Genomic DNA, 42103 nt, shown 5'->3' with positions numbered 1-42103 from the left:
AAGAAGACCGTCGCTTTTTTTAGGATTTCGCGCTCCATCTTAAGCTTTCTATTTTCTTCTTTGAGCTGACGAATTTCTAACTGTTCAGGCGTTAACTTACCATTACCTCTGAAAGCAAGTCCGTCACCTTTTTCAGCTTCCCTGATCCATTTACCAATTAAACTTGGGCTAATACCTAAATTTCTAGCGGCTTCAGTATTACTGTAACCTTGTTCATTGACGAGTGATATTGCATCTAATTTAAATTCTTTCGAATATTTTTTACGTGTTGTCATTCTATTTCTCCCGTTAAGTTCATTATGATGTCTTAACTGGGGTGTGTGAATCTATTAAACCACGTCAAATATTTAGGAGTTAATAATGGATATCGATGAAGATAAAATAGACGAAGCTGCATTAGCTTTGATGTATCTCACACTGCATGATAACTGCCGTGCCTGGAAACAGATTGACTGGGAAGTAACAAACCGGCTGTACGATAAAGGATTGATTTGTAATCCCGTCGGTAAGGCAAAATCTGTTGTTTTAACCGATGAAGGGCTTAAGCAGTCAGAGAAGTTATTTAATAAACTCTTCGCACAAAATAAATAAGCTGGGCTTATAACTGCCGGCTGGCCGCTTCGCGTCAGTATAGGCAATTGTCAGTTTTGGTTTAAATGTTGAGCATTAGTATTCATTTATTACTGTGATCTTTGTAAATTTATTAATATTTACGGCTTGTTAGTTTATTTCGTTACCGATGCCTGCGATACTGCGTCACATCACACTTTTGTGACTTATTAGCAAATACTACCCGCAGGAGCAGCATGGACAAATCCCTAGAGAAACAACTGAGCGCTTGGCTGAAAAAGCAGAAAAAGGCCTGCGGTTTTTATCTTAATTTAACGGTATTGTTCGGTTTATTAACCGGCTTTTCCCTGGTGGCTCAGGCATATCTTATCTCAACAATACTGCATGGCATCATCATTCTTAATCTCCCTAAATCCCAGTTCAGCTATGAGTTTTTGTTATTACTAACCTTAATTCCGCTGCGTGCAGTGCTGGCGTTTGCTCGTGAACGCGCCGGCTTTGAGGCCGGCAAACGGCTTAGACAGCAGATCCGCAGTGCGGTACTCGATAAACTCAGTCAACTAGGTCCGGCTTTTATCAAGGGCAAACCAGCGGGAAGCTGGGCGAGCATTGTGCTTGAACAAGTTGAAGACTTACATGATTTCTATGCGCGCTATTTACCGCAAATGCTGCTGGCTGCTTTTATTCCTCTAACTATTCTGGTTGTTGTATTTCCATTAAACTGGACTGCGGCTCTTATTTTACTGGCCACTGCGCCGCTTATTCCAATATTTATGATCTTAGTGGGCATGGGCGCGGCTGATGCAAACCGTAAAAACTTCAGCGCACTGGCTAAACTTAGCGGTCATTTTATGGACAGGTTAAAAGGAATGAGTACCTTAAAGCTGTTTAATCGAGGCGAAGCTGAAGGCAGGCAGATTGAATCGGCTTCTGAAGAGTTTCGTTTAAGAACTATGTCGGTACTGCGCATGGCCTTTTTAAGCTCGGCGGTACTGGAGTTTTTTGCTGCTGTGTCTATCGCTGTTCTGGCAATTTATTTTGGTTTTAGTTTTTTAGGTCATCTAAATTTTGGTGATTATGGACAGGGATTCAGTCTTTTTACGGGCATGTTTGTACTGATGCTTGCGCCTGAATTTTATCAGCCTTTACGGGACATGGGCACACATTACCATGCCAAGGCACAAGCAGTTGGTGCGGCTGAAGAGTTGACGGCGCTGCTGGAATACGAGATTGATGCGGATTCTCAAACTGAGTTGTCCAGCAGCAGTGAAACTAAAAAAGAGATAAACCTGCATGCAGGTATCGAGATTACCGCTCACGATTTTACGGTGAACAGTCATTCGGGAGTTTCATTAGCGGGACCGCTGAGTTTTCAACTCGATAACGGCAAGCATATGGCTGTCGTCGGCCCGAGCGGCTCGGGTAAAAGTAGTCTGCTCAATGGCTTATTAGGTTTTCTGCCGTATCAGGGATCACTGAAAATTAATGGTGTGGAATTAATTGAAATAGACATGCCGAAATGGCGTTCTCATCTAGCCTGGCTGGGCCAGGAACCGCTGCTTTTTCACGGCACAGTGCGCGATAATGTTGCGATGGCGGATCCACAGATGGATGACGATGCAGTGAAGGCTTTGTTAGCCAAAGCAAAGGTACTCGATTTTGTTAATGCCCGGTCTTTAGGCCTGCAGCATCCTATCGGTGAGCAGACATCAGGAGTTTCCGTTGGTCAAGCGCAGCGGATCGCGCTGGCCCGGGCACTAGGGCAGGATGCTTCTCTTTTTTTGTTAGATGAGCCCACTGCAAGTTTAGATCGCCACAGCGAGCAGGCGGTGCTTAGTGCGCTGCGTGAAGCTACGGCACAGTTTTCGTGTCTGATGGTGACCCATAGATTAGATCAATTAGCGCAGATGGATAGTATTTTAGTGTTAGATAAAGGGGCGATCGTGCAGCAGGGCAGTTTTGAGCAGCTCAAACAGATGCCGGGGCTGTTTAAAGAGATGCAGGAAGATGAACAATCTATTGATTTAGAACTGGAAAACAGGGAGCTTAACTAATGAGAGCCTTATTACCTTTTATTAAGCTGTTTAAACAGCAATGGCTGATGATGTTTGTTGGTCTGGTGCTTAGTATCAGCACCCTGATGGCAGGCATCGGTTTACTGTCTCTTTCCGGCTGGTTTTTATCAGCGTCTGCCGTGGCGGGTTTAACACTGGCGACAGCACAGGCGTTCAACTATTTTACCCCAGGCGGCGGGGTGAGGTTTCTGTCTATTCTCAGAACAGCGAGTCGATACGGCGAACGTTTAGCGACCCATGAAGCAACATTCAAGCTGCTGACTCAGCTGCGGGGCTGGGCTTGGCGTAAGGTGCTTCCATTGAGCGCATCTAATATGCAGGGGCTGCGTCATGGCGATCTGCTTAATCGACTGGTTGCTGATATTGATACCTTAGATCACCTTTATCTGAGGCTGCTGACTCCAATGTCTGCTGCATTAGTAATGCTCGGCGCTTTGTATTTTTTTGTCGCCTGGATAGATGCTGATATAGCATTAATACTGTGCGGCAGCCTGTTATTGCTATGGTTAATACTGCCTTGGATTTTCTATTTTCTTGGCCGTAAACCAGGAGTAAGACAGCTTGAAAGCAAGCGTATTTACCGCATACAAGTACTGGAATTTGTACAGGGACTGGCGGAAATTTCACTGTTTGGTGCTAGTGCACGATTTCGGGCGAAACTGGCGTTATCCGAAGCGAATTTATTAGACAGTCAGCGGGCAATGGCAAATATTACGGCATCTAGTCAGGCGGCGCTGATTTTATGCCATGGCTTTGTGGTAGTGCTTGTTCTTTATACTGCGGCATCCGGCATTGGTGAGCATCAGCCTCCCGGGCCTATGTTAGCCTTGATTACTTTTATGGTGCTGGCATCTATTGAAATGTTAATGCCGATTGCGGGGGCTTTTCAACATCTATCGTCTTGTACTGCCGCAGCTGAGCGGATTAATGAGTTAGTTGAGCAGGAGCCGGACATTGTTTTTAATAATCAAAGTGAAATGCGCGTTACTCAAGGGCAGTTACAGCTTAAGGATATTGTATTCTCTTACCAGGACGGCGGGGAAAATGTCCTCAAAGGCATTAACCTGTCCATTAAACCCGGCGAGAAAGTCGCGCTGTTAGGTCAAACCGGCTGCGGTAAATCCAGCTTACTGTCTTTAATTAGCCGTGAGCGCCAGGCTGATTCCGGCAGTCTGATGCTCGATGGTCTTGAGATTGAACAGTATAGTAAGCGCGCATTAAGTGACGGCATCTCTTTAGTGAGTCAGCGTATTTACCTGTTCAGCGGTACCTTAAGAAGTAATTTGATCCTGGCCCAGGAAGAGTTTACTCCGCCGGCTTCGTCTGCTGAGTCTAAAGCCGCTGAAACAGTTAATGATCAGCGCCTTATTGCAGTGCTCGAAAAGGTTGGATTATCGGCCCTAACTCAGGGAAAAGCACCGCTTGATGCCTGGATAGGAGAGGGGGGCAGACAGCTTTCCGGCGGCGAACAGCGCCGTATCGGTGTTGCCAGAGTCCTGCTTCGAGATGCGCCGCTGTTATTACTCGATGAGCCGACCGAAGGGCTGGATAAACGTACTGAAAGAGAGATCCTGTCTTTGTTATTTGAGTTTGCTGAAGATAAAAGTGTGTTGATGATAAGCCATAGACTAACTGCAATGGCGCAGATGGATAAGATTCATCTTATGGAGGATGGACAGCTGCGGGTATCGGGAAAGCATACCGACCTGCTGACAGAAGATGACTATTATGCCGGCCTGTATCAGCAGTTAAATTAGTGTTAACTGCGCTGCACTTAATACAGCGTCAGTAGGTAAAGCTTTAGATCAAGTTCTACTGATCTTCTGTTAGACCTGCTGTTACCTGGTTTCGTCCTTGATCTTTAGCTGTAAATAAAGCCAGATCTGCACGTTTGAAGGCTTGTTCAAAGCCTTCATTTACCTGGATTTCACTCACTCCGATAGTGGCGGTGATTTGAATTTTCAAGCCGTTAAACTGCATAACAGACTGCGCAGTCACCTTGCGGATCTTCTCTGCTAAGGTCATTGCCCCTGGTAAATTTGTATTGGGCAGCAGGATCACAAATTCTTCACCTCCCCAGCGGGCAAAAGTATCCTGCTTACGAATATTAACTTTAATCAGCTGCGCACATCTTTTCAGTACTTCATCTCCGGCATCATGGCCGAATTGATCATTAACTTCTTTAAAGTGATCTAAATCAATAACGGCAATCGAATAAACTTCACCGCTGCGTTTGAAGCGCTGCTGTGTATTTTCAATAATCGACTGAATACCATGGCGGTTTAGGACCGAGGTCAGCGCGTCTGTATGGGCCAATTTTTGTAAATGCAGGTTTGCTTCTGCCAGTTCGTTAGTTCGTTCTTTAACTTTACTTTCCAGTGACAGTCTTAAATCTTCGAGAATTAGGTTACGTTTTTTCAGCTTAGCGGCAAGCGATTCACTATGTTGAAAAGCTTGTGTGAAGTTTAACCCTGTCATATAACTCTGGCTGATCACAAAAAGCAGCAGGCCGTAACTGACCAGGTAGCCGCTGTTAATAAATTCTTGTGCATATAAAATATCGTTAACAGCGCAGAAAGCGAGTGCAAAAGTTCCTGCTAATAATATCGAGGTCCCTTTCTGCTGAAAAAAATAGGCCTTGGTCATGATGCACAGTATGTAGGTTATAAATAACGGAGTAATAAGCTGCATCAGCACTAATGTAAGATAACTGCCTTCAAGCCCTCGGATTAACAAGCCTATAGTCAGCAGTAATGAAATCACGTAACTTGAGATAAGGATACGTTTGTCAAAAAACTGAGGAAAAGTTAAATAAAAGAAATGGCAGGCTAAAGGGACCGCCAGAAAAAATGAAGTATATTCAATTATGATCAGTTGAATAATATTTAAACTGCTAAAATAGTTCAAAATAACAGCATCTTGTACAACAAGTTCGCGTAAACCAAGAATGAAACACAGTAATGAAAAAATCAGTGGTAATTTATCTAATGTACGCAGAAAAAATAGAATCAGGTTGTAGATCGCAACAGCAAAGAAAAAACCGGATATAAACAGACTATTCATTGAACTTAGTTTCTGCTCTTGAATAATTGTCTGCGCACTGCCGATTTGTAACGGGTACCAAATTCCACCCCAGCCATATTCATAACTGGCTACATGCAGGGTCAGCGTAAACAGCTCACTGCTTGTTTCCAGTAATAATATCTGCGGCTGGAAGTCACCTTGTGTCTGCTGTTTAGAAGAGCCAGCTTTACCTACCGTGCTGAGTAGTTTCTGATCCTGATAAATACGGTAAGCGATACCAATCGTCGGCAGTTTAACAGCAAGAGGTGTTTTTCCTTTTCCTGTTTTAATCTGCAGGTGATAAGTACCATAACCCTCGGTAGGATCCGCGTGTTGATCAAATTGATTAAGTTTCCAGTTACTTGGAACATCAATATAGCTCTGCTTATGAAGGTTTGAATTAAGGCGGGATTTTATCTGCTCGCTGGACAGGAATTCATTATAAAAGAATAACCACTCACCATTTAAATCAATTGAGTTATGCCCATTTAGTATCTGCGAAATGTCAATTTTACCTTTCTCTACCTGGACAGAAGTGCTTTGAGGAGGATTTAGATAATAAATCCCATACATCAGGCCAGCAATGATTAATGCTAAAAAACATAATTTTATAAAAGCAGTCGGCTGCAGCTTTATCATCAAGTAAAGTAACCTAGTTGCGGAATTATCAGTATAAATACAGTGAGTTAATCTAGTAACAAATTATAGCACAGAGTAAAGAAGCGTAATTCTGGACGCTGTTACTAACTTACCGGGAAAATATAAACCTGTCGAATATTTGAAAACTAAATTGTTCCGGCCAGTATGCTCTTGTCGTTTTTGGCTCCGTCTAAACAAGCTTACCGATATAGTTCATATATTAAATTGAAGCCGTTAAGGAGTGAGTATTTTAAGCCGCAGCATGTTAATAAGTTAAATCCATTGTGTGTCCCATTTTTCATCTATTTTTTATCTTTTTATACGTGTCTGTTTGATTTATCGCCATTTCTTGAATAGTTTTTATTAGGGCCTGTTTTGTTATGTCTGCCGGACAATTTAACAGTACATTGACTGGTGATGCTGCTAAGCTCCGTTTTGCTGCTCTGAGCGTGAAATGAAAAGAGGCGATAAAATAGTGCCATGATAACAACAGACAGCGATCATTAGTTTTTCGACAAAAACCTCTACCTCTAAGCAAAACAAGGAATTGTGGATATGATGTTTAAGAAGTTCAAAGATTGGAAAATATTTAACAAGATCATGAGTATCTCTCTCGCTACTATCACTCTGATAGGCGCGGGTATACTGTTTTATCTGGTGCCTCTTTTTGAAGCCAAGATCTGGGAGCAGAAACGCATTGAGCTGACCACTCTGGTGGCGACGGTTCAGCAGGAAATGAACTACCAGGCGAGTCTTGCCGCTTCCGGCAGTATCTCTAAGAAGGCTGCACAGCAGGCGGTTATCGATAAGGTTAATGCTCTGCGTTATAAAGGCAACGAATATTTCTGGATCAATGATGACCGGCATATCATGGTCACTCATCCGCTCAAGCCTTCCTTAAACGGACAAGATCTGTCCCGGCTTAAAGATCCCAACGGCAAAGTCTTTTTTGCCGAGATGGTCAAACTTGCAAAGTCTGACGGTGAGGGATTTGTTGATTATGTCTGGGAGCGGGACGGCATCAACGAGCCTAAGATGTCTTATATCAAATACTATGAGCCCTGGGGATGGGTGATCGGCAGCGGTTTGTACCTCGCCGATGTTGAAGCGGAGATGAATTTAGCAGAGGTTATCACTAAGGTACTGCTGGCCATGGCCGGCGTGCTGGTATTTATTTTGTTTTTCGCTTTTGCTACCGCACGGCAGATAGTTTCTGCCATACGTACCGCTATCGGCCACCTCAAGAGGCTCGGTGATGGTGATCTCACTGCTGTAATAAAGAGCAGCCAGAAAGACGAAGTGGGTGAACTGCTCGGGGCTATGGCAAATATGAGCTCAAAATTGTCTGAAATCGTGACTCAGGTACGCTCCGGCTCTTCCGCACTGGCCAGCGCTTCTGTACAGATAAGCGCCACCTCCCAGAGTCTTAGTCAGTCTTCCTGTGAGCAGGCTTCCAGTGTAGAAGAAACCAGTGCCGCTATTGAGCAGATATCATCGTCGATTAATCAGAATGCGGATAATGCAAAGGTTACCGACGGCATAGCCAGCAAGGCTGCTCAACAGGGGCAGTCAGGCGGGGAAGCAGTGGCCAACACAGTGACGGCGATGCGCAGTATTGCTGATAAGATAGCCATGATAGAAGATATCGCTTATCAGACTAATCTGCTTGCGCTGAACGCTGCCATCGAAGCTGCACGGGCTGGTGAGCATGGCAGAGGCTTTGCCGTTGTTGCTACAGAAGTAAGAAAATTAGCCGAGAGGAGTCAGCAGGCATCCCAGGAAATTGGTGAACAGGCTTCTAAGAGTGTTGCTGTTGCCGAAAGCGCAGGCAGCCTGCTTGATGAGATTGTTCCCGGCATTTCACGTACAGCGGATCTTATACAGGAGATCGCGGCGACTTCTAATGAGCAGGCTGGTGGTGTATCGCAGATTAACTCCGCAGTCGGGCAGATTGATCAGTCAATTCAGCTCAATGCTTCAGCATCTGAAGAACTGGCCGCCACGGCGGAAGAGATGAGCGGTCAGGCCGTTCAGCTGCAGCATTTGATGGAATATTTTCAGATAGGAGATGACAAGAAAAGTTCAGCAGCCCAGTCAAGTGAGGCGCTGAATGGAGCTGTTCCTGAACCGCAGCAGGCGCCGGCCCAGCAAACACCTGTTGCAGATTTTTAGAACCAGCCATGGGGGATATGCACACCGGGCGGCGATGCTGAAAAGGTGAAATCTTGCCGTCCGGGTAGATCTATTAACATAACTTGTTCATTTTGATTTTTTGATTTATCTTTAATTTCAGCATGTTTGCAAAACAGGCGATAAATATTATGGGTAATGAGTCTGCTGGTGGTAGTGACAGTGCTTTGTATGAAAATCTGTTTAACAACAGTCATTCTGTGATGCTTATTATTCACTCGGGCAGTGGTGCCATTCTGGACGCCAATAAAAGAGCCTGCGGTTATTATGGTTATAGTTACGATATAATAACCTCTATGAATATTATGGATATTAATACCTTGTCTGATAATTGTGTGCGCAATGAAATGCGTAAAGTACAGAATAATCAACAAGTTTATTTTAACTTTAAGCATAAACTCGCTAACGGTGAGATTAGAGATGTTGAAGTATATAGCAACCCGATAACTGTTAAAGGAGAGGGCGCTTTACACTCAATTATTCACGATGTTACTGAGCGTAATGAGGAGGAAAGAGAAAAAGAATGTATTAAAAATAAACTAGAATTCTACGCCAGACGGTTATCTAAATCTCATGACACCTTGTCGAAGGTTCTAAATAGTTTAGACTCAATTGTTTATGTATCGGATTTTCATAATTACGATATGATTTTCATGAACGAATATACCCAAAACCTCTTCGGGGAAACCAATTTCTCGGGAAAAAAATGCTGGCAGATATTACAAAAGGGGCAGTCAGCACCTTGCGAATTTTGTTCAAATCCCCATTTAGTAAAGGACAATAAACCGACAGGTGTCTATGTATGGGAGTTTCAAAATACAAAGAATAACCGCTGGTATCAATGCCGAGACCAGGTTATTCACTGGATAGATAACCGCCTGGTAAGAATAGAGATAGCTGTAGATATAACAGACCGTAAACAAGCCGAAGATAAAGTTTTATATGCCGCCACACATGATAATTTATCGAAATTACCTAATCGTTTTTTATTTCTGGACAGGTTGTCTGTCGCTTTAGCAGCTGCTCAGCGAAATAACTCAAGAGTTGGAATATTATTTCTAGATTTAGATGAATTCAAAGCTGTAAACGACAGTTACGGTCACCAAAGCGGTGATCTGTTATTACAGCTGGTATCCGAAAGGCTGTTATCTTGTATAAGAAAAACAGATACAGCGTCAAGATTTGGAGGTGACGAATTTGCAGTTGCATTATCTCCCGTACATAATAAACAAGATGTCGAGCTTGTCGCCCAGAAAGTCATCAAAATAATGGCTGCTCCGTTTATAATTGGCAAAGAAGAAATAAATGTAGGAGTAAGTATCGGCATTTCAATTTCGTCACAGAAAAATTCTGATTTAGAACGCTTGCTAAAACATGCAGACGGTGCAATGTATCATGTTAAGAAAAACGGCAAAAATGATTATTGTTTTTACCCCTTTGATAAACATACAAAAAAATAGAGCATCTGGATCAGCCTGTTTTTGCTATTGAATAGTTCCTCTCGACATTGTACAAGCTTATCTTGGTGATAGCGTTTGGCGCACTTATAAGCTTCTAAACTGTCTTTAAACTCATGATCAAACAGTGTAATTAAGATCAACATTTTTGGTAATGCATTAGGCTCTTGATTATGCAGAAGATTATCAGGATCGCTATTCCGGCGTGCATCACATAGGGGCAGTTTTTAAATATGCAGATAGTTAGCCGCGGCACTTCAGAATGTGTATTTATTGGATTTCGCCTCTACAATTAATGCGTATGGCATTACTTAAGGCGCGTTGTTATGAATATCGGGTTTATGGTTGTTTCCGGGTTAATGCTGTTTTCATTAATCAGCCCGGTACAAGCTGCTGATTCAGTGATGGAAGGGCAGCGCATCACTTTTTGTGAAGACAATGACGGCTTTCCACCCTATATATGGGCGGAAAATGACAGCCGTTCAGGCCTGACTCAGGCACGTGGATTTAATACCGAAGTTATCAAAAAGATACTAGCTGAACACAAAATACAGGCGCTGTTTGTTTTTCTTCCATGGAAACGCTGTCTGCAGAATGTAAAGCATCATCATGGTGTTCAAGTTGCTTTTAATATGATCTACACAGAGGAGCGGGATTCTGAGTACATTTTGACAAGGCATCTATTTACCACCAAGGCATATTTTTTCTATTCAAAAAAGCACTATCCAAACGGTATAAACATTGAGTCAGCTGCGGATCTCCTTGAAGCCGGGGTTGTATGCGGCCGTTTCGGCTCAAACTATACGGGTTATGGTGTCGCTAATAATGACGTTTCAAGAACCGCGCACAGCTTCGAAAAACTGCTGCAGTTATTAAAGATCGGCCACTGTGATACTTTTCTCGCCCGCTACGAAGTATTAGCGGGTTATAAATTATTGAATGAGGAATTTTTCTCCGGTATTGAACTTGGCTACAAGCCTATTCCCGGTATACAGCCTACCCGCTTTCATATGGGGATTTCCAGGAACTATGAATTCGCAGAAGAGTTAAAGGTGCTTATAGATTCCGGTATCAGTGAAATGGAAAGTTCCGGGGAGCTTGCGCAGATAATGCGGCAGTATCTTGCAAAGTTGAAATAACTCTCTAAACAGTTGTGATTATTTCCTTATACAGTCAGCACAAAGGCCTTAGTAAATGCGGGTTACTTCTGCTGCATGGAAGCTTGAGCGGTATTTAAAATACTAAAACCTTATCTACATTATGTTATTCAGAAATAACTCCATCAATTATCTGTAGTTAGACTATCTTTTGATAAACAGTTAATGGAGCTTATATGATTGAAAATAGTGATTTTGACTGCCTTAATACAATGCGCTGTAAAACCGAAGTGTATCTGCAAATTTTAACACCGACGCAACCCATTCGATTAAAGTCTCGACTGATTGGTGTTGATCCCTTTATGTCCGTTATTTTAGCTATGCATAACGATGATGACTGGCTCACTGCCAAGAATTTCATTCGCGAAGGACAAGTTGTAATTATTCGTTTACTAAACAGCGAGGAGTCCGAAGCAAATATTTTTGCTTTTCGATGCAATATACAAAAGATCATGAGTATTGCCGGGAACTGGTTAGTTATGGACTATCCGAAACAAATTGAAAAAGTCTGTCTACGCCAGAATGTGCGCTATCCTATCCGCCATGACTGTACGATTTATCATGAAAAGTCTACAAAACCTGTCAGTACTGGTTATTTGAACGATATTTCGATTAAAGGCTGTGCATTTACTGGGGATTTCATTGCAGGCTGTGTTGTTGGAGACAGTTATCAGCTTTGCATTCAACTTAGTGAAAATAAATACAACTTAGACACAGAGAGTAAGAACGAGAATGAAAAGTTTAATATTCAGGTAACAGTTAAAAACATTACTGATATAAGTATTCATACAGAGCAGAAGCAGTATGGTTTTGTTTTTACTCAGAAAGATCAGACAACCATAGATTTCATAAAAAAAACAATTTTTTATAACCTCTCTCATTAAAAACAGTTGTTTATTTAATAGACTTTTCTGATAACAGCAATAACGACCTTTAATGTAATTTACCAAATACAACTGGTTATTATAAGTTAAGAGTGACATAAAGCAGGCACGCGGTAACGTGCCTTTTAGTATGAGCTGCTGTGGTTAGTTATTCTTTTTTACCGGAGTGAGTCCCTGGTCTCTGAATTCAACTGCACTTTCGATATCAAAGCCGTTTGTTTTCCAGCTTTCAGCTTCTGCAGCGTTGAAAGACTGCTCTTTCCAGCTGACAGCATTTTCAACATTGAATCCTGCGCTAGACCAGCGGCCGGATTGTTCCGCAGTAAATCCGCTGCTGTACCAAGTTTGTGCCTGTTCTGCATTAAAACCGATATTTTTCCAGGCTGCAATATCACGTTCAGACATATCTTCCCAGGTATCTGGGACTGACGAACAAGCTGTGAGGGAAAGGAGCACAGCTGCTATGGCGAATGTTTTCATCTTACTGTCCTTTTATATCAATTATTAAGTGATTTTTAGATAATACAGCCTGCGTATTTTTAGCCGTAGAACCACCGAAAATGACTATAACCTTGAATTTTTATACAGTCTAGCAGCTGTCTGGTCAAAAAAAACATCTTTACAGAAACGACAGTGTCGAATAGGAAAAATGATGAGATTTATTAGCTTCTATTAAAACTTTATATCGAGCGGATTAATGAGTTTAGTTTATCTCTTAGCCAAATATGTGCGGGATTATATTCATTACGCTTATGCCAGAGCATGTTATGTAGTACCGGTTTTGTTGTGAAGGGAGGTTTCACTCTCTGCAGTGCAAATCTTTCAGCATATTTGTCAGCCATAGAGTTACAGGTCAAACTGATACAGTCGCTTTCAGAAACAAGTGCCATCAAACTTAACAGCGAATTACTTTCACAACTGATTTTTCGCGGCTGAATAACTTCTTCAGTGAAATAATCTAACGCATATAATTCAGAACGGCGTACTTTACTGGTGATATGTTTTTCCTGATAATAAGCCTGCTGGTCGATCTCACCAGAAATTCGCGGGTGATCTTTACGGCAGATCAAGGTTATGCCTTCTCGATAAAATAACTGGTTGCTATAGGACATATTGTTTAGTTTCCCTATATCAATTGCGAGATCTGCCTTTTGTAAACTTAATTGATGTAACAGCTGCTCTTCATTGCCTGGAGTTAGGTGGAATTCGATACTGCAGTTTCCCATTTCAGGATCTTTTTCAACCAGGGGTTGTAATATATCCATTATCGCTTCGTTTACATAAATTAAAAATGTACGCGGTGTTTGTATATCAAATCCAGTGATATTACTTAAGGCACTATTTATCATGTTATAGGCTGGTGATACCTGAGCGGCTAGCTGAACAGCCGCATTGGTGGGAGAAATACCTCGCCCTTCGCGAATAAACAGTTCTGTATTTAGAACCTTCTGCAGACGTTTTAGAGAGCCGCTGACACCTGGCTGAGTTAGGCCCAAAGACTCTGCCGCCTGCGTTATTGAGCGCAGCTCGTATACTTCAAGAAAAATTACTAATAAATTAAAGTCGAATTTATGCTGCATCCTTACTCCAAAATATAATATAACAGTATGTATACTATACATTACACTTTAGATATATCTATGTGTGAGATAGATATATGTTTTGTTATTTGCTTATGCAGCCGCTGTCAGTAGGGTTGTTTTTATCAGCGCTCCATTCGTACCAGCCGCCGTCAAATACACTGATATCTTTCCAGCCCATCACATGGCAGTAAAAGAAAACCTCAGATGCCCGCCAGCCCGTGCCGCAGTAAAACGCGACTTTCTGGTTTGGGTTTATATTCCAGCTCTTCCACAGATCTTTGATTTCAGACGCACTTTTCATTGTGCCGTCAGGGTTTAGAAAATCGGCCGCATTATTGGAGTTCGTACCCGCATGTCCCCATTTAGAACCGGCAATGCGGCCTTTGGGTTTAATATAATCGTAACCGCTTATTTTACCGGTATACTCTTCGAATGTACGAATACTAACCAGTGAATGCAGATGCGGATCTTTACTCAATAATGCTCTGGCCTGTGGAACATCAATAATATAGTGCGGATTAGCTGGAATTTTCCTGCCGAACTCAATCTGTTTTTTATTTGAACCGCACAGGGGGGCTGGTGCATATCCTGCATCGAGCCAGGCTTGCCAGCCGCCGTTTAGCAGGCGCACATCATCAACACCGGCATACATCATAATATTTGCAGCCCGTGCAGCCGCCATATTATTCCGACCGTATAAAATAACTGTTGTGTCGTAACGGATGCCGTAATTTTTCAACAGCTCAGCAATTTTTTGATCGCAGACTCGATTCCACCACGGCTGTGACTCAATATCATTAGTATTTAAATACTGCGCGCCGGGGATATGAGAAGCAAGATATTTCGCCGCCGGGCCCCAGTGCACTTCAATCAGTTTATAGTCTTTTTTCGGCCCGTATAAAGGCTTGTTGTTATTGATAACATCTCGAAGCCATTGAGCTGAGACAAGCTGTTTAAAATTGGGCTGGATAATTAATTTTTCAGCCGCCTGGCTTAAGGGCTGGGTAATTATGCTGACTTTTGCAAACCCCTGTTTTTTTAAAGCGATACTAAGTGACAAACTTGCATTATCGTCGCAGTAAAGAAAAGTTGGTTTATCTTTTTGCAGCTGTTTATCGCTGAGTAACTGCTGCAGCTGTTTCTGATCAATGTCTGTAAGCCACTGACTGTCAATATTAACTGCGCCGGGAAAGTGTCCGCCGCTGCTGCCGTTATTCTGCGGCCAGCCGTTATAGTGATTGCTTGAACGACAGTCAATAACCTGGACCTTATCTGACAACTGACCGTTTATCAGGTATTGTGCTGATATATTATCGAATGTTGCCGCGCCGGATGAAATGCAGGCAAAAGCGCTGACAGGCGCTGGGGTTTTAAGCAGATAAGACATTAACAAGCCAAAAAACAACAGGCTTGAGCTGCAGGCCTGGATAGTAGAAAACAAATATTAAGTATATATGAAAGAATCCAGCTTGGATATGCAGCTCTTTTTACGCTAATAGTGAGGGAGCAGTTTAAGCTGAATTCCGCTGCAGTTTTAATTAAAGTGAGTTTATTAAAATGATCCATTACAGAAAAGCACAAAATGATGAAATGCCTGAACTGAAAGCGCTGCTTTGGAAGCACGGACCTAATGAATGGAATTATTTACCAGAGCAGGGAGTTAATGAAACATTTTCTTTAATGGAAAAGGGGACGGCTGCTGCTTTAATCGCTGTGCATGCAAATAAGATTGTCGGCTTGTCATTACTGACTGACGGCAGCAGCAGTCCCTCTTATTTAGAAAAATACTGTGATTTAAAGAGTATCTGCTTTGTTGCTGAAGTAGTCGTTGCAAAAAAATTTTCCGGTAAAGGCATTGCCGCAAACTTATTAAAAATGTGTATTAAAGAGGCCGAGAAAAAGGGATGCACAAAAGTCCTGATAGAAAGGCATGAAGAGAACCTGGCATCAGCGGGCATGATGAGAAAAGCAGGTTTTAAAATTATTGATACCTGCAAAGCACCTGATAAACGCCTGTCTGGCTCACAAAATAATGTTGTACTGCAGATTGAAATTTAGATTTTTTACAGTAAGAGGCTCAATTATGTTTATTAAAAAGCGTAGTTGAACTCCATACGCGTGACACTTTCATAGCTGTCTTCATTATAATTACCCACACCAACGTTGTTATTGTGGAAAATACGTGTATTTAACCTAGGTGTAATCTGGTAACCAACTGAAGCTTCTAAATCGAAGGTATTAGTTTTTATGCCGTACAGGCTTGTGGTATATGCTGGATTTACATTGATCCAGATTTTATTGTTAACCTGAAACTTTGAGTAAATCTGCACCGTTGTGGTAAGTGCCGCAAGGTCCACACCCGTTGTTGTACCTGTTTCAATATTCTTCTGATCGCCGATTAATCCACCGAGATATAACCCCGGATAGATAGTAAAACGTTCCGATAAAGGAACTGTTTGTAAAACCCCGGCGGAAATATGTGTCATAGCAGTGTCTTTGTTGTAACCTGCATCCAGACTGCCGGCAAAACCCGTCGTGGTATCAACTTTAAAATAACGTCCGCGAAAAGTATCGCCGCCTTCTTTTGCTTCAAGTGAAATCATATGCGCCTGACCGTCGCCGGAATCAGGTAACTGCAGCCCTAATTTCAGGTTATAACCTTCAGTTCCGTAGCCCATTCCCGCAGAGGTATAAACTGCTGTGGGATCACTCATATCAGGGGCGTCCGGTTTTTCAGATGCTGATACACAAGGCAGTGCTGCTAATGGTAATAGGGGCAAGCAGAGCAGGTATTTGATTATTATTCTCATAGAAACCTTCTTATTATAAATTTGGACGGCTGTCTTTAAACAATAATAAAAAAGCAGGGGTGATTAAGATAATGATGAATAAGTATTCGTGATATGTGTAATCTGTATATCTAAAAGCAGGTGAGGACAATGGGCGCTTTCACATTAAAGCTGTTGTTTTTCCGGCATTACAAAAACAGCATAGATGCGGCAAAGCGCTTATAAGTTCAGCGCTTTGTCCGGTTAAAGGCTATTATTACAGGTAGTTAAACCGGCAAAACATGATACTTGCAAGGGCTGTTATAACAAGGAGCAGAAAAGCATGGAGTTTAAAAAAATTTTCATAGTATTTATTCTGTTGTTTTCACCTTGCTTTAGTTCGGCGCAGGAGTTATCAGATATGCTGTATGATGAATTAAAATTTGGACTGCTTGCTCATGATGTAAAGGGATTCTGGAGTGACACTAAAAGGGAGCAGGGTGTTGATATTAATATTGAAGGTCTTTTTCCACCTTTCGCACGCTTACTGGGTGGTGTTATTCAACCCGCAGTTGGGGCCTCAATCAACAGTCACGGAGGCACAACAAAACTCTATGTCGATGCATTGTGGAAGTTTAATATCGGTCATTCTTGTTTTAACAGTATAGGGCTGGGAATTGCTGTGCATAACGAAGAGACACACCCGGAAGAAAGTGATATGAAGTCTCTGGGCTCGAGGTTTCTTACTCATTTACCCTTAGAAATCGGCTGCAGTGTCACTCCACGCTATTCATTATCACTCTATTTTGATCATATTTCTAACGGCGGCACTAACCATACCAATCAGGGAATGGATACATTAGGTTTAAGAGTCGGTTATCAATTCTGACAAAACCCGGGAGAAACAGCTCTCCCGGGGCATAATATTTTAGTCCAGCAGATGTTTGACCAGATAGTGTGCAACGGCCTGATCATCACTGCTGCCGATAACTTCATGGTTGGGCAGTGCTGTTTTAACTTTATGGTGTGCAGTTCCCATAACAATTCCCTTACCTGCCATAGAGAGCATTTCATAATCATTCATGCCGTCGCCAAAAGCAATACAGTCTTTCAGCTGATAACCTTTCATTTTAGCAACGGCATCAAGGGCATGGCCCTTTGAAACACCGGCATCCATGATTTCCAGACAGGAAGGTGAGGAAAAAGCGATATTAGCTCTGTCGGCAAATTTAGCCTTAATTTTATTTTCCCATATAACGAGTTTGTCATGATCCTGGTCTTCGCGGGTTAAAAATATTTTGGCAATATCTTCTAGCGGCGGATTATCAATATCAAAGAAGCTGTAAGTAAAATTTTCATGATTAAAATCTGTCTTAGTGTCTTCTTTATTAACCAGCCAGTCATCGTTACGATAGAGGTTAATAATTATATCATGGTCTTTTTTAACCATATTAATAATGTCGGCAATGATATCCTGCTGTACATGCTGCTGGAAAATAATATCGTTCTGGCTGTTATGAACACAGGCACCGTTTGCGGTGATCATAAAAGCGGGAATGCCTAGTTGTTCGCGCATCTGCGCGACATCAATATGATGGCGGCCTGTGGCAAAAATAAACTCTTTACCCTGCTCGTGCAGTTGGATTAATACTTTTTTGGTGAAAGGAAGGATTTTGTGATCTGATGACAGTAAGGTGCCGTCTAAGTCGGATGCTGCAATTTTGTACATAAAAATTCTCGGCTGGAAGGGGAAGAAAGGAGTGTTAAGCATAACATAATTGATCTGTTTATTAGCAGGCTGTTTTTATTATTTTGCACCGCAAAATTAGAAAGCTCAGCAGCCAGGCTGGTTGAGTAAAATTTCTTCTAAGCCTGAATTTATCTGTCGATAGCCTTTACAGTTTTTATTAATTAATTTTCAAAGCACAAAATAAAGGCTTGCATAATATGTGGTTATATTAATGGTATGAATAGTGCTTTATTAGCTGTATAGATTCAATTAATTAAGGAGCAGAGAAATGAAAAAACTACTTTGTATATTAGTTCTATGCCTGGCAGGTACGGCAAATGCGAGCTTATTAGGGGTTGATTTTTCAAATCCTAACAACTGGGTTACTAGTCATAGTGATACCTGGGCACTGGGGTATGAGTTTTCTGTTTCCAGTAATGCTCAGGTTGACGGCTTGGGATTCTGGGACTACAACGGTGCGTATAATCATACAACCGTTGGCCTATGGGACACCAGCGGCACCCTGTTAGGATCTGTTGATACTAACTCTGCCGTCAGCTCTTTCGCCACCGGCACCGGGCATGGTACCTGGAATTTTATGAACTTTAATTATCTGCTTACTCCGGGCAGTTATGTTGTCGGTTCACACGGCAGAGGCATGGAGTATACATTTAACCGTAATGGTAATCAGATAATCACTAATGTGTTAACTTATCTGGATCCAAGAGAAAAAAGAGGCAGCATATTTCAATATCCGTCTGATGAATTCAGCCCTGGTTATGATGCATTTTTCGGCGGTAATGTAAGGTTTGCAGGTACAGGAGTTGCAGAGCCTGCAGCAGTCGCCATTTTAGGTTTCGGCCTTGTGGTACTTGGTTTTTTGAGGAAAAGAAAACTATTTAAAGCGTAATTCACTGTATTTATTATAAAAACCCCAGAGTGCTGGGGTTTTTTGTGCCTGTCGGTTTTTTTTACATATAAAAAAACAGTATATAACCTCTTTGTAAAACCAGGCTTTTGCTTTCAGAAAAATTCTGAGCTCTCTCACTCGCCTGATGAAAAGCCGGATCTTATAAGATCGTAATGAAGAAGCACACGATATAACTAGACTGTTTTGCTGTGACTAAATTAACTGGCTGCTTATCCAGAATGGTATTGTTGCTTTAGATTTTTCTTTATAAATATTGATAATAACTATATATTGTTCCATATTTTCAATATGTTAGATAGTATTCACCTTTCTTCATAGTTCTTGATATTACTTTTTATTTCATAGCTATATAATGCAGTAAAATGACACTGGATGCGCAGTGTGTTAGTGCATATAGTGGACAGAGGAGCTTGTAATAGCCGTTCTGTTATTTATAAACGGCGCAGACTTTTCTTTTTACCTTAAGTTGTTTATAAATGTATACGATACCTTTGTAAGCTTCAGTTTAAACATTCGAAACAGAGAAATACCAGTAATGAAAAATCTTCTACTAATTATCATGTTAAATATCCTGATTCTTCCGTCTGCCTTTGCCAGAGACACTATTGAAACTTACTCTCTTGATGATGCATTGTCGCAGCAGAAAGCCAAACAGGTATTAGGCGGTCAGGTTGCTTTTTATTTCGGAGAGCAGCCGCATGGTCCGGTGTTAACTACTTTCGGGGAATTTAAAAGCAATAAAAAAACCAATGCGTTCAACAAGTCAGATAAACAGGCATGTGAGTGGGTATTCTTATCTGCAATGATTTCCCTGCAGGAAAGAGCGATTAAGGAAGGCGGTAATGCAGTTATAAATATTAAGTCTGTATATAAAAATAACCTGACCTCAAGTAATGAGAGCTTTCAGTGTGGGGCTGGGACTTTTATTGCCGGTGTTGCTCTGGTTGGTACCGTGGTTAAGATTGCGCAGTAGTCTTGATAATAAAAGCTGAGTAGAGAATCTGTACAGCAGTTAACGGTGAGGGCACCCGTGCTGCTGTTACTTACGGTGATAGTGAACTGCTGGATGATAAATATGTACTTCAGGATTTTATTACAGTTTCTGAAGCAGCAGCACAGTATATGTTTATTAATGACTTCCGTTCTGATTTTGTCCGTTATCACCCAACATGCTGACTGCATTGAAACATAATCAATAATGATTGAATACCTTTAAACCCCTTTTACTTTCAAGATTCGAATCTGTAGTGAGCAGTTAATATTGACCGCGGTTTTAGAATTAAGCTGTGGCTGATTTACCTTACGGCCGCGTGATAGGTGCTGCTGTACATAATATCTGTACGGGGCCAGTCGTTGTGCGTATCTACAGTTGTGCTGCTTTCGAATTTTGTTATATTTCTGTTTGATAGATACAACTGTCTGTTTTTACCTTTTATTCAATGGCTTACCACTTATTCACCTTTATTCACCTTTATTCATACTTCTTGATATTACTTTTTTCTCCGTTGCCTTGATAATGCGCCTACTTTGCTTTTTCAGAGAAAAAATCATCCGATAAGGCATTGAAAATAAAATAATATAATGTTCATAAAAGCAGGAAAACAGATGTTAAAATTTAATGTTAACTCGATGAAAAAGGTAATTTTTGGTTTCGCAGGATTAAGCACAGTTGCTTTATCAGGATGTAGTACTGATTATTTAAACAGAGAAGAATATAATCAGGTAAAAACGGCTGCGGTTGTTATCTATTCCGTACCGGTTGATATTGTAAGCAATGAACTTGATGCCAAAGATATCAGTCAGGACGGTAGTTCTCCTGATATGAATATGCTTAGCTTTGCCGGTGATTTACTGGGCGGTGTAGCGAAAAAGACCACGGATTTTCTAGATTCAGAGTCGCATATTAAAAAACAGATATCTGGACAGGAAGCCGCTAATATTGCCCTGCCGGAGTTTGTTTCTGAACTGCATAGAATAAACGGCTGGAATTTTATTACACCTGTTGAAGTTGCGTCAAACAGCGAGTATCAGAATCTTTCTGCGCGACTGCTGCAGGATCAGATTATAAAAATTGAAAGAAGCTCTGCCCGTGCCGCGCAGGCTCCTGCAAACTATGTTGAACTTGGCCTGCCGTATAATCACACGACATCAGTGGGTTATTACCAACATGAACCTTTTAAACAATGGGCTGCCAATGTCAGTAAAGCGCTTAATGTGGATGCCGTGATCGTGATGAATGATACTGGTTTTGCAACGGACGCTAAAAGTATTTTTACGGGCGGATCCTGCATTACTAAATCAGCGTTCCACTTTGCAATGTTTAATAACAAAGGGGAAAAAATTGCTGATACACGCGCTGACTTTAACGAAAGTACCGTTATTGAGCAGTCTGGTTGTGTGAGCGGATCATTTCATGATGTCGATTATGTCAATGCGTTAAAGCAGCACGGTATAGATCAGGCAAAAGTGATTGCTGCTAAACTTGCTTCAATTAAATAATTTATTAAAAGCGCAGGCTGCAGGTATTTACTACCATTTTGACGTTTTATCTTGGATAAAACCTGTACCTGCTTTGCTGTTAAAGTTTTAATTTAAACTTAACCAGCAGAGGATTATGATCACTGCTTTTTGTTTTTACCGCTTCAGCGGGATTAATTAACTCTAGTCCCCGGTAATAGATATGATCTAGGTGGTGAAAGAGAAATTTTTTAATATTTTTCTCATGATCCTGGTGGAATTGAACTTTTTCAAGGCCGCTGGCTGATAATATTTTATTTAAAATATGGGTTCTTTTTCTGTTCCAGGTATTAAAATCACCGGACAGGATCACCGGACCGTTATGGCTTCGTATTGAATATTCCAGCTGCTGAATCTGCGATATAAACTTCCAGAAACCAACAAAATTGATGGCATGAATATTTAGTACTAACAGTTCCTGGTGTCCATTATCAATGGCATAAGTTGTAGACAGGAAGATTTTCGGCACCTTTATTAAAGGCTCATAGGCGTGAGATCTTATCACGCTGACACACTGGTGATTTGCCGCGCTTGCTGTCAGCACGCCTGAGTGTCTGTCTTTAAAAGTATCTAAAAAATTAGGTGCAAAAATGAAACCATAGTGCTCAAAATGAAGAATATTTTCTAAGCCTTTCTGAAACTGACACTCCTGTAAAAGAATAATTTCCGGCGTGTATTTTTCAATAATCGTTTTAAACTCTCCGTCCCATAGGGGATCTTTATTCTTTTTTTGGATATTCCAGCTCAGCAGAGAAATATCCTCATTAATTAACTCTTTGCGAGAATATTCGTGATTTTCAATAAAATAATCAGCTTGTTCAAATCTTCTGTTCATAATCATTCTCTAGACCTGAGCGTTATCTGCAAGGCCGTTTATAAACTGTTTCTGGTGTTTTAAATATAAACACAACCCTGTTTATTATATTCTACAAAATCACCTTGTTATGAAATTAGGGCATTTAATCTTGTGTTTTGTAATCACCGGCGCAAAAAACGCCTGCGGATGTGTTTTCAAAATATTCATTTGTCTGTAAACAACTACAGAAAGATACTCTGTCGGCGCTTTTCGGCTAAGGCTGTGTGATTACAGCTTGTTGTCTGCACGGGTAAACTGACTGTTAAAGGGAAAATATGTGTGCTTTGCTGCTTAGAGAAATAATTCTTTTGTATCCATCGACCTCTGCTAAGTCGTATAATAGTAAATGATCCCCTTATATATATTAGTTTTTATAGGAACATGAATGTTAGAAGAACAGCAGAATAACCCTTTACACGGCCTTAAATTAGAAGTTTTACTGAAAGAGCTTGTTGAGTTTTACGGCTGGGATATCCTCGCCGCGGCGATGCGTTTCCACTGCTTTAAAACCAATCCGTCCATTGAGGGAAGCTTGAAGTTTCTTAGGAAGACAGAGTGGGCGAGAGTAAAGTTAGAAGGTTTCTACCTGTCGCGATTTAAACGTATGCCGAGACCGTCGGATGAAGAGTTTGCCCTGCCGCCTCGTGAGCGCAGTTTCCCGTTACATATAGTACCGCGTGAGCCTATGGTTTTGACTGTTGAGTCTATTGAGCTTTCTCAGGCAAAAGCCGCCTCTGCGCATAAAGAAAGAACATCACAAAGACACAGCCCGAGAAATAATCGCGATTTTAAACCTGCACAGAAAAGAAAGAGCAGATCAACTAAAAGCGACGATCCTTCTGATCCCTGGGGCTTGAAAAACAGATAAGGTTAATATCTGCGGCTGCTGCACCAGCCGCTTAAACGATGTTTTATCTGTCCCAGTAGGCTTCTTCTAAACACTCTTCCCGCTCAGGCAATGCTCTGGTTAAACGCGGAGAATGCTGCAGCAGCACTTCATAACTAACTCGGTTAGCATAGCGGCAGACCTGGGAAAGTGAGGAGTAGGTAAGAAACGGATGCGAGTGTTTATCCGACTCTTTGACATTTGCCAGGTGATAGCGGTTTGCAGCCATATCATGCAGCAGGGCAGAAAGCGCGCCGTCTCCAGCACCGTTGGTATTTTTTATCTCTAAAGGACCGCCGAGATAAGGGGCGATAAAAGAAAAGACTTTCTTCGGGTCGCTGCAGTCTGCTCTGCGCATTGAGCGGCTGAATTCATACTGGTTAAAAGCGTCTATATCAGCATTGAGTAAAGGAAGTGAGGTTTTTCTTTTCACTTCCTGATCGGTATAACCGGCCATATATAAACCATCAGGGCCTGCGGTACATAATACCAGATCAACCCAGTCCAGCGCTTTTTCTGCCGCCAGCAGAGGGGAGCTAAAGCCGGTCAATGATTCACCTTCTTCTTCGTTCATGGCAACCACAGTAATATTCTCTTTCAGATATTCCTGCCACCAGGTTTCATTACCTTCGATAACCCATTTTGTACCTAATGTCAGTACTACTGGTACCTTATGTTTCTTGGCATATTGTACTGCCCGTTGTACGGCTTTAGGCATTGGATCTTCAGGTTTTCCGCGCATCAGATAAGATGAAACTACTACAGCAGATGCATTTTTAAAGATAGATTCAGGAATGCTTTGTGGTGATAACTGGTTCATTTCTCCTTCGTTAATCGCAAAGGTTCGTTCACCGTCAGCCGTGATCAGCGTATAACAGCGGCCGATCGGTCCGTCTACTTTTTCAAGGTAGTTCAGATTAACCCGAGCGGAAGTATTACACAGGTAACGGTAAGCGTAGGTGCCGACCTCAATATGTCTGGACATCACGCCTAATAATACCGACTTACTATCGGCTAGTACTGAATAGTTATGAATGGTATTACCAATCGTGTCACCGGGATACTGGTGAGTGATAAGATTTTTTTCGACCAGTTCGTGGTATAAGGCATCGGCTTTATCTTCATCTAATACAAGGGAATGCCCTTTACTTAGATGATGTTTTTCTAAAAATGCATCATCGACATGCGCTTCGATATCGACAATAGTTTGGCCGATACCAATTACCGGCGACTGATTTAACCGCGGCTGAGGCTGAGTGATTTCTGCCGTAAGATTACGGGAAGACGACGGAAAATAATGTTGCGACTTACGTTGACCTGGAAATTTCATAAATACTGACTTAAGGAAAATTTTAGCGGGCGAATATAGCATAGAAAGCATAGGGAATTACATGCAAATATCATCAGTTTTCAGGATAAATCAGTAATGCTGCTGTATAAGTGATTTGTATTTGTACAATTTTATTTTTGTTTGAGACAGCGTGATTAAAGTTTAATGGTAATTGTCTATTATCAGGGAAGCCGCAGCGGCATTTATTATCGCCTGCTTATGCTCAGCTGCGGCGCTGTTATTAACCAGGGCGTGAACTGATTAGAAAAAATGCACAACAGTTTCTATTAATAGTCCTTATTATGTTTCGTTAGCGTTATTCTTGCCACTGATTATTTTTAACCGGGGTCCAGTGTGAATTTATCTATGTTTAAGCCTGATGCAGGAAGGTTAATACATCAAGAAGTTGTACAAAATAGAGAGCTTGCGGTGCGTGAACTGGATGGTTTTCGCTGGTTTCATCTGGGCGGTAAATCGGTACAGTCTTTAATTAAACTTAACCAGCCGGAACAGCTTGTGTCGCCTGTTTATCAGTCAATGCTGTTGTTTTTATTATGGAAAGGTGAAAATCTTGAAGTATTGAACCTGGGCATGGGAGGCGGCGGTTTTGAACGGGCATTAATGGGATTTCCCCGTATAAAGGTGACTTCAGTTGAACAGAATGCACAGATAGCCGCTATGGCTAGAAGCTATTTTCTGCTGCCCGACTCAGTGCTGGTTTATATACAATCTGCACAGCAGTTTATTGAGCACAATCATTGCCAGTATGACATTGTTTTATGTGATATTTTTATTGAACACAATCATTGCCAGTGTATTAATGATCTGTGTTTTTATCAAAACCTGGCTAAACGAATGAAAAAGTCAGGTGTCGCGCTGCTTAACCTTTTTGTAGAAAACGAGAAACAGCTCCTGGATATTTTACAGGCCGTGCGCGATGTGTTCAGCTATTCTGCCTTAATTGAATTCAGTCATTATAAAAACATCGTACTGATTGTCAGTGATTTACCTATTCCTGAGAAAGAGCAGTTAGCTGTCTGCAATAAACACGGAAATAATCAAACAGGCATAGATTTTGATTTTATAATCAGCCACTTATTTCACCTTCAGAAAAATTAAAAGGTCTAATCCTGTATAATATTCAAGCGAAGTATTGTTTTTTATTTGATTAGCCATTTATTCTTTAATTCGTATAATCCCTTTCCGGCTTGAACCAGAGGGTTTAGCCACCTTTAATACTAGCCGTAACATGGATAAGTTATCGACCCACGGAGTTGGACCGGCAAGACTTTTGTAAGTTTTAAGGTGACTCTATTGCTTGTTTTTGCGGCCGGATAACGTTATACCAATCAGAATAACTCTCTGTTTATTATACTGATAAAGATCAATCCAGCTGACGGCTGCCGTCAGTTTCCCGCACAGCTTTAAACTCACCTGAAATTTACCCTTTGTTATACTAAATGGATAAATAATGCAGTTGTTAATAAGTTTCGCAGGTATCTTCTTTCTTTTCTTTTGTGCCTGGGTTTTCTCTGAAAACCGCCGCGCAGTTAACTGGCGCACCATCTTCGGCGCTTTTGTTTTACAAGCCGGATTTGCCGCTCTGGTTTTATATGTACCATTGGGACAGCTGGTACTGGGCTCTGTCAGTCAAAGTGTTGCTTCACTTCTCGGGTTTGCAGATCAGGGCATTAATTTCCTGTTTGGTAACCTTGCCACAAGCGGCTTTGTGTTTGCGATTAAGGTACTGCCTTTAGTTATTTTTATCAGTGCATTAATCTCTATGCTTTATTATTTTGGTATTATGCAGCTGGTTATTAAGGTTTTGGGCGGGGCACTGCAGAGGCTACTTGGGATCAGCCGTGCTGAGTCACTGGTCGCAACGGGTAATATATTTTTAAGTCAGGGGGAATCTCCTATGCTGGTTAAACCTTTCCTGCCTAAGATGACCCGCTCGGAACTGTTTGCGGTAATGACCGGCGGCATGGCTTCTGTAGCCGGCAGTGTGTTAGGCGGCTATGCAGGTTTAGGGGTTGAACTTAAGTATCTGATTGCCGCCAGCTTTATGGCTGCACCGGGCAGCCTGCTGATGGCAAAGCTGCTGGTACCTGAAATTGATAAACCTCAGTGTCAGCAGGGCATAGATCTCGGTAAAAGTGAGCACAGTAATGCAGTTGATGCTTTAGCATCCGGCGCAATGAACGGTATGCGGGTTGCTGTTGCAATTGGTACCATGCTTCTGGCGTTTATCAGTGTGATGGCTATGTTTAATGCCGGGCTGGAGCATGTTGGATTATGGTTTAACTTTGAAGGCATGACCATGCAGAGCATACTGGGTTATATCTTTGCGCCGGTGGCTTATATTATCGGTGTACCTGCTGCTGAAATGATGCAGGCGGGCGGTTTTATCGGTCAGAAAGTTATTTTAAATGAATTTGTTGCTTTCCTGGATTTCACTTCTGTGAAAGAGACACTGTCAGCACACTCTCAGGTTATTATTACCTTTGCGTTGTGCGGCTTTGCTAATATCGGCTCTATTGCTATTCAGCTTGGCAGTATCGGTATTATGGCGCCTGAACGACGCACCGATGTGGCGAGTCTAGGTTTTAAAGCGGTACTGGCGGCCACTTTAGCCAATCTGATGAGTGCGGCATTAGCCGGCATTTTTGTCACTCTTTAATGTAAAAGGCAGCAGGCTTTATTAGTTTGATTCAGCCTGAGTCATTTCTATTAAATATGGCTGTTAAAATAATTTGACAGCCATATTTATAATTACCACTCAAAATAAATCATATGCCAAACAATTTATGCAGCGTTGTACTTACTGCCTGATGAGCATCATCAAGCAGAGGATCACCGTGGGCGCTTAGAAGGTGGCGGAATTCCAATGCTTTAAGAGACACAAAGTCACTTATTTCAGGCTGTGCATATTTCAACCATCCTGGGCCTACCGCCGCTCTGTTAAAAAATCCAAGCCGCGCCTTAGATTCAGCCGCATAGTCGTTAAAGTACTCGTCTGGACCTGACATGTTCTGCAGGCTGTCGCAGGTGATCAGAATACCGCCGTGGCGGTTAAGCAGTAAAGCAGCTTCAGGGACTTTGGGAGTATCAAAAACAAAAAACGAAGCGTCAGGTGTCGGGCCCGGTTTATCAGCTTCGATGTTTTTATCGGTTTTTTCACCGCGTGTATAGCTCATGCCGTAAGGTGCCCAAAGCTCAGCCTGGTAGCGGTCGAGATAAAATGCATCATCACGGCCGTGAAAAGCCCCCAGTTTTACCAAATGGCGAACTGTTCCAAGTGAATCAAGTTGAGCGAGTCCTGCTTTATCAAGGCGCACCGTATTCACAAGTGTCAGGGTATTTCCTTCCCGCACAATAATCATATTTCGGCTGAATTCACTGACTGAATCAGATTCTATGCGGATCTGTCCTTTTACAAGGAAAATATCCGGCAGAATCTCCTGGATTTCACCGTGGGGCAGCTGAGGTGGAAAAGTGGACATAGTCTTTCCTTAAGTTAACTTTGTATTAAAAACAATGAAAAAAAGTGTCAGCAGCGGATAACTTCTACCCGGTAATTTTTTCACCTTTGCCGCTGCCAGTGAACCGGCCGATTGCTTCGGGCACTGTTACCCAGACATGGCGTTTGTGTTCGTAAAATGAAACAGTGGGTTGGGGAAACTCTGGATCTGCAAAAGCACCAACTGCCACCGCTATCATCTGTGTATTTTCCGGCATATCCCAATACATGCTGCTCCCGCAGCTTGGACAAAAATGATAAGTCGTTTCTATTCCATCGTGTTCAATACGTGAATAGACTTTAGTCAGACCGCTGATTTCTATTTTACTTCTGTTGAACCAGGCTCCTAAATTAAATGCCGAACCGGTTCGTCTTTGACAGTCTTCACAATGACACATAACAATAAAGTCTGGTTCTCCCTTACAAACGATCTTCACCTGACCACAGTGACATTGTGCATGATGCTGAAACATATGATCTACCTCCATAGTTAAATTCCCGTTACCAATCGAAATGCAAAAATCAGCAAATCGAGAGGAGAGCAGATTCTAGGCATGAAGTTGAAGATCTAACGGGTATAATAATGCTGCCTAGAATGAAGCCGCAAAATCATGGGCCCACTGGTCAATATCGACGGCCTGTGTTTTGGTGATTTTCTCAAAGCATGACTGGGGGTCTCTAATGCCGGCATCAACCCAGCTTTTAAACACCTTCATTACCCCGTCTGTAACCTCGTCCGGTATGCCGGCAGATTTAAATCCTGCCAGCTGATCTTCGAAAGACAAAGGTACATATTGAATCTCACGACCTAATGACCTGCTGAGAGCACTGGCGACATCGGTAAAAGTAATAGCGTCTGGGCCGGTAATGTAGTGTATCTGGTTATTAAATTCATCTGATATCAGGCAATGGAGTGCGGCCTGGGCAATATCCCGGGTATCTACCATCGGGATGCGGGCATCGCCTAGGTATTGGGCAAACATGCTGCTTTGTTTAATAAAGCGGGAATGCATGTTTTCTATGTTCTGCATAAAGTAGTCTGGACGTAAAACGGCATATTCTAAACCACTTTGTATCAGGTAATCGTCCGCCTCGGCATGCATACCATACATGGGCACCTCAGGATTCGTTTGTGCCGGCTGTGATGATAAACGCACAATTTTGCGAACCCCTGCAGATACGGCGATATCAATCAACCTGGTATGCAGCTCAAGCAGATTAAGTTCGGGGCTGGACAGCAGAAACACAGTATCCACACCGGCAACAGCAGCTTCTATGCTGGACCAGTCTCCTAATGCACCACGAACCGTAGGTACACCCTGCGCTGTCAGCTTTTGTTCTGCGGCATCACTGCGTACCAGTACGCGGTAGTCAGCATCACTTTTCTGCAGTAATTCAACCAGCGGGGTGCCGACGTTACCTGTGCCTCCGATAACCAAAATGTCAGTTCCATTTTCCATATTATTTTTACTATTCATCCTATTCTCCGTTGGAGCCTGGTTTCACCGGGCCGTTTTCATTTCGATGCTTCAATAGAATTAAGATAGCTCATTTAAAATTGAATCAGAAGTGGCTATAATTGCAGAATGTTGTTCTGTTTTTGCACCAGTTGACGATAGAAGCTGTATAGATCGTAATTAAATGACCAATAAGGAAAGAAAAATGAAGGTATTTGAATGGGATGACCTGCGAATTTTCCTAGCCGTTTTGCGAGGACGATCGGTACGTGCAGCCGCCAAATTAATGGGGGTAAGTCATTCAACTGTGTCGCGCCGACTGCAGGCAATGGAATCTCAATTAGGTATTAAGCTGTTTGTCCGCCATCCTGAAGGTTTTGTTTTAACTGAGGTCGGCGAGGCTATGGTTGAGCGGGCAGAACGGGTTGAAAGTGAAATTCTGAGTATGGAACGGGAGATTTTCGGCCGTGATGCAGCACTGTCCGGCCCTATACGCATTTCTATGCCCCCCGTGATTGCGCAGCATTTAATGATGCCGCTTATTTCAGGTTTTTCCGCACTTTATCCTGATATTGAAATCGAGATTGATGCCACCTATGAGGTAGCAAATCTGACCCGGCGTAATGCGGATATTGCCATTCGTTTTCAATCTGAGCCTGAAGGTCATTTGATTGGGCATAGGCTGCCGGATTTTGCTAATGCAGTTTATGCGACGCCAGAATATATCGACAAGTACAAATTAACTGCTCAGGAATCAACAGGGCGCTGGATCAGCTGGGAGCGGGAAAGCTCTAGAGGTACGCTCGCTCGCTGGCAGGCGGAGTCTGCCTACGCCGGCTGTAAGGCACATCATTGCGTATCGGATCCTTCATCACAGCTTCAAGCCGTCAAAGCCGGAATGGGGTTTGCATACCTGTTCTGTTTTATGGCCGATCAAGAGTCTGAATTGATCCGTGTACCGAGTGAAGCCAGCTTAAAATATATTCCAGCCTGGATATTGACTCATCCGGATCTGGTTTCAACTGAGCGCGTCCGAGTGTGTGTACGTTATTTAGTTGAGGCGATTTTCAAGTGCGAGTCTTTGCTCAAAGGACAGAAAATCTCCTAAAGAGCTGAAGGGCAAAAGCTTCAGCTGCTTGTGCCGAATAATTCACTTGTTAAAATAAATGACCGGATCAGCTCGGCAGTCTGCTGCGGATGTTCCATATGGATATGGTGTCCGCCGGGCAGCTGACGGCAGTGCAGATCTTTGAAAAAGGGAGCAAAGTGCTCGAGAGCACTGCTTACCATGTTCAGCCCTTTACTGGCGTGGATTAACAATACCGGGCAGTGGATATCACTAATAAGCTGCTCCGCCTGCTTTGTGGTCAGGCGGTAGGGCGAAAGCATTTTAAGGCGTTCGTCTGCCCGCCAGGCATAGCCGTTTTCTTCTCTGCGTATACCGCGCCTGACAATTATCTGTGCATGTTCCCGGGCCAGACCGGAAATAATTACCCGTGCATTAACCGCTGATTCTATCGTTGCATGATTTCTTTTCTGTTTATTTTCAAAGTTTGTTTTAGCCGCTGTTACAGGTGAGCCTTTCAAGCGGCTGAGCAGCCCCTGACGAAGCTGTCTGCTGGTATGAATTTCTTCATTACAGATAAAACCGATAGAGTCTATTAAGGTTAGAGATTTTACTTTTTCAGGAAAAACCGCCGCAAAAGCTGAAGCAATCATGCCGCCCATTGAATGTCCTAGGATATCGATTTTCTGCCAGCCGTTGACTTCAAATAACTGCACAAGATCATAAACCCAGTCTACAAAATGATAGTGGGCATCGGGACTTCTGTGCGATGAAAGGCCGTGGCCCGGAAGATCAATTGCGATAACTCGTCTACCCTGCAGGCAGGACATAAGAGGAGAAAAACTTGCTGCATTATCAAGCCAGCCGTGTAAACATAAAATAACCTCGCTTTGCTGATCACCGCACGCAAGTCCGTGTATTGATAATGTTCCTGTTTGATAATGAATTTCTTCTATCGAAGTGTCTACTGGCATGGGATGTCTAATATGCTGGGAAATAAAGAATTGAATCTACTGTTTACAGCGTTATTTTACTTAAAAAACAGCTGTCGTCCAATCATAAAAACCCTGCAGAGCTGCAGGGTTTATTTGTTCAGCGTATCGTTGCTGATTAAATTATACTCGGCGGTAAGGCAGGTAAACCGGCTCCCATATATGAGCTTCAAGCTCTGTATTTATATCTTTCCCGCGCAGGTAACCCTGTGCATCTGTCTGTTGAATCTGCTCAAGAATCGCCGTGGCAACATGAATAGAAACATCCCGCAGACTGCTGATTTTAGGGAATACGCAGCCGGCATCAAGATCTTCCTGTGATACAAAGTCAGCCAGAGCAAATGAGGCGGTGGTAAACATCTCCATGGTGATTTTCTTGACATCAGCAGTGATAGCCGCCAGACCGACGCCCGGGAAAATAAAGACATTATTACCCTGGCCGATACGGTACTGTTTGTCGTTAAACTGTACATCATCAAAAGGGCTGCCGGTTGCCACTATGGTCTGACCGTTACTCCAGCTGTAAATATCCTCCGGCAGCGCTTCACAATTACTGGTCGGGTTAGAAAGAGGGAAGATCATCGGGCGCGCTGTGTAATCGAGCATTTTTTTGATATGCTCCTCTTTAAATGCACCGCCGACACCGCTGCATCCCAGCAGAACGGTGATCGCTGTATTGTTGATCAATTCCGTAAGGCTTGCTTTATTCGGCTCTGCCAGCTCCCAGTCAGCAGCTAACTGAACAGGTTTTGCGAAACGTTTTTTGTATTCATCCAGATCCGCTCTGTCGTCAAATACAACACCGCGAGAATCAAGAATAAATATTCTGTCCCGTGCTTCCTGATGAGATATACCTTCTTTGAGCAGACCGGCAAAGATTTGATCTGCAACCCCTACACCGCCGGCTCCGGCACCATAAACCGCATAGGTCTGGGCGGCTAAGGTTTCACCTTTAATTTTGGTCGCGCCGATGATGCCGGCAAGCACTACCGCGCCTGTCCCCTGGATATCATCATTGAAAGACGGCAGCTGATCTTCATAATTGCTTAAGTTATCAAATGCATTGGATTTACTGAAATCTTCCCACTGCAGCACTGCTTTAGGAAAGTGCAGCTGCACCTGCTCAACAAACTTTTTAATAAAGATTTTGTAAGCTTCACCTGTTAAACGCTTATTCGGCACGCCTAAATACATAGGATCAGATAGTAAGTCCTGATTATCCGTACCGATATCAAGTGCGATAGGCAGACAGTGATCCGGATGGATACCCGCGCCCAGGGTATAAAGCGATAATTTACCAATTGGGATACCCATACCGCCGACACCCTGGTCGCCAAGCCCTAAAATGCCCTGGCTGTCCGTTACTACAATAATTTTAATGTCTTTGCCGGCAAACTGGCGTGCCATGCCGCCGAGATCATTAACATTATCGGCAGTTACGTAAAGCCCTCTGGCTTTCTGGTATCTGTGACTGAATTCCTGACAGGCTTTACCTACGGTCGGTGTATAGATAATCGGCGTCATCTCTTCGATATGGCGTGAGATCAGTGCATAAAACAGGGTTTCATTTCTATCCTGCAGGGCACGTAAAAACAGATATTTTTCAATGTCGGTGGATGCATTACGGAAGCCGTGGTAAACACGTTTAAGCTGATCTTCGAACGTTTGTACCCGAGGCGGCAGCAGGCCGTTTAGTGAAAATGCTTCGCGCTCTTCATAGCTGAAAGCAGTACTTTTATTTAATGTTCTGTCATTGAGCAGTTCTGTGCCTTTAATTGAAACGGGTCTGAATTCATTACCCTGAGAATCTTTCCATCTTAAATATTTACCTGTGCTCATAACATGCTCCGCGATTAAAATTGTTAACTGTTTGTATGATATTTCCAAGAAGCTTAACAATACTCCGGTCAGTGTGTAAATAAAAGTGTCTTTATCCTTAAGAACAATTAGTTAATAAGTTTATTAAAATACAGTTAGGGCTGACGGCGGGGCACTTTTGCCGTGTTCAGCAGCACGCGATGCTGTTTTTATAAAAGTAAACATTTTGTTAAATTGAGAGGTCGGCTGCCGCAGCTGGACTGTAGACCAGGCGCAGTGTAGAGGCTGATCAGCATTTTCTGTTTTAAACAGATACAAATATCTGTATCGCATATATTAAGCCTAAACAAACTGTTAGGAGGTTCGATCTTTGTAATCCTGTAACTGTGTTGTTATCTCTATACTGCTGGGCTATCTTTACTTAAACGGAATTTTATTTGATGAAATATTATATGAAGAATGATATTTTTGTGAGTGACTTAACCTGATCAGCAGCAGACTTATTAACGGAATAGAGCTTGAATTATTAAAAAGGATATTTTATGAATCTATATGATCTGTCTTTTGCAAAAATTATTGTGCTGCGTGATGATATCGCAGAAGTGATAGTCAATGATCGTATCGAAGTAAACTTAGAAATGGTAAAGCAGACACATGCTTTTCTGCTTTCGCATTTGAAGCAGCCGTTTTCGCTGCTTATTAATAAGTTAAACTCCTACAGTTATACCTTTGAGGCACAAATGGAAATTACTAATCTGCCTGAAATTAACGTATTAGCTGTTGTTTCCTATAATAACTTCAGCACAGTATCGACGCAGTATCTACAGTCGCTTACACGCAGTAACAAGTGGAATTTACATATCTTTTCTCAGCGTGATGAAGCATTAGCCTTTTTAGAAAAGGCTCAGGAAAAAAGCTTAACCCAGTTTGATAATTAGCTGCAGTCATAAAAAAGCTTCATTAACCGCCGTTTCTCATGAAGCATTAATAAGCAGTATTCCAACTGTTAACACTATTGAACCACATAGTAAGAACAATAAGCGTCCTGTTGGAGTTGACCAGAACACCCGCCTGCGGGCGAAAGTTTAGTCGATTTTTTATTTCGACTCACTACTGAGGCTTTCTCAGTAAAATTACATCGTTGCCGATGAATTCGAGTTCAAGGCTGTCACGCTCTGCCAGATAGTGAAAAGTTGCCCGGCTAAAAAAACTCACATGGGTAGGATCATATTTATAGTGCCAGCAGGCAAATGCTTCAAGGTCAATAACCTGTTTAGTCATTATTCCTATCCAGCCGCCAGGTTTAACTAAACTTAACCATTGCAGCCATATTTTTTCAGGATCATAGAGGTGTTCTATCACCTCTGTCGCAGTCACAAAATCATAGGTTTTCTCCAGCACATCTGTATCAGGCTGATAGTAAATATCGTATAACGCAACTGTATGTCCAGCTTCGCGCAGCATATGTGCCAATGCGGGGCCTGGGCCGCAGCCGAAATCCAGCCCTTCAGAGTCTGGTGCCAGGCGCTTAAGAAGAGGCTGGGTTAAGCGTGACAAAAAACGCCGATAACCCTGGTCATCCGGCTCGTTCTTATGATGATCATAGTGGGCCTTCTCATTTGCCGCATCCAGCCTCTGCTCTTGAGGTACAAATACCAGCTCACAGCGGGAACATTGGAAATAGCTGCGGTTCTTGTCTTCAAAATAGAAATGTGTCTGATTTGATGAACACAAGGGGCAAAGGTGCATGAAAACTTCCTATAATTTGAGATGCGCAAAGCGCCCTAGAACGTGAAATTGTAATCGATGATCTCAGCCGCTTTTTTTCTACAGCTAAGGTCGTTCTTCTTAAATATATTTTTTAACAAGCTCTTATAACTCGCTTAGGGACAGCAGCCGGCTTACAAAATAATATTAATTTATCTCTAATCTTGTATCCCGAATTACAATTGTATTGGCTAAATAAAAAAGGGTTAAGACGCTATCTTAACCCTTTTTTCAAATACAATATTCTTAATATTAATGAGTCTTACGGCTCGGGCCGTTGCGTACTAAATCCTGGCCTGTCTGGAACACTTCTTCCGTCACCCAGCGTGATAATAATAACTGGTGCTTATCATCTAATACTGCAACAAAACGACGACCATCTTTATTGCTTGTTGCCATAGCCACACCAGCTATATTTGTTAAACCCAAACCACCGTTTTCAACTGAAATTAAAAAGGTTTCTAACTCTTCCAGGTTTGTGATGATGCCTGCTTCGTTGTTCATATTTATACTCTCTTGCTGAACTAAATCGATAATTGCGAATGTTACGGTGTTTATCTTTCTAAGGCAACTTTCCACTTCAGTGGCAATCTTTTGTTGTGGATTGTGGTGCTGCAGTTCAGTTAACAGATAATAATTATCAATATTTAAAAGATCTTTGTTCTTTTTATTGCGCTTAACCAAACTAATTTCGACAAAAAGCCATATAATCAATTACTTTCTACGCTATCTAAATATGAATACCTTAAGGAAGCCATTAGATGATCACATTAACTGCTTTGCAAAGTCGTGTTATCGGCGTGATGCTTGAAAAAGAGATCACCACACCTGAACAATATCCTTTGTCGTTAAATGCTCTGACCAACGGTTGTAATCAAAAGAGTAACCGGGAACCGGTTATGTCGCTTTCAGAAACGGAAGTGCAGAATGTGGTTGATGAATTAATCGCTATGAAACAGCTGATGGTTGATTCTGGTTCAGGGCGAGTTAATAAGTATAAGCACAGGTTCTGTAATACGTCGTTCGGCAATTTACAGCTAACTGAACAACAAAAATCGATTATTTGTGTGTTGTTTCTTCGCGGCCCGCAAACACCCGGTGAGCTGCGCACCCGCACTAACCGTTTAGCTGAATTTAGCAATGTTAATGAAGTTGAAGCTGCTCTTGAGCAGCTGCAGAACTTAAACAACGCCCAGTTAGTGAAAAAGTTAGCAAGAGAGCCCGGCAAAAGAGAGTCCCGCTATATACATCTATTTTCTGATACTTCTGAGGCAGAATCTGCACCTATAGAAGCTGGAGTAGATTCAGTACCAGTATCTGCAAGCGAGCAGGGGGAACTTGAAACTCGGGTGGCGTTATTAGAGCAAGAGGTTAATGAGTTAAAAACACAGTTAGCACGTTTGTCGGCTTTAGTTGAATAAACATAAATTCAGTGTATTAAAAATAGATAACTTGTTTTCACCTGAGAGTCGTTATCAGTAATCTATTCCTGTGAAAATGGATTATGAATATAAATGAATGTTATATGACGGGAAAAAGTATTCCGGCTTGTTAATTTTGAACATTAAACTGTAGTTTTGTAAGGCGCTATAGGGCGAAAATGAGTTAGACTGCTAGCTCGCATAAGGTATAAAGTTGGGGAAGGGGCCTTGGACTTGTCTGATGGCTGATGAATGAAATGTCATTACTCAGCAACCCTTTCCTTTAAAGAAACCTGGTGTATTGGTGGTGGATAAAAAAGCATAAGTTCAACCGCTTAACTGGAATGTAGTATAAATAACGCGCACTTGGTGCTAATAGAAATGGATATATTATTTTGAAGAAGATATTTGGAACACATAGCGGGGCATTTCATGCCGATGATGTTTTTGCAGTTGCAGCATTGTCTATGCTGCATCCGGAGTATGAAATACTGCGTTCACGTGATCCCAAAGTATGGGCGAAATGTGATTACCTCGTTGATGTCGGTGGTTACTACAATCACGAGGAAAAGATATATGACCACCACTTTAAGAACGGCCCGGCATACGATGATGGTTTGAAGATGTCATCGGTCGGCTTAATATGGTCCCATTATGGTACTGAGATTTGCGGCTGTCCTCATATTGCAGATAGGATTTGTCGACGTTTGATCCGGCAGTTTGATGCAATTGATAATGGAGTGACATTAACTCATCACATTGAAGACTTTTCTGATGTGCGTGAAATATCATTATCGGGGTCAATCTCCATGATGAATCCTCTGGATCATTCTAAAGCTGATGAAGCCTTTGCCGGCGAAGTGTTGCGGGCACGTTTATTACTTCAGACTGCAATCGAACGGGCAAAGCACTGGATTGACAGCCGCGACGGACTGGAAACTGCACTTAAAGAGGCACAGGATAAACAGCATTCATATATTATTGTTCCTGAAGATTGTAAGTGGGTAGAACACCTGTTTAACAGCAAAGGAAATGAAACGATTCTTTATGCAGTCTACCCTCATGGTGAAAAGTGGTACGCCCGTGCTGTTCCAACAGCTCCTGGAGAATTCTCAAACCGTAAGGATTTTCCAAAGTCCTGGGCTGGTTTATGTGATGACGAGTTTTCAAAAGCAGCACAGATTGCCGATGGAATATTCTGCCATCATGGATTATTTATCTGTGCAACTGGTTCACTTCAATCGACCCTGAAGATAGTTGATGATGCCGTTAAAGCCTAAACTGACAAAACCGCAGTAAATGTTTGTATTTGCTAAGCAGTGTTCAGTAACCGGCTGCAGGGGACTGAACACTGTAGTGATTAAGTAATGTTGACCACGAATTTGTAGGTTTCCAAGTCGCTTTATGGGTGTTAGCTTCTAGCTCGAGTTTAGGCTACAAACGCCTCGTAAATTGCAACTTTTAAGATCAATAGACTGCGTCTTATTTCTTACCCTTACCTCATTTTCAATTTATAAAATCCCGACACCGTAATAGCCCTGAAACTTAAAAGATAACTTCCACTTAAATAATGCTAATCCCATAGATTTTGTCTAAGCTATTTAAATAACTAATAAAAATCACATAAATAGCTAAAGGATGTCATATGGCGAACTCGCTCCCGGAACATATTGATGGACTATTTCAATATTTATCCAATTCAGAAGAAAAAGCCAATGAAGACCTAATTCTCAAATATTTTAGAAAAATATTTGGTGATAGTTTCACTCGTCAAAAAGAGGCTGCAAACTCTGATGGTTACGTAAAGGGGTTATTCGTCCTTGAGTTAAAGTCTAAGCAAGCAGACTGGTTCAGTGGCTTATTTCAGGCAATCGCTTATCAAAGAAAATTGGATTTTGCGGCTGTTGTTGTTTCAACAAAAGGCATGTTAGCTATCTGGAAAGTTGCTGATTTAGACCCACAGATTATAGCTGAAATAATAAGTGCTAAAGGGGCTGCTTCCACACTTGGTAAACAATTTGCAAAAAAGTACATACACCTTAAAAGAATTATATTAAGTCAAACAACTTGGATTTTTCGAAATGAAATAATTGATGGTCTTTTCAAAGCAACAACAGCCGAAAAGATTAAGGAAATAGAGTCTTTTGAAAATTCATTGAAAAGCCAAAAACGAATTAGAAGAAAAATAACGATCCGAAACTTTACGGATACTTTGGTTGCAATGAAGGTTTTTTTTGCCCCTGAAAACCCGATAAAAGTTGTTCGTGCATTTTATAGTATGGTGTTTGGTTGGGATGAGGATTCAACCCTTGAAATAAGCCAGAAAAACCCATCTCAGGCTACTATTAATGGCGAGAGTGTTGACAGTTTGCTCCCCGGTCAAGCAGTGTTTTTTAAAAAATTCGTTGAAAATCATTATATTTTCTATAGTGAGACGGAGAGTCTTGATGACTTTTTTGCTAAGTATGATAAAGCCATTGATGCTGTAGATAATAATTTCAGGAAAAAGCATGGAATATTTTTTACTGATTTAGACCTAGCTAAATTTACCATGTGGATAGTTAAACAAAAGCTTGGCGATATTGGCAAAAATCATTTAGTGATTGATCCTGCCTGTGGTAGTGGAAACTTAGTGACGAATTGGAAGTCTCCACTAGAATTGCGCCATAAGGTCGTGAGTGAGATAGAGCCTGAGCTATTATATACCGTAGAAAAACGTATGAAAGGTGATGCTTGGCACAATGGTAAGTTTACAGTAGTACCGAAAGTTTCTGAAAACAAAGGGCTTAATTTCCTTGATATTAGCGCAGAGCAATACATTGAACAGATAACAGGTTATTTAGCCGAGAAAGGCCAATCACCTGATAAACCTTTAGCTTTTTTATGTAACCCTCCTTACCGAAATGAAGATGAACAAACTGCTAGTAATATTACTTATGCAGTTCATCCTTCAATCATGAATATGGTTGGTAAAGATGCTAGTTCAGAACGATATTGCTGTTTTCTTGCTCAAATGAAACTGATCTGTCAAGCCGCAAAAGATGGTGGTCTGCCAGGGGAGTCTTTACTGTTTTTGTTTACCAAATCTGCATGGCTTACTAATCGTCCTGTTTTTAAAAATATAAGGAATGAAATACTAGGTTCGTTTGAAGACGTTAGTGGTGTACTTATTGATGGAAAAGAGTTTTTTGATGTAAAAGGACGATTTCCGATAGCCTTTACCATTTGGAGATATAAGGGAGAAAATTCGGGGTTAAATTCTAGCAGAGAAATTCCTCTAGTTGATCTTACATGGATGAGAAAGAAAGTGCTTTCAGAAATAAATTGGTTAAATAAAAATGATGTTGATTTAGCCTGTAACAATATACTTAGTTCAAAAATGTCTATCTCAATTGGACTAGGTGCGAATAAAACAGGAATAAAGGAATGGTCAGGTCAAACTAGTAAGGACTTTAAAAGATCACGTCGAGTAGCAGAAAGAGATGCTATAGTGGTTGGAGGGCTACCCTTAAATGACAGGCGACAAACCAATAAAAAAGCATATGGGGAATGTGCAGGGGAGTTTATCGGCTTTATGGATGATTTAACCCCTTGTCGTGTTAAAAAAGGGACAGTTGGATCGATATGGTTTCGATTAGACATTCCAATGATGGATTTCAGGAAAAGTCGTTGTTTATCTGGACCTCCTTCACAAAAAGGTTATTTTGCAAGCAATGCTAAAGAGGCTAGTAAAGTATTTTATTGGTATGCGCTAGCTAAGTCGTTTACTGTTCGAAAATACCCTATATCAGTAGATGCTGAAAACATGTGGAAACCGATTATTCCCAGTGAAATATACATGGATATATTTAAGTTATCCTCGGTGATTGTTTTTGCTGAAAACGAATGTTTGGAAACCATTTTTCCAGCCAATAACCCTATTCAAGGAGGACTAGAGTTGTTTGTTGGTAACCCTTTATCACCAAATAACAGTGAATCCTTTTGGCGTAGAATTATTGAACCTTTGTTTGAGTTTTCGGGGAATACAATTTCAGATAAGCTTTACTGTGCTGTTATCAACTTGTTTGCTGAATGGAAAAAGCTATTTATCAATTCGCCTGAAATTCTAATAAGTTACAAAAAGGCTTATTTTGTAGGTGATGGTGTGCTAACTGAAAATGCAGGTATCGTACAGATAAAAGACTATGCGAAACATTATCAACATGAACACCTGTTGTATCGGTTGGCCGAATTGTCTTCACAATTAAAATTGGCCAAGCTAGAGTTTTATGATTTGATTAGCGATCCGAAAAAAATAGACTACTTTGGTAATAACAAAATTACTTCCATCTCATTTATTGACTTACGGTTGCAGCTTGCGAGTTTAATCGTTGATAAAAACAGAGATGTAGCCAAGTTTGGTAGAGTGCGATTGGCAAAAACATTTTACTTGTGTGATATGGTAACTAAACAGGATTTAAAAACAACTTATCAAAGAAAAGCAGCTGGCCCGTTAGATCATATCTGTATTTACAATAAAAATGTTGGTATCGAATCTTTAGCTGAAAAAAGCAGATGCTTTTCTGTCTCTCGAAATACAAAAGCTAATAGTCAACAAGTCTCTTATCACCCAGAACAAAGTTTAGAGTTTATTGCCGAGCTCGCCAAAGATGGTTTTGCAGATGATTATCAAAAAATTGAAAAATTAATAGAGTTGCTGAAACCTTTGAATACTGCACAATGTGAAATTATTGCGACTTTATATGCTTGTTGGAATGATATGTTAATTGACGGTAAGCAACCGCTAGATCAAAATATAGTGAATGATTTTTTATATAACTGGCATGAGAGTAAAACACGCTATTCAGAGCAACGGTTATTTAAGGCTTTAACTTGGATGAAAGATAACCAACTTGTACCGAATGGTGAAGGCAAACCCACAACAGTGATTCATTAATTTAAAATTGTGTGTCGATACTAAAATTAATCCGAGTCAGCGTTTTTATTCCGTTACTGCATGCTGAGCAGGGGGCTTTTTGCTCAGCCGTAGTAACAACTATATTATTAGGCGTTATTCATACATTAATTTTTCTATTTTCTCCTGGTTAAGATCCGCTAAAGACTTTCTGGCGAGCTGCCTGAAAGGCAGTGCTTTAATAATTTCCTCAAAGGTCTGCTTGAGTCTCGTCCCAAAATTGGTACACGAGTATTAGACCGGGCTTACTGGAACTTTTTAGAGCCGCAGTTAATCGAGTGGATGGACGGCTTAACTGATACGGATCATTTTTGTTTTCAGTTTTTAGGTTTATGTCGTGCTGTTGAACCAGAAGCATGTGCGCTGGCGGCTAAATATGCAACGGTAGAGCAGCGTATTGAATTCTCGGAAATATTTCAGAAGATGACTGAAATTGCGGCTGCCGATGAATTTGACCAGCAAGCCTGGACAGA

General features: G+C 41.6%; 37 protein-coding genes (1 of these 37 running past the window's edge). 21 read left to right on the top strand and 16 right to left on the bottom strand.

Annotation, left to right across the window (positions count from 1 at the left end; genetic code table 11):
* Positions 1 to 275 (bottom strand): IS3 family transposase (locus tag G337_RS0109330; RefSeq protein WP_028863647.1); only part of this gene is annotated, 275 nt, incomplete at its 3' end.
* An 85-nt stretch (positions 276 to 360) separates the two neighbouring features.
* On the opposite strand from G337_RS0109330, the gene G337_RS0109325 reads away from it, so the two are divergent.
* The 3 genes from G337_RS0109325 to cydC all read left to right on the top strand — a co-directional run bounded on the left by G337_RS0109325 (position 361) and on the right by cydC (position 4402).
* The gene (locus tag G337_RS0109325; protein WP_028863646.1) at positions 361 to 591 is read left to right on the top strand and encodes a DUF6429 family protein; all 231 of its coding nucleotides are present in this window, start codon (positions 361 to 363) and stop codon (positions 589 to 591) included.
* Positions 592 to 806: 215 nt separating this feature from the next.
* Positions 807 to 2624, top strand: a complete 1818-nt coding sequence (cydD, locus tag G337_RS0109320) for a heme ABC transporter permease/ATP-binding protein CydD (RefSeq protein ID WP_028863645.1) — start codon at positions 807 to 809, stop codon at positions 2622 to 2624.
* Positions 2624 to 4402, top strand: a complete 1779-nt coding sequence (cydC, locus tag G337_RS0109315; RefSeq protein ID WP_028863644.1) for a heme ABC transporter ATP-binding protein/permease CydC — start codon at positions 2624 to 2626, stop codon at positions 4400 to 4402. The genes cydD and cydC overlap by 1 nt, the downstream gene beginning before the upstream one ends.
* A 55-nt stretch (positions 4403 to 4457) precedes the next feature.
* Here the strand turns inward: cydC and G337_RS27655 are convergent, their stop codons facing one another.
* Entirely contained in the window at positions 4458 to 6347 is a 1890-nt protein-coding gene (locus G337_RS27655) for a sensor domain-containing diguanylate cyclase (protein WP_051303103.1), read from the bottom strand.
* A 555-nt stretch (positions 6348 to 6902) separates the two neighbouring features.
* On the opposite strand from G337_RS27655, the gene G337_RS25950 reads away from it, so the two are divergent.
* From G337_RS25950 to G337_RS0109290, 4 genes are all read left to right on the top strand, one after another.
* A complete protein-coding gene (locus tag G337_RS25950; RefSeq protein WP_051303102.1) occupies positions 6903 to 8519 on the top strand; it encodes a methyl-accepting chemotaxis protein in 1617 nt (538 codons plus the stop codon).
* A 122-nt stretch (positions 8520 to 8641) separates the two neighbouring features.
* Entirely contained in the window at positions 8642 to 9997 is a 1356-nt protein-coding gene (locus G337_RS25945) for a diguanylate cyclase domain-containing protein (protein WP_084605323.1), read from the top strand.
* Between the two features lie 323 nt (positions 9998 to 10320).
* Entirely contained in the window at positions 10321 to 11133 is an 813-nt protein-coding gene (locus tag G337_RS0109295) for a substrate-binding periplasmic protein (RefSeq protein ID WP_028863642.1), read from the top strand.
* A gap of 194 nt (positions 11134 to 11327) precedes the next feature.
* Positions 11328 to 12035 (top strand): PilZ domain-containing protein, encoded by a 708-nt coding sequence (locus G337_RS0109290; protein WP_028863641.1) that lies wholly within the window; start codon positions 11328 to 11330, stop codon positions 12033 to 12035.
* 144 nt (positions 12036 to 12179) lie between these two features.
* On the opposite strand, the gene G337_RS0109285 is transcribed toward G337_RS0109290, so the two are convergent.
* The 3 genes from G337_RS0109285 to G337_RS0109275 all read right to left on the bottom strand — a co-directional run bounded on the left by G337_RS0109285 (position 12180) and on the right by G337_RS0109275 (position 15005).
* Positions 12180 to 12515 carry a hypothetical protein gene (locus G337_RS0109285; RefSeq protein ID WP_028863640.1) on the bottom strand — a complete coding sequence of 112 codons (336 nt, stop codon included), beginning with the start codon at positions 12513 to 12515 and terminating at the stop codon, positions 12180 to 12182.
* 200 nt (positions 12516 to 12715) lie between these two features.
* Positions 12716 to 13615, bottom strand: coding sequence for a LysR family transcriptional regulator (locus G337_RS0109280; protein WP_028863639.1), 900 nt, complete (start codon positions 13613 to 13615; stop codon positions 12716 to 12718).
* A gap of 85 nt (positions 13616 to 13700) precedes the next feature.
* Positions 13701 to 15005, bottom strand: a complete 1305-nt coding sequence (locus tag G337_RS0109275; protein WP_028863638.1) for a rhodanese-like domain-containing protein — start codon at positions 15003 to 15005, stop codon at positions 13701 to 13703.
* A 170-nt stretch (positions 15006 to 15175) separates the two neighbouring features.
* Between G337_RS0109275 and G337_RS0109270 the strand changes: the two genes are divergently transcribed.
* On the top strand, positions 15176 to 15676 hold the full coding sequence (locus G337_RS0109270; protein WP_028863637.1) for a GNAT family N-acetyltransferase: 501 nt from the start codon (positions 15176 to 15178) through the stop codon (positions 15674 to 15676).
* Positions 15677 to 15708: 32 nt separating this feature from the next.
* Here the strand turns inward: G337_RS0109270 and G337_RS0109265 are convergent, their stop codons facing one another.
* Positions 15709 to 16428: a hypothetical protein gene (locus G337_RS0109265; protein WP_211235795.1), complete on the bottom strand. Its 720-nt coding sequence runs from the start codon at positions 16426 to 16428 to the stop codon at positions 15709 to 15711.
* Between the two features lie 301 nt (positions 16429 to 16729).
* Here G337_RS0109265 and G337_RS0109260 point away from each other — a divergent pair, with 301 nt between their 5' ends.
* A complete protein-coding gene (locus G337_RS0109260) occupies positions 16730 to 17275 on the top strand; it encodes an acyloxyacyl hydrolase (protein WP_028863635.1) in 546 nt (181 codons plus the stop codon).
* A gap of 39 nt (positions 17276 to 17314) precedes the next feature.
* Here the strand turns inward: G337_RS0109260 and G337_RS0109255 are convergent, their stop codons facing one another.
* Positions 17315 to 18115 carry a Cof-type HAD-IIB family hydrolase gene (locus tag G337_RS0109255; RefSeq protein ID WP_028863634.1) on the bottom strand — a complete coding sequence of 267 codons (801 nt, stop codon included), beginning with the start codon at positions 18113 to 18115 and terminating at the stop codon, positions 17315 to 17317.
* A gap of 289 nt (positions 18116 to 18404) precedes the next feature.
* Between G337_RS0109255 and G337_RS0109250 the strand changes: the two genes are divergently transcribed.
* From G337_RS0109250 to G337_RS0109230, 3 genes are all read left to right on the top strand, one after another.
* Positions 18405 to 19025: a DUF4082 domain-containing protein gene (locus tag G337_RS0109250; protein WP_028863633.1), complete on the top strand. Its 621-nt coding sequence runs from the start codon at positions 18405 to 18407 to the stop codon at positions 19023 to 19025.
* 556 nt (positions 19026 to 19581) lie between these two features.
* The gene (locus G337_RS0109240) at positions 19582 to 20019 is read left to right on the top strand and encodes a hypothetical protein (protein ID WP_028863632.1); all 438 of its coding nucleotides are present in this window, start codon (positions 19582 to 19584) and stop codon (positions 20017 to 20019) included.
* A 632-nt stretch (positions 20020 to 20651) separates the two neighbouring features.
* The gene (locus G337_RS0109230; protein WP_211235794.1) at positions 20652 to 21545 is read left to right on the top strand and encodes a hypothetical protein; all 894 of its coding nucleotides are present in this window, start codon (positions 20652 to 20654) and stop codon (positions 21543 to 21545) included.
* Positions 21546 to 21624: 79 nt separating this feature from the next.
* Here G337_RS0109230 and G337_RS25940 read toward each other — a convergent pair whose 3' ends face one another.
* Positions 21625 to 22398 carry an endonuclease/exonuclease/phosphatase family protein gene (locus G337_RS25940; RefSeq protein ID WP_037027281.1) on the bottom strand — a complete coding sequence of 258 codons (774 nt, stop codon included), beginning with the start codon at positions 22396 to 22398 and terminating at the stop codon, positions 21625 to 21627.
* Between the two features lie 406 nt (positions 22399 to 22804).
* Between G337_RS25940 and G337_RS0109220 the strand changes: the two genes are divergently transcribed.
* On the top strand, positions 22805 to 23287 hold the full coding sequence (locus G337_RS0109220) for a VF530 family DNA-binding protein (protein ID WP_028863630.1): 483 nt from the start codon (positions 22805 to 22807) through the stop codon (positions 23285 to 23287).
* Between the two features lie 43 nt (positions 23288 to 23330).
* On the opposite strand, the gene G337_RS0109215 is transcribed toward G337_RS0109220, so the two are convergent.
* The gene (locus tag G337_RS0109215) at positions 23331 to 24635 is read right to left on the bottom strand and encodes an inosine/guanosine kinase (RefSeq protein WP_028863629.1); all 1305 of its coding nucleotides are present in this window, start codon (positions 24633 to 24635) and stop codon (positions 23331 to 23333) included.
* Between the two features lie 354 nt (positions 24636 to 24989).
* Here G337_RS0109215 and G337_RS0109205 point away from each other — a divergent pair, with 354 nt between their 5' ends.
* Both G337_RS0109205 and G337_RS0109195 read left to right on the top strand, forming a co-directional pair.
* Positions 24990 to 25754 carry a class I SAM-dependent methyltransferase gene (locus tag G337_RS0109205; protein WP_028863628.1) on the top strand — a complete coding sequence of 255 codons (765 nt, stop codon included), beginning with the start codon at positions 24990 to 24992 and terminating at the stop codon, positions 25752 to 25754.
* 352 nt (positions 25755 to 26106) lie between these two features.
* Positions 26107 to 27315: a NupC/NupG family nucleoside CNT transporter gene (locus G337_RS0109195; protein ID WP_028863627.1), complete on the top strand. Its 1209-nt coding sequence runs from the start codon at positions 26107 to 26109 to the stop codon at positions 27313 to 27315.
* Positions 27316 to 27424: 109 nt separating this feature from the next.
* Here the strand turns inward: G337_RS0109195 and G337_RS0109190 are convergent, their stop codons facing one another.
* The 3 genes from G337_RS0109190 to G337_RS0109180 form a co-directional block, all read right to left on the bottom strand.
* Positions 27425 to 28138: a hypothetical protein gene (locus tag G337_RS0109190; RefSeq protein WP_028863626.1), complete on the bottom strand. Its 714-nt coding sequence runs from the start codon at positions 28136 to 28138 to the stop codon at positions 27425 to 27427.
* A gap of 64 nt (positions 28139 to 28202) precedes the next feature.
* Entirely contained in the window at positions 28203 to 28643 is a 441-nt protein-coding gene (locus tag G337_RS25935; protein ID WP_211235793.1) for a GFA family protein, read from the bottom strand.
* Between the two features lie 102 nt (positions 28644 to 28745).
* On the bottom strand, positions 28746 to 29633 hold the full coding sequence (locus G337_RS0109180; RefSeq protein WP_028863625.1) for an NmrA family NAD(P)-binding protein: 888 nt from the start codon (positions 29631 to 29633) through the stop codon (positions 28746 to 28748).
* Between the two features lie 184 nt (positions 29634 to 29817).
* Here G337_RS0109180 and G337_RS0109175 point away from each other — a divergent pair, with 184 nt between their 5' ends.
* The gene (locus G337_RS0109175; RefSeq protein ID WP_028863624.1) at positions 29818 to 30720 is read left to right on the top strand and encodes a LysR family transcriptional regulator; all 903 of its coding nucleotides are present in this window, start codon (positions 29818 to 29820) and stop codon (positions 30718 to 30720) included.
* A gap of 20 nt (positions 30721 to 30740) precedes the next feature.
* Here G337_RS0109175 and G337_RS0109170 read toward each other — a convergent pair whose 3' ends face one another.
* Complete coding sequence (locus G337_RS0109170) at positions 30741 to 31652, bottom strand: alpha/beta fold hydrolase (protein ID WP_028863623.1); 912 nt, start codon at positions 31650 to 31652, stop codon at positions 30741 to 30743.
* Positions 31653 to 31793: 141 nt separating this feature from the next.
* Positions 31794 to 33509 (bottom strand): NAD-dependent malic enzyme, encoded by a 1716-nt coding sequence (locus G337_RS0109165; RefSeq protein ID WP_028863622.1) that lies wholly within the window; start codon positions 33507 to 33509, stop codon positions 31794 to 31796.
* 521 nt (positions 33510 to 34030) lie between these two features.
* Between G337_RS0109165 and G337_RS0109155 the strand changes: the two genes are divergently transcribed.
* A complete protein-coding gene (locus G337_RS0109155) occupies positions 34031 to 34426 on the top strand; it encodes a hypothetical protein (protein ID WP_028863620.1) in 396 nt (131 codons plus the stop codon).
* A 172-nt stretch (positions 34427 to 34598) separates the two neighbouring features.
* On the opposite strand, the gene G337_RS0109145 is transcribed toward G337_RS0109155, so the two are convergent.
* Positions 34599 to 35237 (bottom strand): class I SAM-dependent methyltransferase, encoded by a 639-nt coding sequence (locus G337_RS0109145; protein ID WP_028863619.1) that lies wholly within the window; start codon positions 35235 to 35237, stop codon positions 34599 to 34601.
* 270 nt (positions 35238 to 35507) lie between these two features.
* Positions 35508 to 35759, bottom strand: coding sequence for a hypothetical protein (locus tag G337_RS0109140; RefSeq protein ID WP_028863618.1), 252 nt, complete (start codon positions 35757 to 35759; stop codon positions 35508 to 35510).
* Positions 35760 to 36016: 257 nt separating this feature from the next.
* On the opposite strand from G337_RS0109140, the gene G337_RS0109135 reads away from it, so the two are divergent.
* From G337_RS0109135 to G337_RS25930, 4 genes are all read left to right on the top strand, one after another.
* Positions 36017 to 36676, top strand: coding sequence for a YceH family protein (locus G337_RS0109135; protein ID WP_028863617.1), 660 nt, complete (start codon positions 36017 to 36019; stop codon positions 36674 to 36676).
* Positions 36677 to 37071: 395 nt separating this feature from the next.
* Positions 37072 to 37956 (top strand): MYG1 family protein, encoded by an 885-nt coding sequence (locus tag G337_RS0109130; RefSeq protein ID WP_028863616.1) that lies wholly within the window; start codon positions 37072 to 37074, stop codon positions 37954 to 37956.
* 365 nt (positions 37957 to 38321) lie between these two features.
* Positions 38322 to 41612, top strand: coding sequence for a hypothetical protein (locus G337_RS0109125; RefSeq protein WP_028863615.1), 3291 nt, complete (start codon positions 38322 to 38324; stop codon positions 41610 to 41612).
* Positions 41613 to 41912: 300 nt separating this feature from the next.
* A protein-coding gene (locus tag G337_RS25930) for a FadR/GntR family transcriptional regulator (protein ID WP_211235792.1) crosses the window boundary here: on the top strand, positions 41913 to 42103 show its 5' portion. The gene runs 247 nt beyond the window's last position; the window shows 191 of its 438 coding nt (coding positions 1-191); its start codon is at positions 41913 to 41915; its stop codon lies beyond the right edge, outside the window.

The organism is Psychromonas aquimarina ATCC BAA-1526 (assembly GCF_000428725.1).
Taxonomy (GTDB): Bacteria; Pseudomonadota; Gammaproteobacteria; order Enterobacterales; family Psychromonadaceae; genus Psychromonas; species Psychromonas aquimarina.
This window is presented reverse-complemented; position numbering and strand designations above follow the sequence as displayed.

What these genes read in the sequence shown, in the direction of transcription:
- G337_RS0109280 (WP_028863639.1), bottom strand. Translation starts at nt 13,615, where the DNA reads ATGCAGCATAAATTCGACTTTAATTTATTAGTAATTTTTCTTGAAGTA.
- G337_RS0109220 (WP_028863630.1), top strand. Translation starts at nt 22,805, where the DNA reads ATGTTAGAAGAACAGCAGAATAACCCTTTACACGGCCTTAAATTAGAA.
- cydD (WP_028863645.1), top strand. Translation starts at nt 807, where the DNA reads ATGGACAAATCCCTAGAGAAACAACTGAGCGCTTGGCTGAAAAAGCAG.
- G337_RS0109155 (WP_028863620.1), top strand. Translation starts at nt 34,031, where the DNA reads ATGAATCTATATGATCTGTCTTTTGCAAAAATTATTGTGCTGCGTGAT.
- G337_RS0109285 (WP_028863640.1), bottom strand. Translation starts at nt 12,515, where the DNA reads ATGAAAACATTCGCCATAGCAGCTGTGCTCCTTTCCCTCACAGCTTGT.
- G337_RS27655 (WP_051303103.1), bottom strand. Translation starts at nt 6,347, where the DNA reads ATGATAAAGCTGCAGCCGACTGCTTTTATAAAATTATGTTTTTTAGCA.
- G337_RS0109140 (WP_028863618.1), bottom strand. Translation starts at nt 35,759, where the DNA reads ATGAACAACGAAGCAGGCATCATCACAAACCTGGAAGAGTTAGAAACC.
- G337_RS0109250 (WP_028863633.1), top strand. Translation starts at nt 18,405, where the DNA reads ATGAAAAAACTACTTTGTATATTAGTTCTATGCCTGGCAGGTACGGCA.
- G337_RS0109230 (WP_211235794.1), top strand. Translation starts at nt 20,652, where the DNA reads ATGTTAAAATTTAATGTTAACTCGATGAAAAAGGTAATTTTTGGTTTC.
- G337_RS0109195 (WP_028863627.1), top strand. Translation starts at nt 26,107, where the DNA reads ATGCAGTTGTTAATAAGTTTCGCAGGTATCTTCTTTCTTTTCTTTTGT.
- G337_RS0109190 (WP_028863626.1), bottom strand. Translation starts at nt 28,138, where the DNA reads ATGTCCACTTTTCCACCTCAGCTGCCCCACGGTGAAATCCAGGAGATT.
- G337_RS0109180 (WP_028863625.1), bottom strand. Translation starts at nt 29,633, where the DNA reads ATGAATAGTAAAAATAATATGGAAAATGGAACTGACATTTTGGTTATC.
- G337_RS0109125 (WP_028863615.1), top strand. Translation starts at nt 38,322, where the DNA reads ATGGCGAACTCGCTCCCGGAACATATTGATGGACTATTTCAATATTTA.
- G337_RS25940 (WP_037027281.1), bottom strand. Translation starts at nt 22,398, where the DNA reads ATGAACAGAAGATTTGAACAAGCTGATTATTTTATTGAAAATCACGAA.
- G337_RS0109270 (WP_028863637.1), top strand. Translation starts at nt 15,176, where the DNA reads ATGATCCATTACAGAAAAGCACAAAATGATGAAATGCCTGAACTGAAA.
- G337_RS0109170 (WP_028863623.1), bottom strand. Translation starts at nt 31,652, where the DNA reads ATGCCAGTAGACACTTCGATAGAAGAAATTCATTATCAAACAGGAACA.
- G337_RS0109260 (WP_028863635.1), top strand. Translation starts at nt 16,730, where the DNA reads ATGGAGTTTAAAAAAATTTTCATAGTATTTATTCTGTTGTTTTCACCT.
- G337_RS25945 (WP_084605323.1), top strand. Translation starts at nt 8,642, where the DNA reads ATGTTTGCAAAACAGGCGATAAATATTATGGGTAATGAGTCTGCTGGT.
- G337_RS0109175 (WP_028863624.1), top strand. Translation starts at nt 29,818, where the DNA reads ATGAAGGTATTTGAATGGGATGACCTGCGAATTTTCCTAGCCGTTTTG.
- G337_RS0109215 (WP_028863629.1), bottom strand. Translation starts at nt 24,635, where the DNA reads ATGAAATTTCCAGGTCAACGTAAGTCGCAACATTATTTTCCGTCGTCT.
- G337_RS0109145 (WP_028863619.1), bottom strand. Translation starts at nt 35,237, where the DNA reads ATGCACCTTTGCCCCTTGTGTTCATCAAATCAGACACATTTCTATTTT.
- G337_RS0109295 (WP_028863642.1), top strand. Translation starts at nt 10,321, where the DNA reads ATGAATATCGGGTTTATGGTTGTTTCCGGGTTAATGCTGTTTTCATTA.
- G337_RS0109290 (WP_028863641.1), top strand. Translation starts at nt 11,328, where the DNA reads ATGATTGAAAATAGTGATTTTGACTGCCTTAATACAATGCGCTGTAAA.
- cydC (WP_028863644.1), top strand. Translation starts at nt 2,624, where the DNA reads ATGAGAGCCTTATTACCTTTTATTAAGCTGTTTAAACAGCAATGGCTG.
- G337_RS0109240 (WP_028863632.1), top strand. Translation starts at nt 19,582, where the DNA reads ATGAAAAATCTTCTACTAATTATCATGTTAAATATCCTGATTCTTCCG.
- G337_RS0109135 (WP_028863617.1), top strand. Translation starts at nt 36,017, where the DNA reads ATGATCACATTAACTGCTTTGCAAAGTCGTGTTATCGGCGTGATGCTT.
- G337_RS25935 (WP_211235793.1), bottom strand. Translation starts at nt 28,643, where the DNA reads ATGGAGGTAGATCATATGTTTCAGCATCATGCACAATGTCACTGTGGT.
- G337_RS0109275 (WP_028863638.1), bottom strand. Translation starts at nt 15,005, where the DNA reads ATGTCTTATCTGCTTAAAACCCCAGCGCCTGTCAGCGCTTTTGCCTGC.
- G337_RS0109255 (WP_028863634.1), bottom strand. Translation starts at nt 18,115, where the DNA reads ATGTACAAAATTGCAGCATCCGACTTAGACGGCACCTTACTGTCATCA.
- G337_RS0109325 (WP_028863646.1), top strand. Translation starts at nt 361, where the DNA reads ATGGATATCGATGAAGATAAAATAGACGAAGCTGCATTAGCTTTGATG.
- G337_RS0109165 (WP_028863622.1), bottom strand. Translation starts at nt 33,509, where the DNA reads ATGAGCACAGGTAAATATTTAAGATGGAAAGATTCTCAGGGTAATGAA.
- G337_RS25950 (WP_051303102.1), top strand. Translation starts at nt 6,903, where the DNA reads ATGATGTTTAAGAAGTTCAAAGATTGGAAAATATTTAACAAGATCATG.
- G337_RS0109265 (WP_211235795.1), bottom strand. Translation starts at nt 16,428, where the DNA reads ATGAGAATAATAATCAAATACCTGCTCTGCTTGCCCCTATTACCATTA.